Source organism: Spiroplasma endosymbiont of Danaus chrysippus, assembly GCF_902809815.1.
Lineage (GTDB): Bacteria > Bacillota_I > Bacilli_A > Mycoplasmatales > VBWQ01 > Spiroplasma_E.
Window position 1 is genome coordinate 1 of the sequence record NZ_CADDIL010000009.1, and the last position, 42,431, is coordinate 42,431.

At 24.1% G+C, this 42,431-nt stretch carries 42 protein-coding genes and 1 pseudogene; 34 read left to right on the top strand and 9 right to left on the bottom strand.

Annotated features, from left to right (window positions below):
- Positions 1-85 precede the first annotated feature (85 nt).
- Positions 86-2,020, bottom strand: coding sequence for a hypothetical protein (locus tag SPIRDC1_RS09500; protein WP_174481590.1), 1,935 nt, complete (start codon positions 2,018-2,020; stop codon positions 86-88).
- A gap of 3 nt (positions 2,021-2,023) precedes the next feature.
- Positions 2,024-2,587, bottom strand: a complete 564-nt coding sequence (locus SPIRDC1_RS09505; protein WP_174481591.1) for a hypothetical protein — start codon at positions 2,585-2,587, stop codon at positions 2,024-2,026.
- A 142-nt stretch (positions 2,588-2,729) separates the two neighbouring features.
- On the opposite strand from SPIRDC1_RS09505, the gene SPIRDC1_RS09510 reads away from it, so the two are divergent.
- From SPIRDC1_RS09510 to SPIRDC1_RS09570, 13 genes and pseudogenes are all read left to right on the top strand, one after another.
- Positions 2,730-3,725 (top strand): IS3 family transposase, encoded by a 996-nt coding sequence (locus SPIRDC1_RS09510; protein WP_174481592.1) that lies wholly within the window; start codon positions 2,730-2,732, stop codon positions 3,723-3,725.
- A gap of 284 nt (positions 3,726-4,009) precedes the next feature.
- The gene (rpsB, locus tag SPIRDC1_RS09515; RefSeq protein ID WP_174481593.1) at positions 4,010-4,786 is read left to right on the top strand and encodes a 30S ribosomal protein S2; all 777 of its coding nucleotides are present in this window, start codon (positions 4,010-4,012) and stop codon (positions 4,784-4,786) included.
- Between the two features lie 15 nt (positions 4,787-4,801).
- The gene (tsf, locus tag SPIRDC1_RS09520; RefSeq protein ID WP_174481594.1) at positions 4,802-5,680 is read left to right on the top strand and encodes a translation elongation factor Ts; all 879 of its coding nucleotides are present in this window, start codon (positions 4,802-4,804) and stop codon (positions 5,678-5,680) included.
- A gap of 20 nt (positions 5,681-5,700) precedes the next feature.
- The gene (locus tag SPIRDC1_RS09525; protein ID WP_174481595.1) at positions 5,701-6,282 is read left to right on the top strand and encodes a hypothetical protein; all 582 of its coding nucleotides are present in this window, start codon (positions 5,701-5,703) and stop codon (positions 6,280-6,282) included.
- 63 nt (positions 6,283-6,345) lie between these two features.
- Positions 6,346-7,074 (top strand): UMP kinase, encoded by a 729-nt coding sequence (pyrH, locus tag SPIRDC1_RS09530; protein ID WP_174481596.1) that lies wholly within the window; start codon positions 6,346-6,348, stop codon positions 7,072-7,074.
- 23 nt (positions 7,075-7,097) lie between these two features.
- Positions 7,098-8,090, top strand: coding sequence for a phosphate acetyltransferase (pta, locus tag SPIRDC1_RS09535; protein ID WP_174481597.1), 993 nt, complete (start codon positions 7,098-7,100; stop codon positions 8,088-8,090).
- Positions 8,091-8,108: 18 nt separating this feature from the next.
- A complete protein-coding gene (locus tag SPIRDC1_RS09540) occupies positions 8,109-9,362 on the top strand; it encodes an acetate kinase (RefSeq protein WP_174481598.1) in 1,254 nt (417 codons plus the stop codon).
- 124 nt (positions 9,363-9,486) lie between these two features.
- A complete protein-coding gene (locus SPIRDC1_RS09545; protein WP_174481599.1) occupies positions 9,487-9,702 on the top strand; it encodes a hypothetical protein in 216 nt (71 codons plus the stop codon).
- Positions 9,703-9,838: 136 nt separating this feature from the next.
- Positions 9,839-11,341, top strand: coding sequence for an FAD-dependent oxidoreductase (locus SPIRDC1_RS09550; protein ID WP_174481600.1), 1,503 nt, complete (start codon positions 9,839-9,841; stop codon positions 11,339-11,341).
- A gap of 39 nt (positions 11,342-11,380) precedes the next feature.
- Positions 11,381-12,517, top strand: a complete 1,137-nt coding sequence (locus SPIRDC1_RS09555) for an alpha/beta hydrolase (RefSeq protein ID WP_174481601.1) — start codon at positions 11,381-11,383, stop codon at positions 12,515-12,517.
- Between the two features lie 7 nt (positions 12,518-12,524).
- Positions 12,525-13,517 carry a lipoate--protein ligase gene (lplA, locus tag SPIRDC1_RS09560; RefSeq protein WP_174481602.1) on the top strand — a complete coding sequence of 331 codons (993 nt, stop codon included), beginning with the start codon at positions 12,525-12,527 and terminating at the stop codon, positions 13,515-13,517.
- Positions 13,518-13,990: 473 nt separating this feature from the next.
- Positions 13,991-14,986 carry an IS3 family transposase gene (locus tag SPIRDC1_RS09565; protein ID WP_174479968.1) on the top strand — a complete coding sequence of 332 codons (996 nt, stop codon included), beginning with the start codon at positions 13,991-13,993 and terminating at the stop codon, positions 14,984-14,986.
- A gap of 43 nt (positions 14,987-15,029) precedes the next feature.
- A pseudogene (locus SPIRDC1_RS09570) lies at positions 15,030-15,671 on the top strand (IS256 family transposase); the annotation flags it as partial.
- Here SPIRDC1_RS09570 and SPIRDC1_RS09575 read toward each other — a convergent pair.
- Positions 15,564-16,184, bottom strand: coding sequence for a hypothetical protein (locus tag SPIRDC1_RS09575; protein ID WP_174481603.1), 621 nt, complete (start codon positions 16,182-16,184; stop codon positions 15,564-15,566). The pseudogene SPIRDC1_RS09570 and the gene SPIRDC1_RS09575 overlap by 108 nt on opposite strands.
- Positions 16,185-16,689: 505 nt before the next feature.
- On the opposite strand from SPIRDC1_RS09575, the gene SPIRDC1_RS09580 reads away from it, so the two are divergent.
- The 4 genes from SPIRDC1_RS09580 to lpdA are packed head-to-tail and all read left to right on the top strand — an operon-like array spanning position 16,690 to position 21,735.
- The gene (locus tag SPIRDC1_RS09580) at positions 16,690-17,847 is read left to right on the top strand and encodes a thiamine pyrophosphate-dependent enzyme (RefSeq protein WP_174481604.1); all 1,158 of its coding nucleotides are present in this window, start codon (positions 16,690-16,692) and stop codon (positions 17,845-17,847) included.
- A 2-nt stretch (positions 17,848-17,849) separates the two neighbouring features.
- Positions 17,850-18,890, top strand: a complete 1,041-nt coding sequence (locus SPIRDC1_RS09585) for an alpha-ketoacid dehydrogenase subunit beta (RefSeq protein WP_174481605.1) — start codon at positions 17,850-17,852, stop codon at positions 18,888-18,890.
- A gap of 30 nt (positions 18,891-18,920) precedes the next feature.
- Entirely contained in the window at positions 18,921-20,222 is a 1,302-nt protein-coding gene (locus SPIRDC1_RS09590; protein WP_174481606.1) for a dihydrolipoamide acetyltransferase family protein, read from the top strand.
- A 16-nt stretch (positions 20,223-20,238) separates the two neighbouring features.
- Complete coding sequence (gene lpdA, locus SPIRDC1_RS09595; RefSeq protein ID WP_174481607.1) at positions 20,239-21,735, top strand: dihydrolipoyl dehydrogenase; 1,497 nt, start codon at positions 20,239-20,241, stop codon at positions 21,733-21,735.
- Positions 21,736-21,801: 66 nt separating this feature from the next.
- Here lpdA and SPIRDC1_RS09600 read toward each other — a convergent pair whose 3' ends face one another.
- On the bottom strand, positions 21,802-22,146 hold the full coding sequence (locus tag SPIRDC1_RS09600) for a hypothetical protein (RefSeq protein WP_174481608.1): 345 nt from the start codon (positions 22,144-22,146) through the stop codon (positions 21,802-21,804).
- Between the two features lie 139 nt (positions 22,147-22,285).
- Entirely contained in the window at positions 22,286-23,308 is a 1,023-nt protein-coding gene (locus SPIRDC1_RS09605) for a hypothetical protein (RefSeq protein ID WP_174481609.1), read from the bottom strand.
- 1,094 nt (positions 23,309-24,402) lie between these two features.
- On the opposite strand from SPIRDC1_RS09605, the gene SPIRDC1_RS09610 reads away from it, so the two are divergent.
- The 8 genes from SPIRDC1_RS09610 to rnhB all read left to right on the top strand — a co-directional run bounded on the left by SPIRDC1_RS09610 (position 24,403) and on the right by rnhB (position 29,416).
- Positions 24,403-25,275, top strand: coding sequence for a hypothetical protein (locus tag SPIRDC1_RS09610; protein WP_174481610.1), 873 nt, complete (start codon positions 24,403-24,405; stop codon positions 25,273-25,275).
- A 260-nt stretch (positions 25,276-25,535) separates the two neighbouring features.
- Entirely contained in the window at positions 25,536-25,910 is a 375-nt protein-coding gene (gene rpsP / locus SPIRDC1_RS10425) for a 30S ribosomal protein S16 (RefSeq protein WP_174481611.1), read from the top strand.
- A 31-nt stretch (positions 25,911-25,941) separates the two neighbouring features.
- On the top strand, positions 25,942-26,181 hold the full coding sequence (locus SPIRDC1_RS09620; RefSeq protein WP_174481612.1) for a KH domain-containing protein: 240 nt from the start codon (positions 25,942-25,944) through the stop codon (positions 26,179-26,181).
- A 1-nt stretch (position 26,182) separates the two neighbouring features.
- A complete protein-coding gene (gene rimM / locus SPIRDC1_RS09625) occupies positions 26,183-26,698 on the top strand; it encodes a ribosome maturation factor RimM (protein ID WP_174481613.1) in 516 nt (171 codons plus the stop codon).
- Entirely contained in the window at positions 26,691-27,452 is a 762-nt protein-coding gene (trmD, locus tag SPIRDC1_RS09630; protein ID WP_174481614.1) for a tRNA (guanosine(37)-N1)-methyltransferase TrmD, read from the top strand. Before rimM ends, trmD begins: the two co-directional genes overlap by 8 nt.
- Positions 27,453-27,455: 3 nt before the next feature.
- Positions 27,456-27,821, top strand: coding sequence for a 50S ribosomal protein L19 (gene rplS, locus SPIRDC1_RS09635; protein ID WP_174481615.1), 366 nt, complete (start codon positions 27,456-27,458; stop codon positions 27,819-27,821).
- An 85-nt stretch (positions 27,822-27,906) separates the two neighbouring features.
- Entirely contained in the window at positions 27,907-28,809 is a 903-nt protein-coding gene (ylqF, locus tag SPIRDC1_RS09640; protein ID WP_174481616.1) for a ribosome biogenesis GTPase YlqF, read from the top strand.
- Positions 28,799-29,416 (top strand): ribonuclease HII, encoded by a 618-nt coding sequence (rnhB, locus tag SPIRDC1_RS09645; RefSeq protein WP_174481617.1) that lies wholly within the window; start codon positions 28,799-28,801, stop codon positions 29,414-29,416. The genes ylqF and rnhB overlap by 11 nt, the downstream gene beginning before the upstream one ends.
- Here rnhB and SPIRDC1_RS09650 read toward each other — a convergent pair.
- The 4 genes from SPIRDC1_RS09650 to SPIRDC1_RS09665 all read right to left on the bottom strand — a co-directional run bounded on the left by SPIRDC1_RS09650 (position 29,409) and on the right by SPIRDC1_RS09665 (position 33,595).
- A complete protein-coding gene (locus tag SPIRDC1_RS09650; RefSeq protein ID WP_174481618.1) occupies positions 29,409-29,948 on the bottom strand; it encodes a hypothetical protein in 540 nt (179 codons plus the stop codon). The genes rnhB and SPIRDC1_RS09650 overlap by 8 nt on opposite strands.
- 725 nt (positions 29,949-30,673) lie before the next feature.
- Positions 30,674-31,912: an IS256 family transposase gene (locus SPIRDC1_RS09655; RefSeq protein WP_174481619.1), complete on the bottom strand. Its 1,239-nt coding sequence runs from the start codon at positions 31,910-31,912 to the stop codon at positions 30,674-30,676.
- A gap of 220 nt (positions 31,913-32,132) precedes the next feature.
- The gene (locus SPIRDC1_RS09660; protein ID WP_174481620.1) at positions 32,133-33,371 is read right to left on the bottom strand and encodes an IS256 family transposase; all 1,239 of its coding nucleotides are present in this window, start codon (positions 33,369-33,371) and stop codon (positions 32,133-32,135) included.
- Positions 33,372-33,454: 83 nt separating this feature from the next.
- The gene (locus SPIRDC1_RS09665) at positions 33,455-33,595 is read right to left on the bottom strand and encodes a hypothetical protein (RefSeq protein WP_174481621.1); all 141 of its coding nucleotides are present in this window, start codon (positions 33,593-33,595) and stop codon (positions 33,455-33,457) included.
- Between the two features lie 1,351 nt (positions 33,596-34,946).
- Here SPIRDC1_RS09665 and SPIRDC1_RS09670 point away from each other — a divergent pair.
- The 9 genes from SPIRDC1_RS09670 (at position 34,947) to SPIRDC1_RS09710 (ending at position 42,258) form a co-directional block, all read left to right on the top strand.
- Positions 34,947-35,156, top strand: coding sequence for a hypothetical protein (locus SPIRDC1_RS09670; protein ID WP_174480717.1), 210 nt, complete (start codon positions 34,947-34,949; stop codon positions 35,154-35,156).
- Between the two features lie 17 nt (positions 35,157-35,173).
- Positions 35,174-35,296, top strand: a complete 123-nt coding sequence (locus SPIRDC1_RS10405) for a hypothetical protein (RefSeq protein WP_255495914.1) — start codon at positions 35,174-35,176, stop codon at positions 35,294-35,296.
- Positions 35,289-35,930, top strand: a complete 642-nt coding sequence (locus tag SPIRDC1_RS09675) for a PD-(D/E)XK nuclease family protein (protein ID WP_174481462.1) — start codon at positions 35,289-35,291, stop codon at positions 35,928-35,930. Before SPIRDC1_RS10405 ends, SPIRDC1_RS09675 begins: the two co-directional genes overlap by 8 nt.
- 3 nt (positions 35,931-35,933) lie before the next feature.
- Positions 35,934-36,158 (top strand): hypothetical protein, encoded by a 225-nt coding sequence (locus SPIRDC1_RS09680; RefSeq protein WP_174480719.1) that lies wholly within the window; start codon positions 35,934-35,936, stop codon positions 36,156-36,158.
- Positions 36,151-36,342 carry a hypothetical protein gene (locus tag SPIRDC1_RS09685; protein ID WP_174480720.1) on the top strand — a complete coding sequence of 64 codons (192 nt, stop codon included), beginning with the start codon at positions 36,151-36,153 and terminating at the stop codon, positions 36,340-36,342. The genes SPIRDC1_RS09680 and SPIRDC1_RS09685 overlap by 8 nt, the downstream gene beginning before the upstream one ends.
- A 110-nt stretch (positions 36,343-36,452) precedes the next feature.
- A complete protein-coding gene (locus tag SPIRDC1_RS09690; RefSeq protein ID WP_174481622.1) occupies positions 36,453-37,298 on the top strand; it encodes a RecT family recombinase in 846 nt (281 codons plus the stop codon).
- Positions 37,299-37,902: 604 nt separating this feature from the next.
- Positions 37,903-38,160 carry a hypothetical protein gene (locus SPIRDC1_RS09695; RefSeq protein ID WP_174480332.1) on the top strand — a complete coding sequence of 86 codons (258 nt, stop codon included), beginning with the start codon at positions 37,903-37,905 and terminating at the stop codon, positions 38,158-38,160.
- A 3-nt stretch (positions 38,161-38,163) separates the two neighbouring features.
- Entirely contained in the window at positions 38,164-38,994 is an 831-nt protein-coding gene (locus SPIRDC1_RS09700) for a hypothetical protein (protein WP_174480784.1), read from the top strand.
- A gap of 2,829 nt (positions 38,995-41,823) precedes the next feature.
- The gene (locus tag SPIRDC1_RS09710; RefSeq protein ID WP_174481624.1) at positions 41,824-42,258 is read left to right on the top strand and encodes a hypothetical protein; all 435 of its coding nucleotides are present in this window, start codon (positions 41,824-41,826) and stop codon (positions 42,256-42,258) included.
- The last annotated feature ends 173 nt before the right edge of the window (positions 42,259-42,431 follow it).

Sequence of the window (42,431 nt, forward strand, 5' to 3'; positions counted from 1 at the left end):
GTTATTAAGATTATCTTTTTTAGCCATCTGTAACTCACTCTTTCTAGATATATAAATTATATTTACTAGAATTAATTAAACATAGTTATTTTTGTAAGTCACACAGATTACTAAACATTCCCTTATAATAAATTTTATATTTAGTATTTGATTTAAAAGTATATTTAATATGATTTATATTAACTTTTGTTCCTACTTCTTTTCAATTACCATTATTTATCATTTTCTTTTCATCATCAATTAATTCTTTTTGTATTTTTACAAAATCACCTTCAAGTTTTCAAACACGTTTATGTAATTCATTAATAGAATCAATTACAGCTTTACTTGTAGTTTCTAATTCTTTAATATAAGCACTTCTTAAAATATTTAAAACAAAATCAACTTTTACAACAAATTTATTTTCTTGTATAGTAAAAACATTACTATCAAATAATGGTTCTAATTTATCAATAGTTAAATTAAAATCTTTATCTTTAAGTTCATTAATAGCACCAACAATAGTTTTATTAGTAGTTTCTAAATTATGAATTTCTTGACCAATAGCATTTAATTGAAATGCTATTGGAAACATTGCTTTTGTATCTTCTAATTTTTTATCTACTTCTGGTTTTGTATAATAATTATTTGGGTCAACTCCACCATCAGTAGCACTAATTTTATTATTTTCATCAATAGTTATATTAGTACCCGCAATTAATTTATCTTGTTTTTTATCTAATAAATTATTAGTTTCTAGTTTTGTGTAATAATCACGTTCAGTACCTTCTTCTGCTATAAATTCAGTTGGTGTATCTATTCCTTGATATTGATATATTTCTTCTATATCACCAATTAAATTAATTTTTCCACGTTCAGGATAAGAATTACCGCCACCACTAAATTTTTTATTTTTATTGTTATAGTAAATCGTTCCGGTATTTAAAATTCTTTTATTTTGGATTTGTTCATTATACGTCATGGAATCAACATTTAACAATTCAAATTCATTAAAAATATTATTTAAATAAATTTTAATTACTTTATAAAATTTCATAAAGTTATTTTCTGTTGAATATTGATAACTGATTTTAATAAAATATCATTTAAATATTTCTATATTATTATTTTCAACTTTCTTTCATAAAGGACTAGTTTCAATATTAAATCAATTATTTTTAACATCATTAATATTTTCATTTGCTTTAATTAATTCAGTATTTAGTTTGGTAATTTCATTTTCATTTGTAGTAATTCGTTTTTGTTGTTTAGCAGAAAAATCACAAGTTGGTGCATGTGTATAATCACCAATTTGTGGATTATTTTGTAATGCTTCGGGTGGTAATGTACCAATTTCATCAGGTCAATCTAAAATCATTGTTTCAGTTTTTGGGTCATAATCTGTTGCAACATAACCTTTATTAATAAATTTACTAACAGGACCTCTATATATTTCATTTTCATTATCATCAAATAAATCATCATATAATTTAATTTGTTTTAATAATGTAAATTCTTTTTGTTGTTCAATTAACTCATCAACTTGATTTCTAGTATAAAATGCTTTTAAGTCAATTTTTTCAACATCTATTTCATCGTCATTATAACTTGAAAATACTTGCTTTAATTCTGTTAATCTTGCTCATATTTTCATTCTACTAGGTGCTAAATCTCAAACATTAATTGTAGGAGTACTATTTGCACTAAATTTATTACCATTATTAAATTGAATAGTTGCATCAACATTAAATTCAATTGGTGTACGATTAAATACTCAATGTTCAACCATTACATAAACCATATCTCTTAATGTTTCTTTAATTAATTCATCTTTAAAACTATCAAAAGCAAATTTAGATAAAATAAAATCAAGATAAGCATTAATATCATTTTGCGCGCGAATAGCAAAAGTTTTAAATCAATCATTAACATTAGGTCATGTTTTTATATATTGCTGTGGTGTTTCTGTAATTTTTCCAGTTAATGGATATCAGTTATTATAATTTTCAAGACTAACATCAGTTCAAAGTTTATTAATCATAATTTATCATTCCTTAAAAAATGCTTGTTTATAATGATGAGTATGTTTTTTTGTTTTTTTATGTGTTATATGCTCAATTTCTTTTTGTATTTTATTTTTACCTTTTTTTAATTTTTTCTTACTTTTTGTTACAACTTGACTATATGCAAACTTTTCTAAATGATGTAATAATCCTGTACCAAATAAAGTGTTTACTGAAAATTTTAAACCAACATTTTTAAATGATTTGTTAATATTTTCAATAGGATTATTAATAACATTTACTACTTTATGATAAGTTCTAATAGTTCTAAATATTTCTCTATATACTTTAAAACTATCTCTAATTACTTGTTGCACCACTGGTGGAGCAAATGCTATTGCTTTTAATCATTTATTACGATTAATACCATAACCAATGTATCAACCACTATATCAACGATATCAATGAAATGGATGTATTTGAGTAACAAAAGTTTTTGCTTTAAGAATACTATCAACAACTGTAATTGGTTTATATTTAGGATTGCGATGATAAATAGTAATTGCACATTTATCTAATGACAAAGGTTGAATTTTACAACCCATAAATACTGGTGAATTTAATGGAATTAATTGTGCATGTTTAATGCTACTTGCTACTTAGCCCTTTTTACTAGACCATTAATTTAAAAAAAACTTGAATGTATTCGAAAAACAATTGTGTTATACAATTAACACTAATTTTGACATGAAAGGATTTTTAATAATGGATAAAATTAAACAAATAGCATTAGTAATTAACAAGTTAAATATCAAACAAAAAATTCAAATTATTGATGATAGCAAAAACCAATATTCAATTAGATATCTTTGCCAACATCTTCAACTAAACCGATCAACATATTATTTTGTAAAAAACAAACAAAACCCTATTAAAAAAGAAAAAAATCAAATTAGTAATTGTACACATAAATATCAAGAATTATGCCAACTTTTACTTGAATTTCATTTTACAAGAAAAGGACAAATTTATGGCTATTTACGAATTTTTTCAGCATTTAAAGAATGATTAAAACAATACAAACATATTATTTTAAATCTAGAATTATCAACAAAACAAATGCGAAAAATTATGAAAGATCACAATCTTCAAGGATTAAAACAAACTAAAAATAACTATCCTAAAAACAAAAAAAATCCAAATAAGTGAATACCTACAATGGATAAAGTAAACAAAGATTATAAAAGTACAACCTCTTCAAATCAAATTTGATCAATGGACACTAAACAAATAAATACTAAAGAAGGTTGATTATATCTTTTTGTAATTATTGATTTTTATTCAAATAATATTGTAAGCTATAATACATGTTCAAACAAATCCTATCAAGATTTAATCCTTCCTGCACTTGAAAAAATAAATCAACAATTCTCTTGAAACCAAGTAAAAAACGTTATTTTACACTCAGATAACGCCAACGAATTTTATTGTCAAGACATCACAAATTGAGCTGCTGATAAGCAAATAATTTTAAGCAAAAAACAACCTTATGATATTGGTGGCAATCTAATATCTGAAAACTGATTTTCTCATTTATCTCAAGAATGACTACCTAAAGGTTCAAATCAATATTTTTCTCTCAATGAAGCTATAAATGATGTAAACCAATATATTATGTTTTATAATTACGAAAGAATACATTCTAAATTTCTAAAACCACCAATTTCACAAATAAAAATTTAAAACTGTCTATCCAAAAGTGGTCCAGTATTTAGGGCTAACCACCTTTTGGTATTCTTTTTTTAAGAAAACTAAAAAATATTTTTATAATATAGTTTATTAAAATACAATTCTATTTTTATGTTTAAAAATAATTTGTTTAAAATATAAAAAATATGCTACAATATACAGGCTTAATTTAATGAAAATAAGCAACACATTTGTGAATTCATTGCCTAGTGCTTTTTAATTAAAAAGTGGCCAATGTTAGAAATAAATGGAAGAAAAACAAATTAGAAGGAGACAATATGTCAGTTGTAACACGTGAACAACTCCTTGAAGCAGGAGTTCAGTTTGGTCACCAAACTAAAAGATGAGATCCAAAGATGCGTAAATATATTTTTGGTCAAAGAAATGGTATTCATATTATTGATTTACAAAAATCAATGTGTAAATTAGATGAAGCTTGTCACTTTGTTAAAGAAACTAGTGAAAATGGTGGTAAGGTTTTATTTGTAGGTACAAAAAAACAAGCCAAAGAAGCTGTGCAAGAACTTGCAATTAGTTGTAATTCACCTTATGTAACAGAACGTTGATTAGGTGGTAATTTAACTAATTTTAAAACTATTAAATCAAGTATTAAAAAGTTAATTGATATTGAAAATAAAGAAAAAAGTGGAGAAATTAAACTTTTAACAAAAAAAGAGCAAATGTTAGTAATTAAAGAAAAAGCACGTTTAGAACGTAACCTTGGTGGTATTAGAAATATGTATAAATTACCAGAAGCTATTTTTGTTACTGATACTATTACTAATAAAATTGCTGTCGAAGAAGCAGTTAAACTTGGTATCAAAATTATTGCGATTTGTGATAGTAATTCAAATCCAGATAATATTGATTATATTATTCCTGGTAATGATGATGCTACAAAATCAATTACTTTAATTACAAAGAAAATTGCTGAAGCTATTAATGAAGGACAAAGTGTAAAAGCAGTTATTGATAAAAAAGAAATAGTAGTAGAAGAAACTATTAGTCTTGATGAAAATAAAACTGAAAATGTAATTGAAAAAAATAAAGAATAAAGGAGAATAGTTTATATGTCAGAAGTTAAAGTAGATGTTAAATTATTGAAAAAATTAAGAGATACAACCGATTTACCAATTACTGATTGTAAAGAAGCTTTGATGGAAAAAAATAATATTTTTGAAGCAGCACTTTCCCTATTAAAAATTAAAGGTTTAGCAAAAGCAGAGAAAAAAAGTATTAATAAAGCTACTGAAGGGATTACTAAAGTTGTTATTAGTGGTAATAATGCAATTATTGGTGAATTAAATTGTCAAACTGAACAAGTTGCTGATTTAGAAGATTTTAATGATTTATTTACTAAGATTTTAGAAACAATTTTAAAACATCAACCTAAAACTATTGAAGAAGCTTTAATGTTAAAAACTGATGGAAGTAGTGAAAGTTTAAATGATGAGATAAGATTTGCTATCGCTAAATTAGGTGAAAATATTGTTTTAAATCGTTTTCAATATTTAAGTAAAAATAGTGATGAAGTTTTTGGTTCATATGTCCATGGTGGTGGTAAATATAGTGGTTTAGTTATTATCAAAGGTGTTGATAAGGAAAGTGATATTCCAAATAATGTTGCTATGCAATTAGTATCAGCAGATGCCAAATACATTGATATTAATCACATACCTGCAACAGTTCGTGATAAAGAATTATCAATTATTAGTGAAAAAACAAAAGAAGAAGAAAAATTGAAAGCAAAAAAACGTCCTGATAATATTCTTGAAAATATTATAAGAGGTCGTTTTGAAAAAGTATTATCTGAATTAACTATTGTTGATCAACTTTATATTAAAGATAATACAATTAAGGTTAAAGAGTATTTAACTAAAAATCATGCTACAATTATAGCTATGATACGTTATCAATTAGGTGAAAAAATTGATAGTTTTGCCAAATAAACATTTAGGAGGTAAATAAAGTGAATTTTCAAATTATATATTATATTGCATTAGTAATGTTTATATTATTATTAGTTATTCTTGGTTGAGGATGATATAGTTTTAATAAACCAAAAACAACTATTAAATTTTTGAATTTAAAATTATTAGTAGCAACATTAATAGTTGGTGTAATTGGTTTAGTTATCTCGATTGTTGCAATTGCAATGCAAGTTTGAACATTTGAACCAGAATATATTAAATCTGATCCTGCTTTTTTAACTTTATTAATAGTAGAATATATATTTTTAGTTATCATGTTAGGATTAGCATATATTTTTAGTTTTGATTTTGGTATCGCAGTTGATGAATATAATATTTATTTCTTTGGACAAAGCGTTAATACTAGTAAAATTGTTGCATTGGAACAAAAGAAAAATGTTTTAAAAATTGTTTATGAACAGGGTATTAAAAAAATTAAAAAACGTTTAACAATTATTACTCCACAAGCACAACTTTTTGTTAAAGATCATTTAGCACAAAAAGTTATTGCTAACGTTGAATTAGAAACTGTCGCTGAAAGCGCAAATAATGATTCATTATCTAGTGATAACAGTAAATAAATAAGAAGCCACAAAGCAATCTGTGGCTTTTTATAATATTAAATTTAAGGAGGATGATCAAAAATGGAACAATTTAAATATAAACGAATATTATTAAAAATTAGTGGTGAAGCTTTAGGTGATGGTAGTAATGAATTATATAATAATGAAAGTATTGATAATGTTTGTCAACAAATTCAAACCCTAGTTAAGGCAAAAGTAGAAGTTGGTTTAGTAATTGGCGGTGGTAATATTTGACGTGGTGCTAAACAAGGAGAAAAGATTGGTTTAAAAAGAATTAATGCTGATTATATGGGAATGTTAGCGACTATTATGAATGCTTTGGTAATTGAATCAAAGTTAAAAGCGCTTAACGTAAAAGTTATTGTGCAAACATCATTAGAAATTAATCAAGTTGCTGAACCTTTTTATTACAAAAAAGCTATTAGTAGTTTTGAAAAAGGCTATGTTTGTATTTTTGCTGGTGGTACTGGTTCACCATACTTTACAACGGATACTGCAGCAGCACTTCGTGCTACTGAAATTAATGCGGATATATTATTAATGGCAAAAAATGGCGTTGATGGTGTTTATGATAAAGATCCAAACATTAACAAAAATGCTATTCGTTATTCACATTTATCATATCAAGATATTACTAATAAACAATTAAAAGTAATGGATTTAACTGCTTCAACAATGTGCATGGAAGCTAACTTGAAAATTATGGTATTTGATATTAAGGTTGAAAACAATATCATTAAAGCAGTACAAAATAAAGCAATTGCAACTATTATTAGCAATCAAAATTAACAAATTAAAGGAGAGAAGATAATATGAAACTATTAGATTTTATTTTATCTATTTTACAAAAAAGCAAAACACCAATCAGAATTTTATTTCCAGAAGGGGATAATGAAAAAGTACAGGCAGTAGCTTTAAAAATTATTAATGATAATTCACCTGTTAAAAATTTTATTACACCGGTTTTATTATTTAATAATGATAAAGAAATTCCTAGTAATATTAAAAATTCTAATATTAAAACATTATCTATTGAAGAAAATCAAGTAAAAAATTTTACTAATCAATTATATGAATTAAGAAAAGCAAAAGGTTTAACTTTAGAAGCGGCTAATAAATTGGTATTAAGTCGTAATTACTATGGAATGATGTTATTAAGTAATAAAGAGGTTAATGGTTTTGTTGGTGGTATTACTTTTACTACTGCTGATATTTTACGTCCAGCTTTACAAATTATTGGACCAAAAGCAGGTACTAAAACTGTTTCAAGTACATTTATTATGAATAAAAATGAAGAAATATTTTTATTTAGTGATGGTTCAATTAATTTAGATCCAACAGCTGAACAATTAGCAGATATTGCAAAATCTACAATTCACTTTGGTGAACTTTTAGAATTTAATCCAATTAAATTAGCAATGTTATCTTATTCTACTAATACTAGTGGTAGTGGTGAAAGTGTTGATAAAGTACGTAATGCTACTAACTTTGTTCAACAATTAAAATTAAAAAACGTGCAAGTAGCAGGACCAATTCAATTTGATGCTGCTTGAGATCAAGAAGTGCGAAATAAAAAATTCCCAGAATTAACAATTAAAAATCATTGTAATGCATTTATTTTTCCAACTTTAGATGCTGCTAATATTGGTTATAAAATTGCCCAAAGATTAGGTGATTATAAAGCTATTGGTCCTATTGTTTTGGGTTTAAATCAGCCAGTTAATGATCTTTCTCGTGGTGCTACTATTGATGACATTTATTACACAGCATTGATCACTGCTATTCAAACATTAATTAAGAATTAATAAGGAGATAAAACAAATATGTCAGAACAAAATAAAATTTTAGTTATTAATGCCGGAAGTAGTTCTATTAAATTTCAACTTTTTAATGCTATTAATAATGATAAAAAACCTCATTTTACTATTCTTTGTAAAGGTTTAGTTGAAAGGATAGCTATTAAAAATAGTAATTTTATTATTGAAATTGCTAATGGTGATAACTTTATTAAACATGAAGTAACAAAAGATATTGCTGATCATGTTATAGGAGCGCAAACAGTAATTGATGCATTAATTGAGTATAAGGTTATTAATAAATTTGATGATATTAAACGAATTGGTCATCGTATGGTTCACGGTGGTCAAAAATTTAATAACTCAATTGTTATTGATGAGAAAGTCATTGCTGGTATCAAAGCATGTATTCCTTTAGCACCATTACATAATCCACCAGCTTTAAAAGGATTATCATCTTTTCAAAAATTAGTTCCACATGCTAAACATGTGGCAGTATTTGATACTTCATTTCATAGTACTATTCCTGAAGAAAAATATCTTTACTCAGTTCCATATGATTGATATAAAACATATGAGGTAAGAAGATATGGATTTCATGGTACTAGTTATCGTTATATTTTAGATAGATTAACTAATATTTTAAATAAACCAAAAGATAAGATTAATGCTATTATTTGTCATTTAGGTAATGGTGCTAGTATTTGTGCTATTAAAAATGGTAAAAGTTTTAATACTAGCATGGGATTAACACCGTTAGATGGTTTAATTATGGGTTCTAGAAGTGGTATCATTGACCCTTCTATTCATGGTTATATGTGTAATGTTAAAGCAGAAGCAACTATTGAAACTGTTACTAATGATTTAAATAAAAGTTCGGGTTTATTAGGAATTAGTGGACATTCTTCTGATTTACGTGATGTTCTTGCAAGTAGTAATGATAAAAACCATAAGTATCATTTACAATCACAATTAGCAATAAAAATGTTTGTTCAAAGAATTGCTAATTATATTGTTCAATATGGTAATGATTTAGATAGTAATATTGATGCATTAGTATTTACTGCAGGTATTGGTGAAAATTCTGCAATTATTCGTCAATTAGTTATTGAGGAAATTAAAGTGTTTACTTTAAAATTAGTAACTAATAAAAATAATGATAAGTATAATGATTACTTAGAAATTAGTGATAAACAATCAGAAGTTCCTATTTTTAAAATTAGAACAAATGAAGAATTAATGATTTGTCAAGATACATATAATTTATTAAAAAATATTTAAAAAATAAAAAAATATATTAAGGTTTTTTGTTTTGATATATAATGTTTAAATTAAGTAAAAATACTTAATAATTATCAAATTTTAATTAAAAATAAATACTTTAAAGATTCAAGGAGAAAAAAGTATGGAATTTAAATACATTAAAGAAAAAAATAATCATAAAATTAGTGAGGAAAATCAATATAAAAATTTTGATAAAAATATGATAAATGAAATTAATAAATTAACTAAGAAGTCATCATCAAGTCGTAGTAGGGTTACTTGTCGTGATTGAAAAGAAGAAAGTAATAAAGATAATTATCATGATGGAAATTGACCAATTGCAATTTTAGGTTTTTAAAATGAATGGTATATTGTCTATCGAAAGAAAGAGTTGTAACTATTAAATAAAAAGTGATAAAATAATATATATTTGTATTTGTGATTACACAATAAAAGAAATTGAAAAAAAGTAATAAGTAAGAGAGGATTTTAGCATGGAAAGAAAACAAAAGATAGTTGTTATAGGTGTTAATCATGCCGGAACAACAGCACTAAAGGCAATTATGAGGTCTAATCCAAATAGTGAAGTAGTAGCATATGATCGTAATGATAATATTTCATTTTTAGGATGTGGAATTGCGCTTTGAGTTGGTAAAGAATTTACTGATCCAAAAGGATTATTTTATGCCACAATTGAAAAGTTAAGAGCATTAGGTGTTAAAATTAAAGAAAAACATGAAATGATTAAATATGATAGTAAAGCTAAAATTGTTACTATTAAAAATTTAGATACTAATGAAGTATTTACTGAAAGTTATGATAAGTTAGTATTGGGGATTGGTTCATGACCAATCTTAAATCCAGGTGGTAAAGAAATTCCTGGTTTAATTGCTCATAAAGATGGCGTAGTTGTTAAAGATACTTTAAATGGTGTTAAATTAACAAATGGCATTCATTTATCAAAACTATACCAACATGCTCAAGAAATTATTTCTGATTTGAGTAAACCAGAAGTAAAAAAAGTGGTAGTAATTGGTGCGGGTTATATTGGCATTGAATTAGTAGAAGCTTTTTATAAAGATAAAAAAGAAGTTACTTTAATTGATTTTGAAAATCGTATTATGCCTCGTTATTATGATGAAGAATTTACAAATGATGTTGAAACAGATATGAAAAAAGTAAGAGTAAAATTACAATTAGGAGAAACTTTACAAGAATTTATTATTAAAGATGATAAAGTGAGTGAAGTAAAAACTAATAAAGGAACATATAAAGCTGATTTAGTAATTATGGCTGTTGGTTTCTTACCAAATACTGCTATCTTGAAAGATGAGAATGGTAAAGTTCAACTTAACTTAGATCCCCGTGGTGCAATTGAAGTTAATGAATATTTTCAAACTTCAGATCCTAATGTTTATGCAATTGGTGATTGTATTAATATTCGTTCAAATGCTTGAAATAAAAATGTTAATATTGCCTTAGCAACTAATGCTGTACGTAGTGGTTTAATTGCTGGATTAAATGTTGCAAAAACAGATCCTAAAACAAGAATCGCCTTTCCTGGTGTTCAAGGAACAAATGCAATTGCTGTTTTTGGTTGAAAACTATGTGCTACTGGTTTATCAGAAGTTTCTGCAAAAGCAATTTTAGGATCTAATAATGTAGAAGCATATTTTTATCAAGATACGGTGTTTCCACCTTTTATGAGTGAAAATCATGAAGTAAAAATTAAAATTATATGAGAAAAGAGTTCTCGTCGTATTGTTGGAGCTGAAATTGGTTCAACTCATGATCATACAGAAACAATTGCAATGTTTTCATTAGCAATATTGAAAAAGGTTACTATTGATGAAATTCCATTAATTGATATGTATTTCTTACCACACTTTAATAAGCCTTATAACTTTGTTACTGCGGCAGCACTTTTAGCAACAGGAATTTTAACAAAAGAAGATGTTACATATCCAGATCCATATTTTAAAGGTAAGAAAAAATAGATTGCCTTATCAAATTAATTTTGAGAGGAATAAAATATAATGGTTAGTAATGAAAAATATTTAAAACTTAGAGCAAGAATGACTTTACCAGTTAAAGAAAGTAAATATAAAATTGCTTGATGATTAAAAATTATTTTGATATTTACTTTTTCATTATGGATTATTCCTTTTTTAATTACTAATTTTTTTATTGGTTTGATGATGCGAAATGTTATGGAAAATTTTCAAAGAATTGGACGAAGTACTAATCCAAATTTTGCTAAAATTGATCTCAATACTTTGAGTTTTTATAATCGAGATATGGAATTACAAAATTCTCTACAACTAATGATTGATGATAGTAATTGGGATATGATGGAAGCACAAGATATGACGATAACTACTTATGATAATCGCTTGTTATCAGCTTTTTTCATTAATAATCATCAATCTAATAAAAATCATAAATGAATAATTGCAACTCATGGTTGACAACAAAATCGCTATAGCATTTTATATTTAGTTAAACATTTTTATGAACAGGGATATAGTATTGTTACTTATGATACAAGAGGTCATGGTAGTAATAATATCCATGATGCAATTACTTTTGGTAATAAAGAAGCAGATGATTTATATGCTGTTATTTTAAGTCTTAATAATTATTTAGCAGAAGCAGATTTTAAACAACCTCCTAATATTACTTTAATTGGTAATAGTATGGGTGCCAGTACTGTTTTGGAAACAATATCTCGATTTGATACTGGTAAATTTGGTGTTAAATGTGCAATTTCTGATTGTGGATTTGATAGTTTTAGTCATATTATTAAAATTATGGGTAAACAATACTTTAACCTTCATTGATTTTGATTTTATTATGGTGTTAAATTTTTCTTTAGGTTAAAAGATAAATTTAATATTAATAGTATTGATCCTATTAATAAATTAAAATATTGTTCTTCAATTCCTGTATTATTTATTCATGGTAATGATGATGAAACTGTACCAGCAACAATGGCACAAAAAATGTATGAAGAGAAAATAAATTATGAAGAAGAAACAATAAGTGAATTATTAATTATGCCATCTGCTAAACATATAAGAGCCGTCACTACCGATTATGATACATATTGCAAAACTACTTTAAAATTTGTTAATAAATGAACAAATTTTAAAACCAAAGATAAAGGAGATTAAGTTAATAATGATTTATTATACTAATAATAGCAAAGACCCATATTTTAATTTAGCAGCCGAAGAATATTTGATTACTAATCCTTATATAACTGATGAAATCTTATTATTATGACAAAATAATAATACTATTGTTATTGGTAGAAACCAAAATACAATTGAAGAAATTAATAATGAATATGTGAGAACAAAAAAAGTTAATGTTGTACGAAGATTATCAGGTGGTGGAGCTGTTTATCAAGATTTAGGAAATTTAAATTTTACTTTTATTCTTGATAAAAATAAAGATAATGCTCGTAATTATGCTCTTTTTACAAAACCAATAGTTAATGTTTTACAAAATCTAGGGTTAAATGCTCAATTTAGTGGTAAAAATGATATTTTAGTTGATGATAAAAAAATATCGGGTAATGCCCAATATACATATAAAAATCGAATTTTACATCATGGTACTATTCTTTTTAATGTTGATATGCAAATGTTACCAAAAGTATTAAAACCTGATTTGGATAAATTAAAATCAAAAGGTATTAAATCAGTACAAGCACGAGTAACAAATATTTTACCATTATTAAATCCACCAATAACAATTGAAGAATTTCAAAATTTAATTATTGAACAATTAAAAAGTACAAAAAATACAAAGATTATGGAATTTTCTGAAAAAATGATTGCTGATATTGAATCATTAGCAAATACTAAATATCGAACTTGAGATTGAGTTTATGGTAAATCTCCAGATTTTGATTTAAAACATAAAACACTTTTTCCTAGTAAAGGAACTATTCACGTTTGAATGAATGTTAAGGCAGGAATTATTGAAAATATTAAAATATATGGTGATTTCCTAGGGTCAGCAGGTACTACTAGTTTAGAAAAAAAACTAGAAAAACAAAAATATAATGTAGCAACTATTACTAATATCATTGAAAATGCTAATATTAACGAAATTTTTGGTGAAAATTTTCTTGCTGAAGAAATCATAAAAAGTATCATAAAATAATTAATAAAATTCTTATTTATGATATCCTTACTTTTATAACTAATATTAAAGAGGAAATATGAAGAAATATTTATGGATTTTATTTATAATGTTTATTTTTATAAAACCAATTAGCAATGTTATTACATTTTTAGTAAATAATAGTTTTGATTAAACAAATAGTATAAATGATATTCTTTATCCAACACGTGGTTGACCAAAAAAAGATAGAAATCAATTAAATGTTTGACAATTTTTATATCAAGATGCTATTGATAAAGTAAGTAAAACTAACGATAATATTGTTAATGGTTTTAATAATTTTTATCTTGCTGAATTTAATAAATACCCTGATTCAGCAAGTAAAAATGCTGGTAAACCTGGCTAGCTACTTGCTACTTGCTACTTAGCCCTTTTTACTAGACCATTAATTTAAAAAAAACTTGAATGTATTCGAAAAACAATTGTGTTATACAATTAACACTAATTTTGACATGAAAGGATTTTTAATAATGGATAAAATTAAACAAATAGCATTAGTAATTAACAAGTTAAATATCAAACAAAAAATTCAAATTATTGATGATAGCAAAAACCAATATTCAATTAGATATCTTTGCCAACATCTTCAACTAAACCGATCAACATATTATTTTGTAAAAAACAAACAAAACCCTATTAAAAAAGAAAAAAATCAAATTAGTAATTGTACACATAAATATCAAGAATTATGCCAACTTTTACTTGAATTTCATTTTACAAGAAAAGGACAAATTTATGGCTATTTACGAATTTTTTCAGCATTTAAAGAATGATTAAAACAATACAAACATATTATTTTAAATCTAGAATTATCAACAAAACAAATGCGAAAAATTATGAAAGATCACAATCTTCAAGGATTAAAACAAACTAAAAATAACTATCCTAAAAACAAAAAAAATCCAAATAAGTGAATACCTACAATGGATAAAGTAAACAAAGATTATAAAAGTACAACCTCTTCAAATCAAATTTGATCAATGGACACTAAACAAATAAATACTAAAGAAGGTTGATTATATCTTTTTGTAATTATTGATTTTTATTCAAATAATATTGTAAGCTATAATACATGTTCAAACAAATCCTATCAAGATTTAATCCTTCCTGCACTTGAAAAAATAAATCAACAATTCTCTTGAAACCAAGTAAAAAACGTTATTTTACACTCAGATAACGCCAACGAATTTTATTGTCAAGACATCACAAATTGAGCTGCTGATAAGCAAATAATTTTAAGCAAAAAACAACCTTATGATATTGGTGGCAATGTAATATCTGAAAACTGATTTTCTCATTTATCTCAAGAATGACTACCTAAAGGTTCAAATCAATATTTTTCTCTCAATGAAGCTATAAATGATGTAAACCAATATATTATGTTTTATAATTACGAAAGAATACATTCTAAATTTCTAAAACCACCAATTTCACAAATAAAAATTTAAAACTGTCTATCCAAAAGTGGTCCAGTATTTAGGGCTAACCACCGTTGATTTAGAAGGTAAAAAAGATGTTTTAGGTTTATGAATTAGTGAAAATGAAGGTGCTAAATTCTGATTAAATAATTTTACAGAAATGAAAAATCGAGGCTTAAATGATATTCTTATTGCTTGTAGTGATAATTTAACAGGCATGTCAGAGGCAATACAATCAGTTTATCCTAAAACTGAACATCAATTATGCATAGTTCATCAAATTAGAAATAGCTTAAAATATGTTTCATACAAACATCGAAAGTCTCTAGTTATCGATTTAAAGCCAATTTATACAGCATGTAGTGAAGAACAAGCAATGCAAGCTTTAGAATCATTTGAAAGTAAATGAAATAAACAATATCCACAAATTGCTAAATCTTGATATAAAAATTGAGAAAATTTAATGGTTTTTATTAGTTATCCAGCAGAAATTAAAAGGGTAATTTATACTACAAATGCTATTGAATCTGTTAATAGCCAATTACGAAAAGTTATTAGAAATAAAAAAGTTTTTCCTAATGATATGGCAGTTTTTAAAATTTTTTACTTAGCAATTGAAAATATCACAAAAAAATGAACATTGCCTATTCAAAATTGAAATACAGCAATTGCTCATTTTATGATAAAATTTGAAGACAGAATTAATCTGAACTAGTACTTTGTAAAACAAAGAAACACAGATTACTAAAAAGCCTCCAATTTTTTCAAACGTTAAATCTATTTGTTTTGAAGTATTACCTTGCATATTTTTATATGCTTTTTCTCAACTTTCAGATAATCCTTCTTCAGTTTTGTTTACATCATAAAATTTTCTTTCTAAATTTGGAAACTCATTTTCTAATTTTGCTAATTCTTGATTAATTTCTGTTATTTTTTTATTTCTTTTTTCTTTAGTATTATATGTAGGTATTTTTTCTAATTTCTTTTCATACATTTTTATAGTATTTAAATTTTCTTTTAATTGCTTTTCTAATTCTTTTATTTTATATATTTTATTTATATATGGAGGAGTGTCAGTAATATCATAACCTAATTTTATTGCTTCTTCACGTTGTATTTCTTCAATTATAATTATATAAGGTTTAGTATTTTGTGCTATTTTAATTAATTTTTCTAAATTTTCTTTTTTTAAAACAGAAATATTTAATTTTAAATTTTGTTTATCCATTTTTTATCTTCCTTTTCTAAATTTTAAATAAAAATCCCAATTACTTAAAATAAAGTAAATAGGTAAAAACATATATTCATTTTAAGTAATATAATATCATAAAATCTATACTGAATATAAATAATTTAAAAATTAAAAAAAATAAGTATAATTGAGCAAATACTTATCTTTTATGTGAAAGAGTAGATTTTACTATTTAAATTCCTAATTTTATTAGGACTTTTTATTGTAAAGAAAAGTAAGTAGTTATTGACATTATGATTTGTTAAATTAGTTTTTCTGTTTTACTTGTTATTAGAGCATACTTTTCATTTTAGATAACACTAAAAAATAAAAAAATAAAATATTAATAAAACCAGAGATAAATTAATATTTTAGTACAAATTATCTTGAACCAACAATTATTAGTAGTATAATGAAAAGGTATGTTCATTCATTATTTTAAAAATTAGTATAATTAAAAGTGTAACTGCAATTAGCTAAAATATTTAGGAGGAAAATTTAAATGTGAGTTGAGAAATTTGATAATCCCCAAAAAGAAATTTTTCAAATATTAAATGAAAAAGGAGTAATTAATCCTAATTTTGTTGATTATTTAAAAAAATTTGATAGTAAGGTTTTATTAAAAGCATATGAAAACATGTGTTTTTCACGAATACAAGAACAAATGCAAATGGAATTAAACTATGAAAAAGATGAAAAAGGACAAGTTAAATTAGTAAATGGAATTCCAAAAGTAATCGGAAAAGTTGTTAACTTTTTATCTTCAAAAGGTCAAGAAGGTGTTGAAGTTGCTTATGCTAGTTGCTTACGACCAGGTATTGATTGATTAGTACCAGCTTATCGTAATAATGCAGCATGAATTACTGCTGGATATCCAGTTGAAAAAGTAATTCAATATTGATTAGGAAATGAAATGGGAAGTCAAATGCCGAAAGGTGTTAATATTTTACCAGTTAATATTCCAATTGCTACTCAATATTCACATGCAACAGGTATTGCTTTTGCTGAAAAATATAAAAAAGATAAAGGAATTGTTATTACTACGATTGGTGATGGTGGTACTTCTGAAGGTGAGTTTTCTGAAGCAATTAATTTTGCTGCTATCCATAAATTAGCTGTTGTTTTCTTTGTTGAAAATAATCAGTGATCATTAGATACACCAACTGCTAAAGCAACAATGAGTCCAACTTTTGCACAAAAAGGAACAGCATTTGGTGTACCTAATATTCGTGTTGATGGTAATGATTTTTTTGCTGTTTATTATGCTACACAAGAAGCAATTGAAAGAGCAAAAAAAGGTAATGGTCCTTCATTAATTGAAACTGTTACTTATCGTCAAAATGCGCATTCTGCTTTTGATATTAAAAAAGATTATTTTTCTGCTGAAGATTATAAAATTGAACAAGAATGATTAAAAAAAGATCCAATTGATCGTATTAGAGAATATTTAAAATCAATTAAACTTTGAGATGACAACAAACAAGCAGAATTAGATAAACAAATTACTAAAAAGGTTAATGATGCAATTACTTGAGCATTAAAAAATGAAAATGTTTCAATTGATGAAATATTTGATTATACATATGAAAAATTAACACCACAATTAATAGAACAAAAAGCAGAAGCAAAAGCTTTCTTCAATGAAGGAGAGAAAAAATAATTATGAAAAGAAATAATGTGCAAGCTATTACTTTAGCCTTAGAATTAGCAATGAAAAAAAATCCTAATGTTGTTGTTTATGGTGAAGATGCCGGTAATGTTGGTGGTGTTTTTCGAGCAACTAAAGGTTTACAAGCAAAATTTGGCGTTAATCGTTGTTTTGATGCACCAATTGCTGAAGCAGTTATTGCTGGTAGTGCCGTTGGAATGGCAATTAATGGTTTAAATCCAATTATTGAAATGCAATTTTCAGGATTTGCTTTCCCTGCTTTTCAACAATTGTTATGTCATGCTGCACGAATGAGAAATCGTTCTCGTGGTAGATTCACTTGTCCAATGGTAGTACGTATGCCTTCATATGATTGAAATAATGGTAATAATGGTGCTTTGGAGCATCATTCAGAAGCAATTGAAGCTTTATTTTGTCATATTCCAGGTTTAAAAGTAGTTATGACTTCAAAACCTAATGATACTAAAAAATTATTATTGGCAGCAATTGAAAGTCCAGATCCTGTTATTGTTTTAGAATGTTTAGGAACTTATTTTAATAGTTATACTAGCAATAATTATACATATGATGTTAGAGAAGAAGTTAGTGATGCTTATGAAGTGGCTGTTCTTGGTAAAGCTAAAGTTCTTAAAGAATATAAGGCTGAAGAAAAACCTGATTTAACGATTGTAACTTATGGTTCAAAAGTTTATGATTGTGAAGCTGCTGTTAAAATTTTAGAAGAAAAAGAAAATTTTAAAATTGAATTAATTGATTTACAAACATTACAACCATGAGATGAAGAAACAGTTGTTAATTCTGTTAAAAAAACAGGAAGATTATTAGTTGTTTCAGAAGCGGTTCGTTCATTTTCAGTTGCCTCAGAAATTATTACCGTTGTTAATGAAAAGTGTTTTGAGTATTTAGAATGTCCTCCAACAAGATTAACAGGTTATGATATTATTGTTCCACTGTCTAAAGGTGAAAAATGATTTATAATTAGTCCAGATAAAATTATGGAAAAAGTTAAACTAATGATGAATTATCCAGTTTAGTTAGTTGTTTAAAGAAAGGAAAGTGAAAAGATGGAATTGAAGTTTAAAGATATGGATGGAATCGATGAAGTTACTGTAACTCAAATTCATGTTAAAGTTGGAGATAATGTAAAAAAAGGTGATAATGTTGTTGATATCGAAGCAGATAAAGCTTCAGATAGTATTAAAGCCGAAGCAGATGGTAAAGTTTCTAAGATTTTTGTTAAAGAAGGAGATAGTATTAAGTCAGGTGCTGTTATTGTTGAGTTTGGTGGGACGATTAGTGATAATAAAAGTCCTTCATCAACAAATTCTTCACCAAAATCTGAATCAGTTGCTAGTACATCTACAGTATCACCAGTTGAATTACCAAAACAAAATGTGCAACCTATTCAACAAACGGGTAAAGTATTAGCAACACCATTAGCGCGTAGAATGGCTCGTGACTTAGGTGTTGATATGGGAACAATTAAAGGAACTGGTCCTCGTGATAGAATTTTAAAAGATGATTTATTAAATGCCAAGAATGGTGGTACAACAACTAGTGCTACTGCATCAACAACACCTATTAATTCAATATCTTCAGTTTCTGCTACAATTATTAGTTCACAAGGTATTAATGTTACTAAAATCGAAAGTTTTGGTAATGTTGAACATTTACCATTATCAGGAATTCGTAAGGCTGTTGCTAATCAAATGTCATTATCAGTTTATACAGCACCACATGTTAGTTTAATGATTAATGTTGATGCTGAAAACTTAGTACAATTACGTGCAACTTTAAAAGAACCAGCGGAAAAAGATCCAGATGGTAGTGCTAAATTAACATTTATGCCATTCTTTGTAAAGGCTGTTGCTAAAGCGTTAAAAGAAGAACGATTTAAATTACTTAATTCAACTTTGAACATGGCTAATAATGAAATTCTTGTTAAAAAATATTATAACATTGGTATGGCAGCTGATACTGAAAAGGGTTTAGTAGTTCCTGTTATTAAAAATGCTGATCAACTTTCATTATTTGAAATAGCAAGACAAGTTAATTCATTGGGTGATAAAGCTCGTAAGGGGCTATTAAAAGGTGATGAAATGCAAGGTGGATCATTTACTATTACTAATTTTGGTTCAGCAGGAATTGAAATGGGAACACCAGTTATTAATTATCCAGAAGTAGCAATTTTGGGTCTAGGAATGATGCAAAAAAAACTAATTATTGCTGATGGTAAAATTGTTGAACATAAGTTCTTTCCATTATCACTTTCAATTGATCATCGTGTTATTGATGGTGCACCTGCTGGTTATTTCCTTTCTCGACTTAAAGAGTTATTAGAAAATCCAACATTAATTTTAGCTTAAGGAGAAAATGTAAAAGATGTCTAACTATGATTTTGATTTAATAATTATCGGGTCAGGTCCTGGTGGTTATGTAACAGCGGCTCGAGCAGCAAAGATGGGTTTAAAAACTGCAATTGTTGAAAAAGATAACTGAGGTGGAGTCTGTTTAAATGTTGGATGTATTCCTACTAAGACGTTACTAAAGGGCGCAAAAGTTTTTCATTATATTGAAAATGCTGATAAATATGGTGTTGCTATTAAAGATAAAAAAAATATTGAAATTAATTGAAAAGTAATGCAAGATCGTAAAGCTGGTGTTGTTAAAGGTTTAACTGGTGGTGTTGGCTTTTTAATGAAATCTAATAAAGTTGAACAATTATTAGGGACTGGAAGTGCTATTGATAAAAATACGATTTTAGTGAAATCTAAAGACGGTAAAGAAAAGAAATATACTACTAAATATATGATAATTGCTACTGGTTCAAAAGTAAAAATGTTTGATAATCCTAATGGTCCACAAGGTTTAAGTGAAAAAGATTTAAAAACAAACCAAACATTATTAACTTCGACTGAAATTCTTTCTTTAAAAGAAGTTCCAAAAACACTAACTATTATTGGTGGTGGTGTTATTGGAATTGAGTTTGCTTGTTTATTTAGTACACTTGGTACTAAAGTTACTATTATTGAATATTTAGATCGTATTTTAGCATTACTAGATGAAGATATTAGTACAACTTTAACTAAAATTCTTGAAAAAAATGGTGTTAATATTATTACTGCTCATAGTGTTAATGAATTAAAGGATAAAACTTTAACTTATTATGCTGCAACCGATAAAGAACATAAAAAACCATTAACAGTAACTAGTGACTATTGTTTATTAAGTACTGGAAGAACGCCAATTACTGAAGGTTTTACTAATCTGGGAATTCAAATTAAGCCTAATCAAGCATTTGCCGTAAATAATAAATTGGAAGCTTTAGATGCTAACAATAATGTTATTGATAATATATATGTAATTGGAGATGCTAATGGTCAAAGAATGCTTGCTCACGTTGCATCAACACAAGGATTAGCAGCACTTAATAATATTTTAGTTAAAGAAGGTAGAACGGATGCTGATAATCAGCCATTGAAAGAGCAAGAAGTAGATTATAATAAAATGCCTAGTTGTATTTATTCATTCCCTGAAGTGGCAAGTGTTGGTTTAACTGAAACTGAATGTAAATCTTTAGGTAAAGAATATTTGATGAAGAAAATACCATTTACTATTAATGGTAAGGCATTGGCTGATGGTGAGACTGATGGTTTTGTTAAAATAATTATTGATAAAAAATATGGAGAAATCTTAGGTGCTCATATTTTATGTTCAACGGCTACTGATATAATTGCTGAAATTGTTAATATTATGCAAACGGAAGGTACTATTGTTGAATTAGCCTCTTCTTGTCATCCACATCCAACAATGTCAGAAGTAGTTATGGATGTTGCACAAGATTTAGAATTAGAATGATACAAAGTTAATAAAAAATAGAAAATAATAAAAATGTACCTTTAAATTTTTAGGTACATTTTTATTGTAAAATTAATATAATATTGATTAAAAAGTATTGCTTCTTCTTTTTTTGTCAAAAAAATAATTAGTGGTATTACTGTTAATTTCTTTTTGTAAATATTTATTTCATGTAGTTATTTGTTCAAATTGTATATTTTCTAAATTTTTATTACATAAATTATTATTTTCTGACGTTCTTTTTTTAAATAGTATTTGAAATGTTTTTACTTCATTTTGTTGCATTTCTGTTTTATCTTTATCTTCTAATAATTTGCATATAATAGTATTTTTTTCTGTTCGGCATTTAATAAAAATATTTTCTTTACATTTCACTGCTTGTTCTCAATTTTTATCTTTTTCAATATCAAAATCATATTTATTTGTTGACATTTTATTATTGTTCCTTTCGAGATAAAAAATGTTAATTATGTCACTTTGGATAAAAAACCAATAGTAGTGACAAGTTAATTTTATAATGATATTTAAAAATATTTATATATGATCTATAAATAAAAAAAGTGTAAAAAAATTACTTTAATTTTCTAAGTAAAAAATTAAAGTAATCATTATTTTTAAATAACACCTTATTAATTTGATTTTTTGTTTTATATTCAATAAATATTTTTTGAAAAAGAGGATCTGTTAAAACATTATTTAATACTAGTTGTTCATATGTTTCATAGTTGTGATTTCTTTGCACATAATATGTTTCATAAGCAAATAAGTGCATAATCATATTACCAATGGTAGGATTACTTTCTTTATTATTTTTTCAAAGTATTTCTTGTAGTTTAATACCGTGTTTTTTAAATAACATATTCATTGAATGTTTTATTTTATGTGGTCTAGTTAATATTAATTTTTCAATAGCACTACTAATATTAAGACCATTAGCAAATATATCATCTAAACTATGAATAAAATTTCTCAATTGAATTAATTCGAGATCTTCAAATAATTGTTCATTATCTTGCAAAATTTTTTTCATTAATAACATTTTAACATGACTATCATTTTGTTCAATATAAATAGGAATTTTAATCATATTAGTGAAACTTCTAATGATTGGAATTAATTCTTGTTTAAATTGATAGCCTAAATGGTAGTGAATTATAAAAAATAATAATAAAAGATTTTCATATATTTTATTTAAATTCAAAAAGGTAAGTGATTTTTTATGTTCATCTATTGTTTTAATAAATGACTGATGGAATTGAGTGATAATATTAATAATATCTTGTGAAGTATTTTCCAAACATACGTTTTTAAAATTGGTAAGTATACTTTTTTTATATATAAGATTTGCATTATTAAATTCTTTTAAAGCATTTTTATAATAATCTGTTGTGAATGTTTCTGAAAGTTCTTTTTGTAAACTATTAATTTTTTCTTCATCACAAAGAATAACTGCATCTTGATAGTTTAAAAATAAAACAATTCAATTTATACACATTTTTTTTTGATCAACAGTTAAATTTGTATCAACGAAACATTGGAATAAAGCACCGCCATTTTCAATTATACACTCATCAGCTGTTTTGTTAATTAACATTATTTGGCACCTAACTTTCTTTTTTGTAGTTTTAATAATTTAATTAAAAAGTCTTTTAAGGTTAACTATCTTCTTTAATATTCTATCATTATAAATGACTTTTTTAAATTTTAGTAAAAATTACCAATTTTAATAATTTTTTTAAACAAGTTAAAAAATGACTATTAACTTTAGATTTTTAAATCATTAGATAATCAGATGTATTTTTTTGTTCAATAGTTAAGTTTGCATCAATGAAACATTGAAATAAAAAACCTCTATTTTAATGATGCAATTATTAGTTGTTATATTAATTAACATTATTTGGCACCTAACTTTCTTTTATAATTTGATAACTTTTAATTAAAATATATTTTAAAAGTCAGTTATCTCTTTTAATCTCCTATCATTATAAATGACTTTTTTAAATTTTAGTAAAAATTACTAATTTTAATAATTTTTTAAACAAGTTAAAAAATATTATTAACTTTAAATTCTAAAATGTTATTTTTAAAATTATTTAATGATTTTAAAGTAGGTTACTATTATTATATTTATATAACATCAACATATCTTAAAATTGAAGTAATGCTCATATTTTATCTCAAATTCTTTATACAAGGGAATCTAATAATTTTTAAATAAGTATAATTTGTTATGCAAGTTTTTTATAAACTTTTATATTTTTTCTAATTTTTTAAATATTAATTTTATAATCAAAAACTTAGTTAAACACTTATGGGACAAGATGTGATAGTGTGAATCTTGTATTCTTATTCTAACACATAATATTTGAAACTTCTTCTTTTTGGAAATTATTATTAATTGTAATAAAAAACTTTAGTATTGGCAATAATTATTAATTAAAAGCATTTTTTACTATAAATTAATTATAAAATAGATTATTAAAATTATAGTATTTTGACTTTAATAAGAGTAAAAAAAACTAATTTTATGAAAAATAAATAAATTTTGTAAAACAAAAAATAATATTTATAATATAATTATTAAGTTTAATATAAGTTTTTAATATAAGTTTTTAATATAAGTTTTTAACCCATTGCTTTTTTTAAGTAAACGGGTTTATTAATAAAAAAAATAAGAGGTAAAGAAGAATGGTAAATGATTTAGTTAATATAAATAAGTTTATAAAAAGTTTAAATACAAATAATATTAATAGTATAGATTTGATGCAACAATATTATTATCATGAAATAAGAAAAAATATAGAAATATATAATGAATTAATTGAAAAATTAGACAATATTTTTTCATTATTTAATATAACTATAGAAGAAGAACAAAAATATAACAATTTTTTTATTTTTTTAAAAGAAGAAATAATAAAAACTAAGAAAAAATATCAGGAAAATTATAAATATGAAATAGAACAAATTGCCAAAATTTTAGATCAAAATCAACAGACTATTGATAATTATTTAGTAGTCAATAATAAATATAGTATTATTATTGCAAGTTTAAATAATAAAAAAATTACTAAATGAAAAAATAATTTTTTAAAAATTATTACTTTTGGTTTTTGAGATTGAAATAAAAAAATAACAGTTCAACAAGAAGAATTAGAAAATTATAAAATTAATAATGAAGAATTGATAAAAGGTAAAGAATTAGAAAATGAAAAACTAAAACAAGAAAAAACTACTATTTTGATTGAAAAACTAAAGAAAAATATGTTTGAAATAACTAGTGTTCTTGCAGAACTTGACATTTTAGAAGAAGAATTTAAAAAAATGCTCAGTGAAAAAACTAATAATGAACCTGAATGTGAAATTGCAGAGGAAGCAATTGAAGTACTAAGTAAAAAAAGAAGTTCATTTTGTTCACAAGATAGTGGTTTTGATTCAAATGCAAGTAGCGATAGTGAAGAATCTTCTTATCCAGAAAAATTAAATCCATTTATTAATGATGATGATGTAAGTTCTCAATCAACCAGTATTTTTAGTAAACCAATTTTGCCAAAAATGTAAATACATAAATATAGTTATTAAAATAATTGTTAATTTTAATAATTAAATATTAATAAATAAATTATTTAAATACTTACATCAGTAAGTGTTTTTAATAGAAAAACTTATTTATTTAGAAAAAATATGTAACTTAGTAAAAATAAAGAAATTATTATTTTAAAATCTTTTTATCTGTTAAGTATTTTAACTTGACATCATTATGTGAATAAGATATTATTAAAAAGGTTTATTTGCCACAAATTAATAGAAGGAGGTAATTTATGGTTAAATTACGCTTAATACCAACAGGAAAAAGTAAATCAGTGCAACCTAGTTACAGAATTGTTGCGATTGATGCAAGAACAAAACTTAATGGTAGATATATTGATAAATTAGGTACTTATAATCCAACAAGCAAAGAAAAACAAGTAACTATCGATGAAGTAAAAGCATTAAAATTTTTATCAAATGGTGCTCAACCAACAGAAACTGTTCGTAGTTTATTATCAGCAGAAGGAATTATGACTAAATTTCATAATCTAAGACAAGAGAGAAAAAGTAGCAAACCTAAAAAAATAACAAAAAAAGTTACTGTAAAAAATAAAAAAACTGCTACTACTGATTTTATTAAAAAAGAAGAAGCACCCGCTACTTAATATTAAAATATGCTACAAGTGATTAATTAATATGTATGTAACATTGTTAGAACGTTTAATTGAACCAATTTTACTTGATAAAATTTGTGAAGTTGAGATTCGCGAATTAGTAGAAAAAAATCACTATGATTTAATATTAATGGTACCAAAATCATTAATATCAGTATTGATTGGTAAAAAAGGAAATACTATTCGTGCATTATCAACAATTATTGAAAGCAAAGCATATTTAGAAAACAATACTATTAAATTAGTAATTAATGAGTTTTAAGATGAAATATTTAGAATTAGGTACTATTGTTAATACTCATGGTCTTATTGGTGAAGTTAAGGTTTTATGTAATTATTATGGTAATAAATTTTCATGAAAAGAAAAAACAACAGTTTATTTAGAAGAAACTAAACAACTAACACCTTTAATTATTTCAAGAGTAAGAAATCATAAGCATTTTTTATTATTAACATTTGAAAATTATAATACTATTGAGTTAGTAGAAGGTATGAAAAATAAAAATTTAGTTATTAATACTGAAGAAATAATTAATGACAACTTACCTTGATTTTATGAAGATATTCTAAATTATGAAGCATTTGATGCTAATAATAATGCTTTTTTAGGAAAAGTTATTGCTTTCTTAGATAATAATCATCAAGGTTTATGAGAAATAAAAATGACTAATAAAAAAACCTTTTTTATTCCTAATAATAAAGTATTTATTAATAAAATTAATAAAGAAGAACAAAAAGTTTATTTTAATATTATTGAAGGATTAATTAATAATGACTAAAAACCAATTCACAATTATAACTTTATTTCCCAATGCTTTTAATGATTTTATGCAAACATCAATCATCAAACGAGCTATTACTAAAAAACAAATTAGCATTGATATTATTGATATTAGAAGTTTTGCTAATAATAAACACCAACAAGTTGATGATGCTCCTTATGGTGGTGGCAATGGTATGGTTTTACAAGCAATGCCAGTAATTAATGCTATTAATAGCGTAAAACTTAAATATCCTGAGGCTAAAACAATTTTACTTAGTCCACAAGGTCAACAATGAAATCAACAATTAGCTTATAAATATAGTCAAAAAAATATTAATTATATTTTAGTTTGTGGTCATTACGAAGGTATTGATGAACGCATTATGTCTTATATTCATGAAGAGATTTCAATTGGTGATTATGTATTAACTGGTGGTGAATTACCAGCAATGGTTATTATTGATTGTATTACTAGGTTAATTCCTAATGTTATTCAACATCAATCTCATCTTAATGATTCTTTTAATAACTCATTATTGGATTATCCAACATATACAAGACCAGAAGAAGTACTAGGTATGAAAGTTCCAGAAGTTCTAATTGGTGGTCACCATGAAAAGATAGCAGAATATCGTCATCAACAAGCATTAATTAATACTTATAAAAAAAGAATTGATTTATTTAAAAAATATCAATTATCTGCAAAAGATAAAATAATAATTGAAGAATATAAATCTTCACTTAAAAAAAATAAACGAAAGGAGAAATAAAACATGCAAAATGCAATTATTAAATTAGTTAGCGAAAGTCAACTAAATCATAATCTTCCTAATTTTAAATCTGGAGATACAATCCAAGTTTTTTCTAAAATTAAAGAAGAAAAAAAAGAACGTATTCAAATGTTTGAAGGAGTAGTTATTGCTCGCAAAGGTTCAGGAATTACGCAAAATGTTATTGTTCGTAAAAATGTTGGTGGTAAAGGTGTCGAAAAAACATTTGCTTTACATTCACCATTAATTGATAAAATTAACGTTATTCGTAAGGGTAAAGTAAGAAGAGCACGTATTTTCTACTTACGTAAATTAAGTGGTAAAGCTGCTAGAATTAAAGAAATTAAAACAGTAAAACCCGTTAAATAATAATTAAACCACCGTTATTAAAATCAATGGTGGTTTTCTAAATTGATATAAAATAATAATAAAATGTATTAAAGGAGTTAAAAAAATGCCTAATGAAAGTACCCATAATCAAATTCATTGATTCCCTGGTCATATGATGAAAGCCATTAAAGCAATTGAAACTAAGTTACCAATTATTGATGTTGCAATTGAAGTTTTAGATGCACGAGCACCATTAGCAACAAAAAGTACTTTATTAGATCGTTTATTAGAGAAAAAAATAAGAATTATTGTTCTTAACAAAGTTGATTTAGCAGATGATAATTTTACTAAAGAATGAGTTACTTTTTTTGAAAATCAAGGTTTTTCTGTTTTATTGGCAAAATCATTAACTACAAAAATGAAACCGCAGTTGTTAAATTTAATTACTAAATTAATGGAACCGCAAATGGAAAAAGAATTGGCAAAAGGTATTGTTAATCCAAAAATTAAGGTATTAATTATGGGATTACCAAATACGGGTAAATCAACATTTATCAATAATTTATTACAACGTAAAGTAACACAAACTGCTAATATACCTGGTGTTACTAGAGGTCAACAATGAATTAAATTAAATCCAACAATTGATTTGTTAGATAGTCCTGGTATTTTACCACCAAAAATGAATGATCAAAAAGTAGTAATGATTTTAGCTTTAATTAAAGCAATTCCTGTTAAACATTTATTTTTAGAAGAAATCGCTAATTTTGCTTTAACATTTTTACTTGAGAATTATTATGAAAGATTAGTAAAATATTATAATATTAATTTTGAAATTAAAAATATTAATGATGAAACATTATTTCTTTATTTTAAGAAATTAGCACAAAAATATCATTTAAAATTGACTAATGATGAAGATAATACTCATCGCGCCATGAATTTATTTATTAATGATTTACAAGTAGGGAAACTAGGATTAATTTCATTTGAAATACCACCTAAGATTTTAAAACATGAAAAGTAGTTTACGATACGAAATTGATAATTATTCATCAAGAACATTAATTGTTGGTTTTGATGAAGTGGGAAGGGGAGCTATTGCAGCACCAATTGTTGTTGCAAGCGTTATTCTTAAACCAAACTTTAATCATCCTTTAATTAAAGATTCAAAACAATTATCAGCAAAACAACGAATAGCAATGTATCAAATTATAATTGATAATGCACTAACAGTTGCCGTTAGTATTAAAAGTCATCAATTTGTTAATATTCATAATCCTAAGCAGACTAGTATTTTAGCAATGATAGAAGCATTTAATAAATTAAAAATAGTACCTGATGTGTGTTTAGTTGATTTTGAAAAACCGCAATTTCCTAATTTTCTAGGAAAAGTTGAAGCAATAGTTAAAGGTGATCAAAAATCACTTAATATTGCTAGCGCTTCGATTATTGCTAAAGTAGTAAGAGATAAAATTATGATTGATTATGATACTCAATATCCTAATTATGGGTTTAAAAATCATAAAGGGTATTATACAAAAAATCATCAGATAGCATTACAAAATTATGGTATTTGTGATATTCATCGTATTAGTTGTGCGCCCGTTAAAAAATATAGCGGAATTATATAATAGAGAAACTTTTATTATTACAATTATTTACTGGTAATAAGTTATTATCTAATTTATTTATATCTGTTGCTAATAATTTATTATTTTGAATATTAAAAATTTCTTTAATTGGTTTAGTTCCTTGATTTATTAAAATATTTTTAAATGATTGAAGTCCATGTTTTTGTAAGTTCTTTTCTAATTGGCTTGTAGGTGTTTTAATATTATAGGCAACTTCTAAATAAAAGAATCTTTTTTGAAAATCATGGTCAAAATCTTGATATTTTTTATAGATTTTTTCTATTTTATTTATTATATTTTTATTTAATATTTTTTGAAAGGAATTATTATTAATAATGTCTTTGCTAATATTTTCTAATAAATAGTGTAGTGGAAATAATTCAGTAGAATAACTAGTAACATTTTTATATGGTAATAATAAGTCATTGATTATTTCTTTTTTAATATTGTATTTTTGTCTAATTTTATTAGAAGTTTTAATTATATTTATTTTAAAACAAAATTTATTATCTTTATTATCTATTACTAACATAGTTGAAAATATTTCTTTATATATTTTTTTAACATTTTATTTTTCCTTTTTTATTTGGATATTTAATTTAATAAAAATCCTAATATAGAAAAATAGCTATATTAGGTATATACATTTATCAAGTATATAGGGGCTTTGCCCCTTGCTACTTCGTAGCACACCCCAGTGGGGTAAACCCCACGGTCCACCCACCCAAGGGTCTGGGTGGAACCAACCATTAATATTGTTTTATTACCCACTCCTACTCTTTTATTTTATTAATTTATTTAAAAATAAAAAAAAATTCCCATCTGAATAGGAATGAATAGGAACAAGAAAAGAGATTTATTAATTAATAATGCAAAAAATTACCCTACATATATCAATCTAACCATTAAATACCCGACCGGAGGATTCCCACCTTTCGTTTTAAAGATTCAAATAAATATAATAAGTTATATATTAAATTGTGATTAATAAAACTATTATGTTTAATACAATTTGAATAACTAAAAATTAATCAAATTAAAAAAATAAGTAAATATTTAATTATCTTTCAGATGAAATTGTATAAACAATTGTAATAGTTAAATATTTACTCTTAATAACCCTTTACTACTATTAATTCGCTACATTAACGCAATTACTAAGCAAATAAATATTTGTATAAATAATAACACAAAAAAATAATAAAAGTATAAAAAAGAGGCTTTTTAGTAATCTGTGTTTCTTTGTTTTACAAAGTACTAGTTCAGATTAATTCTGTCTTCAAATTTTATCATAAAATGAGCAATTGCTGTATTTCAATTTTGAATAGGCAATGTTCATTTTTTTGTGATATTTTCAATTGCTAAGTAAAAAATTTTAAAAACTGCCATATCATTAGGAAAAACTTTTTTATTTCTAATAACTTTTCGTAATTGGCTATTAACAGATTCAATAGCATTTGTAGTATAAATTACCCTTTTAATTTCTGCTGGATAACTAATAAAAACCATTAAATTTTCTCAATTTTTATATCAAGATTTAGCAATTTGTGGATATTGTTTATTTCATTTACTTTCAAATGATTCTAAAGCTTGCATTGCTTGTTCTTCACTACATGCTGTATAAATTGGCTTTAAATCGATAACTAGAGACTTTCGATGTTTGTATGAAACATATTTTAAGCTATTTCTAATTTGATGAACTATGCATAATTGATGTTCAGTTTTAGGATAAACTGATTGTATTGCCTCTGACATGCCTGTTAAATTATCACTACAAGCAATAAGAATATCATTTAAGCCTCGATTTTTCATTTCTGTAAAATTATTTAATCAGAATTTAGCACCTTCATTTTCACTAATTCATAAACCTAAAACATCTTTTTTACCTTCTAAATCAACTCCTAAAGCTATATAAACTGATTTGTTAATAATACGTTTATCCTGACGTACTTTAACTACGATACAATCAAAATAAATGATTGGATAAACACTATCTAATGGACGATTTTGCCATGCTTTGACATCATCAATGACATCATCAGTAATTTGACTAATTACGCTTTCGCTAATATCTGCGCCATCATATAACTCTTGCAACTGCATTCTAATATCTGATAAAGTCATACCTTTTGCATATAGTGAAAGAACTTGTTGATCAAAACCATCAAATCTTCTCTGTCTTTTTGTGATTATTACTGGTTCAAAATTACTATTACGATCTCTTGGTACATCAATTTCAATTTTACCTTGTTGAGTTATTAATTTTTTTGATGTTGTACCATTACGAACATTGTCATTATTACTGCGTTGATTTCTTTCGTGTCCTAAATAATTTTGCATCTCAGAATTCAACATTTTTTCTACCAATCGTTTAGTTAATTCTTTATATAAGCCTCCCTCTTTAAAAACTGTTGTTAAATCCTCAGTATTTTCTAATAATAAATCTACTGCTTTTGATATTGGATCATTGTTATTAAGATTACCTTTTTTAGCCATCTGTAACTGACTCTTTCTAGATATATAAATTATATTTACTAGAATTAATTAAACATAGTTATTTTTGTAAGTCACACAGATTACTAAACATTCCCAAAAAAGATTGTAACTTTTAAGTTATAATCTTTTTAAAAATCAATTTAAAACAACTTATATTGAAATAAAATTAAATTTTTGACGAGGCTTTTTAGTAATCTGTGTTTCTTTGTTTTACAAAGTACTAGTTCAGATTAATTCTGTCTTCAAATTTTATCATAAAATGAGCAATTGCTGTATTTCAATTTTGAATAGGCAATGTTCATTTTTTTGTGATATTTTCAATTGCTAAGTAAAAAATTTTAAAAACTGCCATATCATTAGGAAAAACTTTTTTATTTCTAATAACTTTTCGTAATTGGCTATTAACAGATTCAATAGCATTTGTAGTATAAATTACCCTTTTAATTTCTGCTGGATAACTAATAAAAACCATTAAATTTTCTCAATTTTTATATCAAGATTTAGCAATTTGTGGATATTGTTTATTTCATTTACTTTCAAATGATTCTAAAGCTTGCATTGCTTGTTCTTCACTACATGCTGTATAAATTGGCTTTAAATCGATAACTAGAGACTTTCGATGTTTGTATGAAACATATTTTAAGCTATTTCTAATTTGATGAACTATGCATAATTGATGTTCAGTTTTAGGATAAACTGATTGTATTGCCTCTGACATGCCTGTTAAATTATCACTACAAGCAATAAGAATATCATTTAAGCCTCGATTTTTCATTTCTGTAAAATTATTTAATCAGAATTTAGCACCTTCATTTTCACTAATTCATAAACCTAAAACATCTTTTTTACCTTCTAAATCAACTCCTAAAGCTATATAAACTGATTTGTTAATAATACGTTTATCCTGACGTACTTTAACTACGATACAATCAAAATAAATGATTGGATAAACACTATCTAATGGACGATTTTGCCATGCTTTGACATCATCAATGACATCATCAGTAATTTGACTAATTACGCTTTCGCTAATATCTGCGCCATCATATAACTCTTGCAACTGCATTCTAATATCTGATAAAGTCATACCTTTTGCATATAGTGAAAGAACTTGTTGATCAAAACCATCAAATCTTCTCTGTCTTTTTGTGATTATTACTGGTTCAAAATTACTATTGCGATCTCTTGGTACATCAATTTCAATTTTACCTTGTTGAGTTATTAATTTTTTTGATGTTGTACCATTACGAACATTGTCATTATTAATGCGTTGATTTCTTTCGTGTCCTAAATAATTTTGCATCTCAGAATTCAACATTTTTTCTACCAATCGTTTAGTTAATTCTTTATATAAGCCTCCCTCTTTAAAAACTGTTGTTAAATTCTCAGTATTTTCTAATAATAAATCTACTGCTTTTGATATTGGATCATTGTTATTAAGATTATCTTTTTTAGCCATCTGTAACTCACTCTTTCTAGATATATAAATTATATTTACTAGAATTAATTAAACATAGTTATTTTTGTAAGTCACACAGATTACTAAACATTCCCTTTTTGACTACTATTAATAGTAAAATCTAGTTCAGCATTTTCATTTATTTCTTGAATATTAAAAAAACTATCATAACTAATACTATGTTTTAATATTAAACTTAGTATTATATGTTCTAGTAAATCCAATAACAACTACTTCTTATAATGAATCAACTTCATTTTGCGTTATTTTTTATATAAACCATTCTTTCATTTTTTAAAAATATCACTAAAAAATAAACAAGTAAACTATTACTAAAATGATATAACTAACATAGTATCTTTACTAACTTTTTTTAATTTATCTATTTTACTTAAACTATTATTTAAAATAGTTTCTAAACAAAATTCAATCTTTAAAAAAGAATTAATTAATTCACTACTAATAAAAAATAAAAGTAGTGGTAGTTTTAATATTATTGTGGGCGTATTTCAAGTCTAGTTATAATTTAATTTTCTTTAAATAAAAGACAAAATAAATTATTAATTGTTGGTATTATTATACCATAGTATTTATAAAATATAAAGTATTTTAGTATTTTATTTTTATTAATATAATTTAAAAATTCCTAACTACTTAGGTTTAGATTTATTAAATTTTATAAATTTAAACAAATATTTTTAATTTATTAATTCTTGCTTGTTTTAATTTTAATAAATTAAAAAATGCTTCTTTTGAATAAATTTTTGCATTATTATTAGATATTGATTTTATTAAATGATAAACATCACTTTCAGCACTACAACCAATATTTCAAATAGCATTTTGATTTTCAATACCTTTTTTATTATTTTTAAAATATTCATATATTTTTTCATCAGCATTATTTTCTTTTAAATAATCTAATAATTTATAATAATTACCATTTAAAAATAATTTATAATAAGCATAATTTAATTTTTTATTATTTTCTTTTGTTCTTTTACCTTTTCCTACAATAAATACTTGTTTTAATTTTTGTAATGGATGTCATTTATCTACAGCATAATCAATTTTTAAATAATTAGCAGTAGATTTAAGATAAGTTGCACCATCACCAGTTAATTTTAAATTTTCATTAGTATAACCAATAAAAATATTATCTAAATTAGTTATTATAGATTTACCAAATTCTTTTTTAGTAATTCGGGCGCATAACTTTAATGGATAGATTCATAATTGGATAACAAAGAACGATATAACTATCGTTCTTTTTTTGTTAAAAGATTAAAACTTAATAAAACTGTCGTAGAAGTCTAATAGTGAGTACAAAATGTAAATACTTCTATATCAGAATAAAAGAGCATTTAATGTTAAGCAAGTTAAAATGTTACACTGTATCGCTTAATGTAATTATAGATTAATTTGAATAGCCTTATTATGGCTCAGTAAATAACCCATTAATCTATATTAATAATTACATTTGTATTATTTAAAAAAATAGGGGGTTTATATATAAATACATACCTCATTAACAATATCATAACACAATAAAAAATTAAAAGGAGAAAAATAAATATGAAATATATTTACTTATTAAAATATGAAGTCAATTATACTAATCAAATAAAATTTAAAGCATTTTCAACTGTAGAGCATGCTAATAATTATCATAGAAATTATAAACATCATTTAATTAAAGATGCTTATATTGAAAAATATGAAATATTAGTAATGGAATTAGACATAAATTTAAATAATAAGGAATTAAATAAAAAACTTAATTAATGAAAGGAAAAATATTTATGGAATATAGAGAATATAGAATGAATAGTTCTTGTGATAAATGTAGAAAACAATCTTCTTTTGGTAATAGATTATGTAATAAATGTTTTTGAATATTAATAGGTAGAAAAAAATATGAGTAAATTTATTTTTAAAAAAGAAACTCATCAATATTTTTTAGAAAATAAAGAATTAATATCTGTTTCTAGAATTATTGATAATTATTTAGGTTTTGGATATAGTCATATAGCACCAGAAGTATTAAAAAATGCTTCAGTTCGTGGTAAATGAGTTCATAAACTTAATGAATTATATTTACAAAATATTAATCAAGAAAATATAATTAATAATTTATTAAAAAAATTAAAACCAGTAACTAATAATATAAATTATTCTTATTGTAAAAAATCACTTATATTTTTACAAGAAAAATTTAAAAATAAAAATAATTATGAATTTATTATAGAAAAACCTATTAATGATAGTGTAATTGCTGGAACACCAGATTTAGTTTATTGAGATAAAAAAGAAAATAAATATTATTTAGTAGATTATAAAACTTATGCCTGTATAGATGATGATAAATTAAAAAGAATTAAATTACAATTAACTGCTTATTATTGTATGTTACTTGCTAATGGTATATGGCCATCTAATAAAACTTATGTTTATTTAACTAATAAAAATACTCAAAAAGAAATAGAAATTGAAATAACCAATGAATTAATACTTGAATGAATAAATGCAAAAACAAATTATTTTAAAGGAGAAAAATAAAAAATGGAATATAAATTGGAATATTGTAAAAATAAAAAATGTAATTTTAATGAATTATTAGTTAAAAATCTTAATGCTAGAATTGAATTTTTAGAATATCAAATTGAAGAAATTAATTTAAGTCAATTAAATTTATGAGAATTAGATGTGTTCAGAGGTCAAATTAAAGAATTAAATATTTTAAAAAATAATATTAAAGAATGATTAAGAAGAAATAAAAATGATTAATGAAAAAACAATTAAAGAAAAAAATATTTATTCTTGTAATTCAATTGAATTTGATAAATTACCTAAAAAATTAGATAGTAATTTAAATAATTGAATTGTTATGAATAGTCATTTAATAGTTAATCCTAGTAAAAATATTGAAGTACATTTAGATAATAGATTTAAAACAATTAAAAAATGATAGGAGAAAAATTATGGATAATCAAACTTTAATTTTATTAAAACACTTAGGAAAAATTAATAAAAAATTAGATGAAATTTTAGAATTATTAAATAAAAAAGGAGAAGAAAATAATGAGTAATAATACTAAAAATGAATTAAAAATTCCTAATTTTATTAAAAGTAATAAAGAAGAATTATTAAAATTTAGAAATTATTATGAAATGATTAGAAATTCTAGTAAAGATTTAAGAAATATGAATCAACAAAGTTTATTTAATGCTTTATTTAATTTATATAAATTAAATCTTTCAATTAATCCTATTAAAAAAGAATTAGCATTAATTCCTTATGGTGATGAATTACAAGTTCAAATTCAAGAAGATGGTTGATTAACATTATTACAAAGAACTGGATTAGTTGTTGATTTTCAAAGAGAAAAAATAACAACAGCACATAAATTTAATAAAGAAAATAATAAATGAGAAATTAATCCAGCATTAATTTTTGAAAGAAAAACAATTAATACTATTGGTTATTATTGTTATATTTCACTTTTAGATAAAAATGGTAAAATTAATAATTTTTATAAAGGAATGACTGTTGAAGAAATTAATCAACATAAAGATAAATATGGCAAAACTTATAATAAAAAAAGTCAAGAATGAAAATTAAATCATATATGAACTTCTGCTTTTGACCAAATGGCTTTAAAAACAGTTGTAAAAGCATTAATTAGAGAAATTAATAAAACACCAATTATAGTATTAAATAATCAAGATGATATTAATTTAGCACTTCAATTAGACCAAGGTGTAGTAATTGATGAAGAAACAATTGCTTATAAAGATAATACTGGTGAAGAAGTTAAAATTATTAATTCAAATAATAATATTGATAATACTGATATAAATTCTACTTTATCTAAATTAAAAGAATTAGAAAAAGAAGAAGAAATTATAGAAAATTTTGAGGTCTAGTGAAAGGTAAATTTAATATGAATAAAGAAAAATTAATTATTTGAATAAAAAAACAAATTAGTATTTGTTTATGTGATTCTTTAAAAGAAGCCGGTAAACTTACTGCTTATTATAAAGTACTTGAATTTATATAAAAAGGTGAATTTGATTAATGAAATTATTTTATATCTTATTAAGAATATTAATTTTACCAATATTTTTATTATTATCTTTAATCTCTATTCCTTATAATTTACTAGCATTTATTTTATTTGGAAAATTTAAAATTCAGTTTGAAATGACATGAAAAGAGGAGAGTAAATAATGCCTTGATGAGGAATATTATTAATAGTGATAGCAACTACACCAGTAGCAATCATATTATTATTTTGTTTAGTTGCTCTTATTTTAGGAGCAATAGCAATAATAAAAGATTAAATAAAATGATAGGCATTTGACATATAACCTGTTTAACTCCTATTTTTATTTAAATATGTCAATGTAAGTCCTAAATTTTATTTTATACAGAACGAAACTATAGAATTATTAAAATTTGGATAACATTATAATTCTATAGTCCACCGTAGTAAACGGTGCTGATGAGTTCATAAAAGGATGTGAAATAATGAGAAACATTAAAACTGAATGATTTTATAATGAAAAAAGTCCTAAAGAAATAATATGTAAAACAGTAAGTTTATTAAAAAATAAAGAAGATGCTTTATGTTATTTATTAGCATTAAATTTATATCCAAAATTATATCCACAAGATATTTATTATTCATGAATATTAGAAAATAATCAAACTGGATATTTAATTATTGTCGGTAATAATAGAGATACTATTGGAAATATGAAATTTAAATTTATAAAAGGAGAATAGAAAATGCCAAATACAGAAAACTCACAATCAAATTATACTTTATTAAAATTAATAAGAACTGGAATAGCACCATTATCTGCCATGATTGGTACCAGTGCTTATTATGGTCAATTAATAGGAAATCCTATTTTAGGAAGTATTAATGCTTTATTATTTAGTAAAAAATTAGGAATTGATATTTGAAATTTAAATCAAATGCCAAGTTCAAAAACTAAATTAATTAATAGTAGTAAAAAAATATTATTAGGATTAGGAACAATTGGTTTAGTTAATTATAGTAAATTTACTAATGCAGATATTAATCCTAATCCAACAGAAAATCCAATAACAACTACTACTGTTGACCCATTTCCACCAGATTTATTATTTAGTAATCATGATACTATTGATAATCATTTAATGGATTGAGATACATATATATCTTTAAATTCATATGGTATTGCCAATTTGGTTGCTGGAATTACTGAGTTAATACCTAATAAATTTGAAGCAATAAGAAAGATATGTAATATGGCTACTGGTGGTTGTTTGATTAGTAGTGGTGTAGCAATGGGTATAAATAATGATTTTATGAATGCTTATGCAGTACCTACCATAATTGCTGGTGCAAGTGAAATTATTCATAATTTATTACCTATGGAAACAACTAATCATATTGAAGAAATGCAAGAAACACCATTTAATAATGAAACTACAAGATTAATTAATGATAATAGATTCACAATTAATAGTGAAACATCAAGTCAATATTATGGTAGTGATAATATGACCGAAGTACCATTAAATTATGATAATGCTTCATTAAATTGAGATTATAATCACATGAGTTTATAAATAAGTAAAAATGCCTATTAAAGGCATTTTTGGGAATGTTTAGTAATCTGTGTGACTTACAAAAATAACTATGTTTAATTAATTCTAGTAAATATAATTTATATATCTAGAAAGAGTGAGTTACAGATGGCTAAAAAAGATAATCTTAATAACAATGATCCAATATCAAAAGCAGTAGATTTATTATTAGAAAATANGATTATTGAAATGCTTATTTAATTGATGATACAAGTGGTGTTGATTTTAGTAATTTACCAAATAATCAAATATTTAAAACAGTACAAACAAAAAGACAATATACTTTAGTAATGTTTGAAGAACATATTACAATTGATGATTATTTACAATTTTTTTGTGTATTTAATGATGAAAATGAAAATATTGGTGGTAATAGTGGTAAAAATCAAGATAGACAATTATTATATATTTCAAATGTAACAAATTATTATAGTCCTTATAATGGTGCATTTAGTATGCAAGTATTAACTTTTAGTAGTTTAAATGATAGAGTAGTTTCTAGTGGTCAAAATACACTTGATTTTGTACAATATGCAAGCCCAGGTAGTGGTTATGCTTTCCCAACTATTCAACAAGGAAAAGTAACTTTAAATCGTACTTTAATGCGTGATATTGGTGTAAGATATAGTCATAGACAAAGTTATGGATTAGAATTATTAACAAGTTGTTATTATTATGGAAGACCAATAATTCAAGGTCAAGAACCAATACAACAAAATAATGAAGAAATATTTGAAAGTAAAGTATTTGCTTCAAGAAGATTATTTATTGCTGGTAATAATGAAAAATCTACAACTGAAGTTAAAAATAATGGTGGTTTACTTGCTGGAATAAATGATAAAATAACAACAAGTAGTCATCCAGAAACTACATTTTATAATATTATGGACGCAAAACCTACTGGATTTACTCATTATGATACATGACAAAAATTTTTAGAAGCAAGAAAATTTGATATGTTAGCTCAAAAAGATTTTCAAGGAATATTAACATGTAATAAAGAATTAGCAATTAAAAGTAATGGTGATGCTATTGGTAAAGCAAAATTCTTTTGAGATAGTGAATGAAATATAAATAATTTACAAGGTGAATATAATGTTGATATGAGTAGTAATTTTAAATATAAAGACCCAGATACTGGATTAGTTATTGGTTCACCAACTGTTGATTATAAAAAAATATCACAAAAATATATGTCAGCAATATTAAATTTTAATAGTGTAGTATTTAGTTCATTAATTCAAATGCCTTATGATAGTGTACAATGATTACCATTTGCTTTAAGTTCAATTCCATTAGTAGGTAAATTATTAAATGCTTTAACATTAGGTATTCCAGTAGGATTTATTATTACTCAAAATTCTCAACAATATAAAAATATGCCATTTTTTAATGGATTTATGAGTGCATTTTTTGCTTCAAATTTATCAAGTATTATTGGTAATAATGATAATAATTGATTTATTCCTTTAAATGTATTTAGTAATTCAAGTGAGTTTGCATTAGGTAAAATGTTAGGTTCACATGTTTCAACAACTGCTATGACAATGAAATTAAGTGATAGAGTAAGTGTTTATCCATGAGATGCTAAAACTGGTAAAAAGTTAGAAGTAAAAGAACAAATAAGTACAGTTGATTTATCACAAAAGAAAAATAATAAAGTTTATATTTTAGCAGAAGATACTGAATTTTTAGATATTGCTTCACCATTAACTAATGAAGATACTGAATGTCAATGAAATCCAACAGCAAATGGAGTTATTGATGGTTCAAATTATGCTTATATTATTGATACAATTGTAACTCAATCATTACATCAAGGTGAAGAAAGACATACATTTTATAGTGATAATCCATTTACTTATCAAGGTGATTATAATGAAATATCAGTTGCTCAGTTTAGATATAATAATATGGGTTATTTGACTGGTAATGATTTTAATTGAACAACTTTATATAAATTAAATCATGATGAATATGAAGAAAGTGAAGAAACTACATTTAGTTATCCAGCAAAAATATTACCACCAAGTCCACAAAATATAGCAAAATCAATTATTATTAATCCAGATTTAAAAGTAGAATTAAATTATAAAGATATACCATTAATTATATTTTCTGGTGGTAATCCACATAATAATACACAAGAATGATTTAATAAAAATAGTCCAGTTTCTAAAAATATTGACATTAATTTAAAAGATTATTTAGACCCTACATTGTTAATTAATACTTTTAATGATTTAAAAAGATATTATAAATCAATAACTATAAATTATAGTTATAATATAGGTTCTTTTAGAGATTCTAATCCTAGTCAATGAGGAACTGATGAAAATTTTAATCCTGCAAAAGAATTAACTAGTTCAATTGAAATTAATTTAAAAGATTTAATATTTTCAAAATCAATACCTAATATTGATAAAAAAACTGAATTTAAACCAGTAGGTGGAAGTGGTAATTGAAGAGCTTTTTCTTATGTTTATTATCAAGGTAATAAATCACAATTTAATTTATTAAATTATTCTTTTAAAGTATATTATTCAGTTTCTTCTTTAGATTTTACTAATAAAAATCCAATTGGTTTTGATATTTTAAGTAATTCAAATAATAATTTAAATTGAAAAATTAATATTTTTGTAACACCAAGTAAAGCGCATACAGAACAATATAATTCTGGTTCTAATAATAATTATGCTAAAATATATACAAATAAAGCGAATGCTAATATTAATAAAATAGTTTTAAATGCAAGATAAAATAATATATAATTAATATTATCAATATTATATAGATGAGGAAATATAAAATATGAAATTCATTTTAAAATTATTATCAGTAGTTACTTTAACATCATTTTCAGTAATAAATTTAAATGCATGTGGTGTTGAACAAGGTTTACCACAAACTTTTACAGCCACATTTGATAAAATTAATAAATTTAACGTTATTATTATTAATAAATCAATTCAAGTAATGGATTTAAAACTTTATAAAAATGATGTATTAGATATTGCTGGTTCTCTTAATGATTTTTATAATAAAGAAGGATATATAAAAATTGAAATTAGTGGAACAATGTTTAGTAAATTTTTAAATCTGTATGGATTAAATATGAATAATAGCGAAAGAGAAATAAAAGATAAATTAAATAATATTGTTGTTTCTAATGGTAATATTACCATTGTTAAATATGCACCTTATGTTAATTTTTATTATCTTCATGATTTTTCTGGTAAAGTCTAAACAAAATAATATTTCCCCACAATCTAATTAAAAAGTTACCAATTAAGGTAACTTTTACTTTTTTTCTAATCTTTTTACTATTTTAATTAATTTTTCATCTTCATAAGCATTTTTAACTGCATTTTGTATTATTTTTTCATTATATTTAAATTGTTTTCTTTTTGTCATTAAAA